At 69.3% G+C, this 55,562-nt stretch carries 51 protein-coding genes (2 of these 51 running past the window's edge); 24 read left to right on the forward strand and 27 right to left on the reverse strand.

The annotated features are described in order from the left end of the window. On the reverse strand, positions 1-2,651 hold the 5' portion of the coding sequence (locus tag ACYQZ5_RS12585; protein ID WP_379731678.1) for an adenosylcobalamin-dependent ribonucleoside-diphosphate reductase. The gene continues 487 nt to the left of window position 1, outside the view; 2,651 of the gene's 3,138 nt are visible here — the first part of the coding sequence; its start codon is at positions 2,649-2,651; its stop codon lies beyond the left edge, outside the window. A gap of 454 nt (positions 2,652-3,105) precedes the next feature. Here ACYQZ5_RS12585 and truA point away from each other — a divergent pair, with 454 nt between their 5' ends. Further along, entirely contained in the window at positions 3,106-3,909 is an 804-nt protein-coding gene (truA, locus tag ACYQZ5_RS12590) for a tRNA pseudouridine(38-40) synthase TruA (protein WP_379817997.1), read from the forward strand. Between the two features lie 36 nt (positions 3,910-3,945). Here truA and ACYQZ5_RS12595 read toward each other — a convergent pair whose 3' ends face one another. Continuing rightward, positions 3,946-5,265: a M20/M25/M40 family metallo-hydrolase gene (locus ACYQZ5_RS12595; RefSeq protein WP_459846369.1), complete on the reverse strand. Its 1,320-nt coding sequence runs from the start codon at positions 5,263-5,265 to the stop codon at positions 3,946-3,948. Positions 5,266-5,400: 135 nt separating this feature from the next. Here ACYQZ5_RS12595 and pepF point away from each other — a divergent pair, with 135 nt between their 5' ends. The 8 genes from pepF (at position 5,401) to ACYQZ5_RS12635 (ending at position 14,808) form a co-directional block, all read left to right on the forward strand. Next, positions 5,401-7,200: an oligoendopeptidase F gene (gene pepF, locus ACYQZ5_RS12600; protein ID WP_379731805.1), complete on the forward strand. Its 1,800-nt coding sequence runs from the start codon at positions 5,401-5,403 to the stop codon at positions 7,198-7,200. A gap of 125 nt (positions 7,201-7,325) precedes the next feature. After that, positions 7,326-8,552: a proteasome-activating nucleotidase Pan2 gene (pan2, locus tag ACYQZ5_RS12605; protein WP_379731804.1), complete on the forward strand. Its 1,227-nt coding sequence runs from the start codon at positions 7,326-7,328 to the stop codon at positions 8,550-8,552. Between the two features lie 6 nt (positions 8,553-8,558). Continuing rightward, positions 8,559-8,906: a hypothetical protein gene (locus ACYQZ5_RS12610; protein WP_379731803.1), complete on the forward strand. Its 348-nt coding sequence runs from the start codon at positions 8,559-8,561 to the stop codon at positions 8,904-8,906. 52 nt (positions 8,907-8,958) lie between these two features. Beyond that, entirely contained in the window at positions 8,959-9,414 is a 456-nt protein-coding gene (locus tag ACYQZ5_RS12615) for a hypothetical protein (RefSeq protein ID WP_379817995.1), read from the forward strand. Between the two features lie 51 nt (positions 9,415-9,465). Continuing rightward, positions 9,466-9,939, forward strand: coding sequence for a pyruvoyl-dependent arginine decarboxylase (locus ACYQZ5_RS12620; protein WP_379817994.1), 474 nt, complete (start codon positions 9,466-9,468; stop codon positions 9,937-9,939). Between the two features lie 410 nt (positions 9,940-10,349). Further along, entirely contained in the window at positions 10,350-12,725 is a 2,376-nt protein-coding gene (locus ACYQZ5_RS12625; protein WP_459846372.1) for a DUF2298 domain-containing protein, read from the forward strand. A gap of 81 nt (positions 12,726-12,806) precedes the next feature. Continuing rightward, a complete protein-coding gene (locus ACYQZ5_RS12630; RefSeq protein WP_459846374.1) occupies positions 12,807-13,181 on the forward strand; it encodes a DUF5811 family protein in 375 nt (124 codons plus the stop codon). Between the two features lie 85 nt (positions 13,182-13,266). After that, entirely contained in the window at positions 13,267-14,808 is a 1,542-nt protein-coding gene (locus tag ACYQZ5_RS12635) for a sensor histidine kinase (RefSeq protein WP_379818032.1), read from the forward strand. A 103-nt stretch (positions 14,809-14,911) separates the two neighbouring features. Here the strand turns inward: ACYQZ5_RS12635 and infB are convergent, their stop codons facing one another. After that, on the reverse strand, positions 14,912-16,732 hold the full coding sequence (infB, locus tag ACYQZ5_RS12640; protein ID WP_379731438.1) for a translation initiation factor IF-2: 1,821 nt from the start codon (positions 16,730-16,732) through the stop codon (positions 14,912-14,914). A 133-nt stretch (positions 16,733-16,865) separates the two neighbouring features. Between infB and ACYQZ5_RS12645 the strand changes: the two genes are divergently transcribed. Next, a complete protein-coding gene (locus ACYQZ5_RS12645) occupies positions 16,866-17,111 on the forward strand; it encodes a PRC-barrel domain-containing protein (protein ID WP_053947046.1) in 246 nt (81 codons plus the stop codon). Between the two features lie 2 nt (positions 17,112-17,113). Next, positions 17,114-17,572, forward strand: a complete 459-nt coding sequence (locus ACYQZ5_RS12650; protein WP_379731437.1) for an NOB1 family endonuclease — start codon at positions 17,114-17,116, stop codon at positions 17,570-17,572. Between the two features lie 15 nt (positions 17,573-17,587). On the opposite strand, the gene ACYQZ5_RS12655 is transcribed toward ACYQZ5_RS12650, so the two are convergent. Continuing rightward, entirely contained in the window at positions 17,588-18,301 is a 714-nt protein-coding gene (locus ACYQZ5_RS12655; RefSeq protein WP_379731435.1) for a CPBP family intramembrane glutamic endopeptidase, read from the reverse strand. A 46-nt stretch (positions 18,302-18,347) separates the two neighbouring features. After that, positions 18,348-19,634, reverse strand: a complete 1,287-nt coding sequence (locus ACYQZ5_RS12660; protein ID WP_379731434.1) for a glucose-6-phosphate isomerase — start codon at positions 19,632-19,634, stop codon at positions 18,348-18,350. Between the two features lie 652 nt (positions 19,635-20,286). Here ACYQZ5_RS12660 and ACYQZ5_RS12665 point away from each other — a divergent pair. Continuing rightward, complete coding sequence (locus ACYQZ5_RS12665; protein ID WP_459846378.1) at positions 20,287-20,745, forward strand: universal stress protein; 459 nt, start codon at positions 20,287-20,289, stop codon at positions 20,743-20,745. Positions 20,746-20,798: 53 nt separating this feature from the next. Then, on the forward strand, positions 20,799-21,983 hold the full coding sequence (locus tag ACYQZ5_RS12670) for a DHH family phosphoesterase (protein WP_379732396.1): 1,185 nt from the start codon (positions 20,799-20,801) through the stop codon (positions 21,981-21,983). Between the two features lie 31 nt (positions 21,984-22,014). Here ACYQZ5_RS12670 and ACYQZ5_RS12675 read toward each other — a convergent pair whose 3' ends face one another. The 5 genes from ACYQZ5_RS12675 to ACYQZ5_RS12695 all read right to left on the reverse strand — a co-directional run bounded on the left by ACYQZ5_RS12675 (position 22,015) and on the right by ACYQZ5_RS12695 (position 24,468). Further along, the gene (locus ACYQZ5_RS12675) at positions 22,015-22,425 is read right to left on the reverse strand and encodes a DUF7522 family protein (protein ID WP_379732395.1); all 411 of its coding nucleotides are present in this window, start codon (positions 22,423-22,425) and stop codon (positions 22,015-22,017) included. 98 nt (positions 22,426-22,523) lie between these two features. Further along, entirely contained in the window at positions 22,524-22,958 is a 435-nt protein-coding gene (locus ACYQZ5_RS12680; RefSeq protein WP_379732394.1) for a DUF5807 family protein, read from the reverse strand. Positions 22,959-23,007: 49 nt separating this feature from the next. After that, on the reverse strand, positions 23,008-23,484 hold the full coding sequence (locus tag ACYQZ5_RS12685; RefSeq protein WP_379818619.1) for a DUF7112 family protein: 477 nt from the start codon (positions 23,482-23,484) through the stop codon (positions 23,008-23,010). An 18-nt stretch (positions 23,485-23,502) separates the two neighbouring features. Beyond that, positions 23,503-23,898 carry a 30S ribosomal protein S6e gene (locus tag ACYQZ5_RS12690; protein ID WP_379732683.1) on the reverse strand — a complete coding sequence of 132 codons (396 nt, stop codon included), beginning with the start codon at positions 23,896-23,898 and terminating at the stop codon, positions 23,503-23,505. 75 nt (positions 23,899-23,973) lie between these two features. After that, positions 23,974-24,468 (reverse strand): DUF7529 family protein, encoded by a 495-nt coding sequence (locus ACYQZ5_RS12695; protein WP_379732684.1) that lies wholly within the window; start codon positions 24,466-24,468, stop codon positions 23,974-23,976. Between the two features lie 83 nt (positions 24,469-24,551). On the opposite strand from ACYQZ5_RS12695, the gene ACYQZ5_RS12700 reads away from it, so the two are divergent. Next, entirely contained in the window at positions 24,552-24,866 is a 315-nt protein-coding gene (locus tag ACYQZ5_RS12700; protein WP_379732685.1) for a DUF7573 domain-containing protein, read from the forward strand. A 6-nt stretch (positions 24,867-24,872) separates the two neighbouring features. Here ACYQZ5_RS12700 and mutL read toward each other — a convergent pair whose 3' ends face one another. Genes mutL through engB form a run of 3 tightly spaced genes read right to left on the reverse strand, consistent with a single transcriptional unit; the run spans position 24,873 to position 29,864 of the window. Then, positions 24,873-26,531 (reverse strand): DNA mismatch repair endonuclease MutL, encoded by a 1,659-nt coding sequence (mutL, locus tag ACYQZ5_RS12705; RefSeq protein ID WP_459846381.1) that lies wholly within the window; start codon positions 26,529-26,531, stop codon positions 24,873-24,875. After that, positions 26,528-29,185: a DNA mismatch repair protein MutS gene (mutS, locus tag ACYQZ5_RS12710; protein WP_459846383.1), complete on the reverse strand. Its 2,658-nt coding sequence runs from the start codon at positions 29,183-29,185 to the stop codon at positions 26,528-26,530. The genes mutL and mutS overlap by 4 nt, the downstream gene beginning before the upstream one ends. Positions 29,186-29,240: 55 nt before the next feature. Beyond that, positions 29,241-29,864 (reverse strand): GTP-binding protein EngB, encoded by a 624-nt coding sequence (gene engB / locus ACYQZ5_RS12715; protein WP_379732568.1) that lies wholly within the window; start codon positions 29,862-29,864, stop codon positions 29,241-29,243. A gap of 134 nt (positions 29,865-29,998) precedes the next feature. On the opposite strand from engB, the gene ACYQZ5_RS12720 reads away from it, so the two are divergent. Further along, entirely contained in the window at positions 29,999-31,435 is a 1,437-nt protein-coding gene (locus ACYQZ5_RS12720) for a TIGR00341 family protein (protein WP_459846385.1), read from the forward strand. Here ACYQZ5_RS12720 and ACYQZ5_RS12725 read toward each other — a convergent pair. The 5 genes from ACYQZ5_RS12725 to ACYQZ5_RS12745 all read right to left on the reverse strand — a co-directional run bounded on the left by ACYQZ5_RS12725 (position 31,333) and on the right by ACYQZ5_RS12745 (position 35,975). Beyond that, positions 31,333-32,298 carry an NOG1 family protein gene (locus tag ACYQZ5_RS12725; protein ID WP_379731463.1) on the reverse strand — a complete coding sequence of 322 codons (966 nt, stop codon included), beginning with the start codon at positions 32,296-32,298 and terminating at the stop codon, positions 31,333-31,335. The genes ACYQZ5_RS12720 and ACYQZ5_RS12725 overlap by 103 nt on opposite strands. Positions 32,299-32,369: 71 nt before the next feature. Continuing rightward, positions 32,370-33,539 (reverse strand): CBS domain-containing protein, encoded by a 1,170-nt coding sequence (locus tag ACYQZ5_RS12730; RefSeq protein WP_379731462.1) that lies wholly within the window; start codon positions 33,537-33,539, stop codon positions 32,370-32,372. A gap of 57 nt (positions 33,540-33,596) precedes the next feature. Next, a complete protein-coding gene (locus ACYQZ5_RS12735; protein ID WP_379731461.1) occupies positions 33,597-34,367 on the reverse strand; it encodes an ABC transporter permease in 771 nt (256 codons plus the stop codon). Further along, the gene (locus ACYQZ5_RS12740; protein WP_379731460.1) at positions 34,364-35,374 is read right to left on the reverse strand and encodes an ABC transporter ATP-binding protein; all 1,011 of its coding nucleotides are present in this window, start codon (positions 35,372-35,374) and stop codon (positions 34,364-34,366) included. The genes ACYQZ5_RS12735 and ACYQZ5_RS12740 overlap by 4 nt, the downstream gene beginning before the upstream one ends. Before the next feature lie 103 nt (positions 35,375-35,477). After that, a complete protein-coding gene (locus ACYQZ5_RS12745) occupies positions 35,478-35,975 on the reverse strand; it encodes a DUF367 family protein (protein WP_379818126.1) in 498 nt (165 codons plus the stop codon). A 77-nt stretch (positions 35,976-36,052) separates the two neighbouring features. Here ACYQZ5_RS12745 and ACYQZ5_RS12750 point away from each other — a divergent pair, with 77 nt between their 5' ends. Continuing rightward, entirely contained in the window at positions 36,053-36,406 is a 354-nt protein-coding gene (locus tag ACYQZ5_RS12750) for a nuclear transport factor 2 family protein (protein ID WP_379731458.1), read from the forward strand. Between the two features lie 3 nt (positions 36,407-36,409). Here the strand turns inward: ACYQZ5_RS12750 and serS are convergent, their stop codons facing one another. From serS to ACYQZ5_RS12770, 4 genes are all read right to left on the reverse strand, one after another. Further along, positions 36,410-37,786, reverse strand: coding sequence for a serine--tRNA ligase (gene serS, locus ACYQZ5_RS12755; RefSeq protein WP_379731457.1), 1,377 nt, complete (start codon positions 37,784-37,786; stop codon positions 36,410-36,412). Between the two features lie 501 nt (positions 37,787-38,287). After that, positions 38,288-38,680, reverse strand: a complete 393-nt coding sequence (locus ACYQZ5_RS12760) for a hypothetical protein (RefSeq protein WP_379818127.1) — start codon at positions 38,678-38,680, stop codon at positions 38,288-38,290. 178 nt (positions 38,681-38,858) lie between these two features. Continuing rightward, on the reverse strand, positions 38,859-40,736 hold the full coding sequence (locus ACYQZ5_RS12765; protein WP_379731132.1) for a cation:proton antiporter domain-containing protein: 1,878 nt from the start codon (positions 40,734-40,736) through the stop codon (positions 38,859-38,861). 87 nt (positions 40,737-40,823) lie between these two features. After that, positions 40,824-42,797: an AMP-dependent synthetase/ligase gene (locus ACYQZ5_RS12770; protein WP_379731131.1), complete on the reverse strand. Its 1,974-nt coding sequence runs from the start codon at positions 42,795-42,797 to the stop codon at positions 40,824-40,826. Positions 42,798-43,174: 377 nt separating this feature from the next. Here ACYQZ5_RS12770 and ACYQZ5_RS12775 point away from each other — a divergent pair, with 377 nt between their 5' ends. The 4 genes from ACYQZ5_RS12775 (at position 43,175) to ACYQZ5_RS12790 (ending at position 45,792) form a co-directional block, all read left to right on the forward strand. Then, positions 43,175-43,759: a DUF1102 domain-containing protein gene (locus ACYQZ5_RS12775; protein ID WP_379731130.1), complete on the forward strand. Its 585-nt coding sequence runs from the start codon at positions 43,175-43,177 to the stop codon at positions 43,757-43,759. Between the two features lie 26 nt (positions 43,760-43,785). After that, positions 43,786-44,316 (forward strand): hypothetical protein, encoded by a 531-nt coding sequence (locus ACYQZ5_RS12780; RefSeq protein ID WP_379731129.1) that lies wholly within the window; start codon positions 43,786-43,788, stop codon positions 44,314-44,316. A 59-nt stretch (positions 44,317-44,375) separates the two neighbouring features. Then, positions 44,376-44,909 (forward strand): DUF1102 domain-containing protein, encoded by a 534-nt coding sequence (locus ACYQZ5_RS12785; RefSeq protein ID WP_379731128.1) that lies wholly within the window; start codon positions 44,376-44,378, stop codon positions 44,907-44,909. Positions 44,910-45,123: 214 nt separating this feature from the next. Beyond that, the gene (locus ACYQZ5_RS12790) at positions 45,124-45,792 is read left to right on the forward strand and encodes a hypothetical protein (RefSeq protein ID WP_379731127.1); all 669 of its coding nucleotides are present in this window, start codon (positions 45,124-45,126) and stop codon (positions 45,790-45,792) included. 9 nt (positions 45,793-45,801) lie between these two features. Here the strand turns inward: ACYQZ5_RS12790 and ACYQZ5_RS12795 are convergent, their stop codons facing one another. Continuing rightward, a complete protein-coding gene (locus tag ACYQZ5_RS12795; protein ID WP_379731126.1) occupies positions 45,802-46,713 on the reverse strand; it encodes an MBL fold metallo-hydrolase in 912 nt (303 codons plus the stop codon). A gap of 474 nt (positions 46,714-47,187) precedes the next feature. Then, on the reverse strand, positions 47,188-48,324 hold the full coding sequence (locus tag ACYQZ5_RS12800; protein WP_379732584.1) for a thiolase family protein: 1,137 nt from the start codon (positions 48,322-48,324) through the stop codon (positions 47,188-47,190). Between the two features lie 114 nt (positions 48,325-48,438). Between ACYQZ5_RS12800 and ACYQZ5_RS12805 the strand changes: the two genes are divergently transcribed. The 4 genes from ACYQZ5_RS12805 to ACYQZ5_RS12820 all read left to right on the forward strand — a co-directional run bounded on the left by ACYQZ5_RS12805 (position 48,439) and on the right by ACYQZ5_RS12820 (position 53,341). Next, positions 48,439-50,229 (forward strand): flippase activity-associated protein Agl23, encoded by a 1,791-nt coding sequence (locus tag ACYQZ5_RS12805; RefSeq protein WP_379818130.1) that lies wholly within the window; start codon positions 48,439-48,441, stop codon positions 50,227-50,229. A gap of 52 nt (positions 50,230-50,281) precedes the next feature. Then, positions 50,282-51,658 carry an ATP-binding protein gene (locus ACYQZ5_RS12810; protein WP_379732302.1) on the forward strand — a complete coding sequence of 459 codons (1,377 nt, stop codon included), beginning with the start codon at positions 50,282-50,284 and terminating at the stop codon, positions 51,656-51,658. A 65-nt stretch (positions 51,659-51,723) separates the two neighbouring features. Further along, complete coding sequence (locus ACYQZ5_RS12815) at positions 51,724-52,491, forward strand: Nif3-like dinuclear metal center hexameric protein (RefSeq protein WP_459846391.1); 768 nt, start codon at positions 51,724-51,726, stop codon at positions 52,489-52,491. A gap of 7 nt (positions 52,492-52,498) precedes the next feature. Further along, positions 52,499-53,341 carry a fructosamine kinase family protein gene (locus ACYQZ5_RS12820; protein ID WP_459846393.1) on the forward strand — a complete coding sequence of 281 codons (843 nt, stop codon included), beginning with the start codon at positions 52,499-52,501 and terminating at the stop codon, positions 53,339-53,341. A gap of 4 nt (positions 53,342-53,345) precedes the next feature. On the opposite strand, the gene ACYQZ5_RS12825 is transcribed toward ACYQZ5_RS12820, so the two are convergent. The 3 genes in view from ACYQZ5_RS12825 to ACYQZ5_RS12835 are tightly spaced (at most 51 nt apart) and all read right to left on the reverse strand, a layout consistent with a single transcriptional unit that may run on beyond the window. Then, positions 53,346-54,860 (reverse strand): TrkH family potassium uptake protein, encoded by a 1,515-nt coding sequence (locus tag ACYQZ5_RS12825; protein WP_379818705.1) that lies wholly within the window; start codon positions 54,858-54,860, stop codon positions 53,346-53,348. A 51-nt stretch (positions 54,861-54,911) separates the two neighbouring features. Further along, on the reverse strand, positions 54,912-55,148 hold the full coding sequence (locus tag ACYQZ5_RS12830) for a hypothetical protein (RefSeq protein WP_379731653.1): 237 nt from the start codon (positions 55,146-55,148) through the stop codon (positions 54,912-54,914). Between the two features lie 49 nt (positions 55,149-55,197). Next, positions 55,198-55,562 carry the final stretch of a DNA polymerase sliding clamp gene (locus tag ACYQZ5_RS12835; protein WP_459846395.1) on the reverse strand. It continues 430 nt past the right edge of the window, so the window shows 365 of its 795 coding nt (coding positions 431-795); its start codon lies beyond the right edge, outside the window; its stop codon occupies positions 55,198-55,200.

Consider the following 55,562-nt stretch of genomic DNA (forward strand, 5'->3'; position numbering starts at 1 on the left):
AACAGCTCGAACGGCTCGCCGGTCTGGGGGTCCTCGTTGATGTTGACGTACAGCTTCCCGTAGCCGGTGTCGATGCGCTGGGTCACGCCGTGGAGCACGTCCGGGCGCGGGCGCTTGCGGCCCAGCGGCGTGTCCTCGCCGTCGGCGTCGGCCAGGATCTGCTCGACCTGCGTGTCGAGGGCGGCCTGGACGTCCTCGTTCTCGAGGAACCCTTCGAGCCCGCCGAACACCTCGGTGATCTGCTCGACGAGCGCCTCGGCGGCCTCGTCCTCGTCGGCGAACTCGGTGTTGTCGGCGCGGGTGGTGAGCACCTGCTTGCTGCGGGTGCCGTCGCGGTAGTAGGTGACGCCCTTGCCGCCGTTGTCGTAGACGTACTCGAACGCCTCCTTGGCGTCCTCGAGGCTGGCGTCGTTGGGGGCGTTGACCGTCTTCGAGATGGCGGAGTCGACGCCCTCCTGGGCCGCACACTGGATCGAGGCGTGCTGCTTGGCGCTCAGGTCGCCGGTAACCACGAACAGTTCGCCCAGCGCGTCCGGGACCGTCTCCAGCCCCTCGACGCCGTCGAACTCGTTGTTGGCCATCTGCTCCTGGGCCTCCTTCTTGACCGCCTCGACGTCGATGCCGTTCTCCTCCAGCGCGCGGAGGAAGTAGTCGTCGAACTCGACGAGCATCTCGTCGCCCTGCACGTCGCCGGAGACGTTCTTGTAGTAGGCGACGTTGTAGATCGGCTCACAGCCACCCGTCGTGTTGCCGATCATCGACGTGGTGCCCGTCGGCGCGATCGTCGTCGTGTTGTGGTTGCGCAGCGGGTAGCCCTCTTCCCACTCCTCGGGGTCCTCGCCGGTGTGGTGCTCGAACCACTCGGGGTAGGCCGTCGGGTCGGCGTACTTCGACTCGTCCCAGTCGGAGAACACGCCGCGCTCCTGGGCGAGCTCGTGGCTGGCGTCCTTCGACCCGTGGTTGATGTGGGTCATCAGCTGGCGGGCGATCTCGTCGGCGTCGTCGGTGCCGTAGCGCACGCCGAGCTGGATGTACAGCTGGGCCAGCCCCATGACGCCGAGGCCGATCTTGCGCATCTCCCGGACCTTCTGCTCGATCTCCGGGACGGGGAAGTCCGACATCGTGACCACGTTCTCGAGGAAGCGCGTGCCGTACTCGATGCGGTGGTCGAAGTCCTCCCAGTTCATCGCCTCGTCGAGGAACGCCGAGACGGCCTCCTCGTGGGAGTCGTACTCGTCGGCGTGCTCGTCGGCCCAGACGCGCCAGTCCGGCGCATCCTGTGCCGCGAGCGTCGAGAGGTTGATGTGGCCGAGGTTACAGGCCTCGTACTCCTCCAGCGGCTGCTCGCCGCAGGGGTTCGTCGCGAGGATGCGGTGGTCGGGGTGCTCCTCCACGTCGAAGGAGTGGCGCTCGTTGACGCGTTCGAGGTAGATCACGCCCGGTTCGCCGTTCTCGTGGGCGCCCTCGACGAGCTGGTCCCAGAGGTCCTCGGCGGGCACCGAGAGCTCCTCGCCGACCTCGACGTGCTCGCCGAGCCCGAACATGTCGTAGAGCTCCTTCGTCTCCGGCGTCGCGATGTGAGGCTCTTCCGTCCGGGGGTTGGTGAACGTGAACTCCTCGCCGTTCTTCAGCGCCTCCATGAAGTCGTCGGTGATGCCGACGGAGATGTTGAAGTTCGAGAGGTGGCCCTCGACGGCGTTACGCAGGTGCTCGGGCACGCGACCCTCGTCGTCGATCAGGTCGCGGGCCTCCTCCAGCGCGTCCGCGAAGGAGTTGTGCGTGAAGTCGTCGGGGTCGTTGAGCCGCAGCGTGTTCGCGAGGCTGACGTCCTTGTTCTTCGCGTGGATGAACTGGATCACGTCCGGGTGCGAGACGCGCATCACGCCCATCTGGGCGCCGCGGCGCGCGCCGCCCTGGGCGATCGTCTCGCACATCTGGTCGAACGTCCGCATGAACGTGATCGGGCCGGAGGCGATCCCGCCGGTCGAGCCGACGGAGTCGCCGTAGGGCCGGAGCTTCCAGAACGCGTACCCCATGCCGCCGCCGGACTGGAACACCTCGGCGGCCTCCTTGGCCGTCTGGTGGATGTCCGTGATGTCGTCGTCGGGAGAGTCGACGAAACAGGCAGAGAGCTGCTGCAGTTCGTCGCCGGCGTTCATCAGCGTCGGCGAGTTCGGCATGAAGGAGAGATCCGTCATCAGCGTCTCGAACTCCTCGCGGGTCTCGCGGACGGTCGCCGCGATCTCCTCGTCGAGTTCGGGGACGACGGTGTCGTAGGCGAACTTGTTGACGTTGTGCTCGTTCAGCGTCGTCTCCGTGTCGGTCTCGGCGTCGACGCCGGCGCCGAACACTTCCTCGGCGAGTTCGTCGCGTCGCGGGTGGTCGGGCTTGAGCTGGTCGGGCGTGACCGTCACCTCGACGCCCTGGCGCTCGGCCTCGTAGACGGCCTCGGCCAGCGCGATGTTCTTGGCGACGCGGGCGAACAGCTCCTCCTGATCCTCCTCGACCTCGCCGTCGGCGTTCTTCCGGAGGTACCGCGCGGGGAGGATGTTCTCGTAGGCGTTCTCGGTGAGGCGATCCTTCAGCGTCTCGCCGTCGGTGCGCTTGATCGGCAGGGTCAGCTCGTCGGCGCCGAGATCGGGCGAACTCACTGTGCGCTCACCCCGTGTGGGCGGATGCGGCTCTCGTCGGGAGTGGGTAGATCGAACATCTGTAGCGGAGAAGTCCTATTCCGTGGACCCCCATTAACCGTTTGGTTCCCGGTACGGTTGTAGTAGTACAAATAAGATTGTACTCTCTGATGGCTGTTGCTGGTCATGGTGTTGAGGGGTTCGGCCGCCGTCGCGGCACTCGTGTAACGGTTAGGTAGCGGTCGGTATAACCCTGACCGAACCGCGGTGAAAGTGAATCGCGGCCCACGAGACCGCGGTTTCTTCGCCGGGTTTTCGACCCGAAGGGAGGGGGTGTTCGGGGGGACAGCGCCCCCCGTCCGGCACCGTTTTGGGCCGGCGTCCGGAACCCGGAATCATGGACGACGCCATCCGCTACCGCGTGCGTTCGGTCGGCCGTCACTCCCCCACACCAGTGCTGAGGGACCGCCGGTAGATGCGCGCGTTCAGGCTGGCCTACGACGGGCGGGAATTCTACGGGTTCCAGCGCCAGCCCAACGTGCCGACCGTCGAGGGGAGGCTGCTCGCGACCCTCGCGGAGGCCGGGATCGTCGACGACGGCGAGACGCCGCCGGGGTACGCCGCCGCGGGCCGCACCGACGCCGGCGTCTCCGCGGTCGCCCAGACGGTCGCGTTCGAGGCGCCCGGCTGGTGTACGCCCGCCGCGCTCAACGGTCGGCTCCCGGGGTCGATCCGGGCGTGGGCCGCCGCGGACGTGCCCGAGGAGTTCCACGCGACCCACGCCGCCAGCGAGCGGAGGTACACGTACCACCTCCACGCCCCCGACGCGGACGACCGCACCGCGCGCGAGGCCGCAGACAGACTCTCCGGGGAGCACGACTTCCACAACCTCACCAGCGACGACACCGGGACCGTTCGAGACGTTTCGGTCCGGGTCGAACGCGACGGGGAGTTCCTCGTCGTCACCGTCGCCGCGGGCGGCTTCCCGCGGGGGTTCGTCCGTCGACTGGTCGGCGTGCTCGCGGAGGTGGCCGTCGACGGGCAGTCCCTCGCCCGGGTCGACGAGGTGCTGAGCGATGAGTCGCTACAGGGCGGCCGCGGCGTCCCGCGGATGGCGCCCGAGCCGCTGGTGCTGACTGGCGTGACGTACCCGGACGTGACGTTCTCGGTGGACGAGGAAGCGCTCGAGAGCGCCCGCGGCGTGTTCGGCCAGCGGCGCGTGGGCGCGCTGGAGCGCGTTCGCGTGACGGAGACGGTACTGGACGGGCTTGGGGAGTAGGGATCGGTGGTTACGGGATGGCGCCTCCGTCGGTGATCACTCCCACCCTTCAGGCCACAGCGACGCCGCCTTCATCCCCGTCTCGAACTCCAGTTCCCGGAACGCCTCGGCCAACTCCGCCTGCTCCAGCCGATCGGCGTCCATCGACGCCAGCTCGTCGACCAGCAGCGCGGTCAGGACGCCGTGCTCCCGGATGTTCCGGTCGTCGGCCTTGTCCCGCGTGTCGGCGTGGGTGTGCCCCCAGCCGCGCCCGCGCTCGCCGCTGTCGCTGTGCAGTTGGACCGACGGCACGCCCGCGCGGACGAACGGCCACTGGTCGCTGAAGGGGTGGGGGTCGGACTCCACCTCGATCGGGTGGTTCGCGCGCTCGCTGACCGCCTCGGCTGCCTCAGCGGTCGACTCGGAGGTGTGGGTCAGCGCGATCAGGTCGCGAAAACGCCCGCCGCCGTCGACGTTCACCACCGCCGCCACGTCGTCGTGGTCGACCGACTCCGCGAGGTGTTCCGCGCCGAGCAGCCCCACCTCCTCGCAGCCGACGGCGACGACGCGCACGCCGCGGTCGAGGTCGGCATCGGCCTCGCTCAGTACCCGGGCGGCCGTGAGCACGGTTGCGACGCCGCAGCCGTTGTCCAGCGCGCCCTCCGCGATGTCGTGGCCGTCGTAGTGGGCCAGCAGGAGGATCTCTTCGTCGGTGTCGGGGCCGAGGCGCCCCTGGACGTTCTGGCTCCGGCCCGCCGTCGTCTCGGCGTCGACGGTGAGTCGGACGCGGGTGTCGCCCTCGGCGAACTCGGTGAGCCACGCGCCGGTCTCCTTGCTCACGCCGACGGCGGGCGCCTCGGCCTCGCGCCCGAACGTGAGCGAGCCCGTCGGGGGGAGCTGGCCGGGGACGTGGTTGACGAACACGAACGCCGCGGCGCCCTGCCCGATCGCGTAGCCGAACTTCTCCATCCGGTGGATGAAGCGGCCACCCTCCGGCGTCGTCGTCGAGGCGACGACGATCTTCCCCTCGACGTCGAGTTCGTCGATCTCTGCGGGCGTGCCGTAGCCCGCGTCGACCAGTTCGCCCTCCACTTCGCCCGCGGGCGAGTACGGGAGCGCGACCGTCTCGAACTCCCGCTCGACCGGCGATCGAACGCGGAGCGAGGAGTCCCCGCACTGCCAGACCTGCATCTCGAAGGGGTCCTGCTCAACGTTCCGGGCGCCGGCGTCACGGAACGCGTCGGCGACGATCTCCGCGGCCCGGGCCTCGCCCTCGCTCCCGCCCATCCGGCTCCCGATCGCCGTGAGGTCGGTGAGGAACTCGCCCGGTCGGTCGTCGATCCACGTCCGCCCGATCGCGGCGTCGAATCCGTCCATGGTCCGGCGTGTGTGAGGGGGACCCAAAGACGTTCCGGGGCGAGGGCGACGGCGGGAGGAAAACACGGCAAAACCGACCACCTCGCCGGGTGAAGTGGGAAGACTTACCACCGGATTCGACACTACGGTATCACGATGAGCACTGTCCCCGAACGCGAGGACATCGACGAGGAGTACAAGTGGGATCTGGAATCGATCTTCCCGGATGAGGAGGCGTGGCAGGAGGCCTACGACGACGTGGAAGCGCGCGTCGACGACCTGCGGGAGTACGAGGGCCGCGCGACCGAGAGCGCCGAGACGCTGCGCGAACTGCTCGAGGCGTACGAGGACGTGATGCGCGACGTGTCGAAAGTCGCCGCCTACGCCCGACTGCGGTCGGCCGAGGACACCCGAAACCAGGAGTACCAAGCGATCGCGTCGAAGGCCGAGTCGCTGCGCTCGGAGGCCTCCAGCGCGACCAGTTTCCTCGAACCCGAGCTTCAGGAACTCGACTGGGACGAGGTCGAGTCGCTGATCGACGAGGAGCCCGCGCTCGAGGAGTACGAGCACTTCTTCGACGACGCGCTGCGGATGAAACCCCACACGCGCTCCTCGGAGGTCGAGGAGCTGCTGGCCGACCTCTCGGAGGTCACGAGCGCGCCGTCGGACATCTACGGGATGCTCTCCAACGCCGACCTCACGTTCCCCACCGTCGAGAAGCCCGACGGCGAGGAGGTGGAGATCACCCAGAGCAACTTCACGAAGCTCCAGAAACACGAGGACCGGGAGTTCCGCCGCGAGACCTACGAGCAGTACTACGAGACCTGGGACGACTACCGCAACAGCGTCGGCACCGCCCTCCAGAACAGCACGAAGAAGGACGTAAAGCTCGCGGAGGCGCGGAACTACGACACCGCCCGCGAGGCCGCCCTCGACAGTACCAACGTCCCGACTGAGGTGTACGATACGCTCGTCGACACCGTCCACGACAACCTCGACCACCTCCAGCGCCACGCCGACCTGAAGCGGCAAGCGCTCGACGTCGACGAACTCGGGATGCACGACCTCTACATGTCGCTGACCGGCGAGGAGGGGCCAGACATCACCTACGAGCAGGCGAAGGAGTGGGTCGTCGAGGCCGTCGCGCCGCTGGGCGAGGAGTACCAGGCCCGGATGGAGCAGGGACTCGAGAGCCGCTGGGTCGACGTGTACGAGAACCGGGGGAAGCGCTCGGGCGCGTTCTCCTCGGGCACGTACGACACCCAGCCGTTCATCCTGATGAACTTCCAGGACGACGTGAGTTCGATGTACACGCTGGCCCACGAGCTCGGCCACTCGATGCACTCCGAACTCGCCAGCGAAGCTCAGCCGTGGCAGTACTCCAGCTACGAAATCTTCGTCGCCGAGGTCGCGAGCACGGTCAACGAGACGCTGCTCACCCACTACCTGCTCGAGAACGTCGACGACGACGAGATCCGCGCCCACGCGCTCGACCAGTACCTCGAGCGGTTCCGCTCGACGCTGTACCGTCAGACGATGTTCGCGGACTTCGAGCAGCGCATCCACGAGCGCGCCGAGAACGGGCAGCCGCTCACCCCCGACGCGTTCGACGAGATCTACGGCGACCTGAAGGAGACGTTCTACGCGAACGCCGACGTGGACGACCTGATCGCCAAGGAGTGGATGCGCATCCCCCACTTCTACTACAACTTCTACGTCTACCAGTACTCGACCGGAATTTCGGCGGCGGTCGCGATCGTCGAGAAGATCCGCGAGGAGGGCGAGCCCCCGGCCGCGGACTACCGCGCCGCGCTCGAAGCCGGCGGCAGCGAGTACCCCATCGACGTGCTCGACATCGCGGGCATCGACATGACCAGCGCCGATCCCATCGAGTCCGCGCTGTCGGCCTACGGCGAGCGCCTCGACGACGCCGCCGAGCTGCTGGACCTGAACTAACGCGACTTTCCGTTTTCACGTTCCGACTGCGTCCCCGCCGACGCCCGTTCGCGATTGGCGGCCGAAGCGAGCCATTCCCCGACCCAAAGGCACATTTACGCCTACCCCTAAACCGAACCAGAGAGATGTCACGCAGCCCGTCCCTTCCCGACCGCCCCCGCTTGGACCTGGACCCCGAGATGTCACAGGCCGAGCGCCTGGAGGCGATCCGGGAACACTTCGAGCGGCTCGTTCAGGTCAATGAGGAGCTGAACGAGCGCCTCCAGGACGCCGAAGGGCGCAAGGAGGAGCTCCGCGAGGAGGTCGACCAGCTCAAGCGCCGCAACGAGACGCTCAAGACGTCGTCGCTCTATCTCGCGACCGTCGAGGAGCTGACCGACGACGGCGTCGTCATCAAGCAACACGGCAACAATCAGGAGGTGCTCACCGAGCTCTCCCCCGCACTCAAGGGGGAGGTCGAGGCGGGTGACCGCGTCGCCATCGACGACTCCTTCTCCGTTCAGGAGCTGCTCGACGACGAGACCGACGCCCGGGCGCAGGCGATGGAGGTCGAGGCGTCGCCGGACGTTACCTACGCCGACATCGGCGGCATCGACGACCAGATCCGCGAGGTGCGCGAGGCCGTCGAGGACCCGCTGATCAACGCCGAGACGTTCCGCGAGGTCGGCGTCGAGCCGCCGAGCGGGGTCCTGCTCCACGGCCCGCCGGGGACGGGGAAGACGATGCTCGCGAAGGCGGTCGCCAACGAGACCGACGCGACGTTCATCAAGATGGCCGGCTCCGAGCTGGTCCGGAAGTTCATCGGCGAGGGCGCCCGCCTCGTCCGTGACCTGTTCGAACTCGCGTCCGAGCGTGAGCCCGCCGTGATCTTCATCGACGAGATCGACGCCGTCGCGACGACGCGGACGGACTCGAAGACCTCCGGCGACGCCGAGGTCCAGCGCACGATGATGCAGCTGCTCTCGGAGATGGACGGGTTCGACGACCGCGGCGAGGTGCGCATCATGGCCGCCACCAACCGCTTCGACATGCTCGACGAGGCGATCCTGCGACCCGGCCGCTTCGACCGCCTCATCGAGGTGCCCAAGCCCGACGTGGAGGGGCGCAAGCGCATCCTCGAGATCCACGCCGCCGAGCTCAACCTCGGCGACGACGTGGACTTCGACGAACTCGCCGAGGCGCTGGAGGGGTACTCCGGCGCCGACATCGCCGCCCTCACGACCGAGGCCGGCATGTTCGCGATCCGCGACGGGCGCGAGGAGGTCCGGATGACGGACTTCGAGGACGCCCACGAGAAGATCGAGGAGACCTCCGAGGAGGCGCCGACGACCGGCCCGGTCGCGTTCCAGTAAGGGCGGATGAGTGACGGCAGCGACCGCACCCCGATCACCGGTCCCCAACCGGCCCAGGGGCTGGCGATGGCGGCGCTGCTCGTGTTTCTCTGCGTACTGGTCTTCTACCTCGGCCAGCCGGGCTACACGCACGCGCGGCTGGCGCTGTTTCTCGCCCTCGGCGCCGCCGCCGTGCTGGGCACTTTCGGTGTCGTGACACAGCGAGCGCGGGTCGCCGCCGCGGGCGCCGCGATGCTGGCGCTGCTGGGGTTCTGGCAGGCGACGCTCTGGATCTTCGTGCTCCCGATGGCGGGCGTCCTCGCCGTGGCGGGCCTGCTGATCGCGCTCGACGAGCGCACGGTCGAGCGGCGGTAGCGTCGCCGCGCACACCACAAAGCGTTTCTCGGCGCCGACACCAGCGCCGGGCATGGTCCCCGGTATCGTCCCCGACATGCTGCTGGGCCTGCTGGCCCTGACGGCGTTCGCAGCCGTCGCCCTCCTCCCGGTACTGCTCTCCAGTGCGGTCCGCCGACTCGGCCGCCGATGGCCGACCGGCTCGCTGGGCGTGAACTACCTCGTCGCCGCGGCGGCGTTCGGCACCACCCACCTCGCGGGCATCATGGCCGCCGTCGCGCTCCACGGCGGGAGGCTCGAACAGGACGTGTTCAAGTGGGTCGCCGGCATCACGCTCGGGAACGCGCTGCTCTGGTGGCTCGCCGTCGCGGTCGTGCTCCCGCTGCGTGGGGTCTGGGAGCCGACGCGGGAGGGCGAGTGGGACGGCCGCATCGCGCTGACGGTCGGGCTCGTGAGCTACGCCGTCGCGACCGCCGTGGCGCTGCTGGCCATCGTCGTCGTCGCCATCGCGTTCTACGCCCCCTGGTAGCCGGGACCGCGAGTCCGTAGCCCCTTTCTCCGCCCGGCGCCGAGGTCGGCCGTGAGCAGCAGCATCCACGTCGTCGCCGGCGCCGGCACCGCGCCGACGGAGAAGGCCGCCTACGACGCCGCGCTGGCCGACGCGAACCTCCACAACTACAACCTCGTCCCCGTCTCCTCGATCGTCCCGGCCGACGCCGAGGTGGTGACCGTCGAGCAGGCGCCGGATCTCGGCCCGGCGGGGAACCGCCTCAACGTCGTGCAGGCCGAGCGGAGCGCGGTCGGCCCGGAGACCGTCGCCGCCGGCATCGGCTGGGCAACCGGTCCCGGTCCGGGGCTGTTCTACGAGGCCGACGCCGAGGCCGAGGCCGACGTGCAGGCCCGGCTGGAGGCGGGGCTCGCGGCGGGGCGGGAGCTCCGGGAGTGGACGTTCGACCACGAGGAGACGCTGATCGAGTCCGCCGAGGCCGCGCCCGGCGAGCACACGTGCGTGGTGGCGTTGGCGGCCTACGGCGAGAGCGAACCGATCTGTTGATTCTGTGGGTTAGGCGTCGTTCGTTTTGGTGGTGGTGAAGCGACGAACAGGGTCGGCAATACCGTGAAAGCCCCTGCCCGCTCGGTTTTGGTTCTGTGCTCCGAAAAGGAGATTCACGACAGCAACATCGTGAAAGCCCCTGCCCGCTCGACGGCTGCGACTCGCTGCGCTCCTCGCTTCGCTGCGGTGCTTGCGTCGTCTCGCTCGTCGAGCGGGCAGCCCCTTTCAGTCCCGCCCGACCGCACAGCCCACACACCTCCCCAGCCGACTCACTCGCTCACTCCGTTCGCTCGTTCGTCCCTCGCGCTGAGGCGCGGCACAGGGCCGCGCCCGTTTCGCGCCACCGCATCCGCCGGTAGTGAGGGGCACGTCCCAGAAAGACCAAAACGATCCGCCCGTAGGGCTATCCCATGCAGTGGCTCCCCGTCCTCGCGTACCTCGCGCTCGTCGCGGCGTTCACGGCGCTGGGCGCGCCGATCGCCGCGGGGCTGTTCCGACACCTCCCCCGGAAGGGCGCCGCCTTCGCGCTCCCGACCGCGCTGGTACCGTTTGCGATCCTGATCTTCTGGATCGGCCAACTCACGTTCGGCCTCCACACGCTGGTGCTCGGACTCGGAATCGTCCTCGCCGGCTCGGTTCTCGCGTGGCGCCGCGGCGCCCGCCCGGACTGGCCCGCGGTGGCGGCGATGTACGGCGTGTTCGTCGTCGGCTTCGGGATCATGCTCGCGTTCCGGGCGGCCGACCCCGCGATCACCGCCGCCGCCGGCGAGCAGTTCCTCCACTTCGCGCTGGTCAACACGCTCGAACGCGCCGAACAGCTACCCCCTGAGGACGTCTGGTTCGCCGGGAAGCCGCTGCGGTACTACTACGGCACCCAACTGCAGGTCGCGAGCCTCGCGATGCTGACGGGGACCGCGATGCGCTACGGCTTCAACCTCGGCATCGCGACGTTCTACGGGATGCTGTTCGTCGTCGCCGCGGGCGTCGGCGGCGCGCTCGTCTCCCGCCGCGGCGGCTCCGTCCGCGTCGGCGGCGTCGCGGGCGCGTTCTTCGTCGCGCTCGGCGGCGCGGCGACCACGGCCGTCCGACTCGCCACGCCGTACCTCCCGGACTCGATCCGCGGAATCGTCGAACAGGCCGCGTTCGGCTTCGTCGCCCAGCGCTTCGAGGGCGGCGACCTCGCGGCGACCGTCGCGAACCTCTCCAAGCCGCTGGACTGGGGCTGGTGGTACACCCGCTACGTCGTCCCGGGGACGATCCAGGAGGTACCGCTGTACTCCTTCGTGAAGGCCGACCTCCACGGCCACACGTTCGCGAACCCCTACGTGCTGTTCGCCGGCGCCCTCGCCCTCGCGTACTACGCCACGCCCGCGGCCGAGCGAAAGCGCCGCCTCGCGCTCCTCTTCGGGGGCCTCGGCGCCGTCGCCGGCCTGTTCGGCTTTATGAACACGTGGTCGCTGCCGACCGCCGCGGGGCTGGCCGCGCTCGCGGTCGGCGCCGCCGACGCCCACCCGGCGACGCTGCTGCGCGATTCGCTGGCCGACCGTCTCCAGCCCGCTTCCGACCCAGAGAACCGCGCTGACTGGCTCGCACACGAACTCTGGCGGGTCGCGCTCGCGGCCGTCGCCGCGGGGATCGTCCTCGCGATCGGCGTCGCGATCGCCTCGCCGTTCCTGATCTTCGGCCACGTCCCGAGCAACGAGGGGATCGGCTTCCTGCCGCCGCGCAGCCCGCTGCCCGCGTTTCTCGTGATGTACGGCGGCCTCGTAACCGCGTTCGCGGCGTACGTCGTCGCCCGGGGCTGGCCCGCGGTCGACGACCTCCCGGCGCCGTGGCTCGCTGGCGCCGGCGCGCTCCTCCTCGGCGCCGTCGTCGCGGCCGCAGTGATCGAGAACTTCGCCGTGCTGGCGCTGCTCGGTACGCTGATCGTCGCCGGCTGGCTGCTCGTACGCTCGGGCCGGGCCGGCTTCGGGATGGTGCTGCTCGTGGCGGGCGCGGGGTTGCTCGCCGCGCTGGAGCTGGCCCACGCGCGCCTGCCGCTGATCGACAACCCGCGCTGGAACACGTCGCTGAAAGTCGGCGTGCAGGCGTGGACGCTGGGTGCGGCCGGCGCGGCCGCCGCGTCGGTCGCGCTGTTGCGGGAGCACGGCGGCCGGCTCGCGTCTCGCGTCGAAACGCTGGGCGACGACGGTTCGACTGCGCCCGGCTCCCGCGAGACGCTGACCTCGGCGCTGACCGTCGCGCTGGTCGTCGCCGTCGTGCTCGCGACGGCGGTGTTCCCGGTGATGATGATCGCCGCCGAGATCGGCGAACCGGTCGACGAGGGGCACTACGACCCCTCGCTCGACGGGATGAAGGCCGTCGAGAACTTCCACGCCAACGAGTACGAGGCGCTGCAGTGGCTCGACGACCGCTCCGGCCGGCCGACGATCGTCGAGGTGCCCGGCGACTCCTACGGCTGGACGAGTCCGGCGTCGACGTTCTCCGGGCTGCCGACCGTCGTGGGGTGGGACCACGAGGCCGAGTACCGGAGCATGGACGCCTACGAGCGCCGAGTCGGCCACGTCGACACCATCTACGCCGGCGACTGGGAGCGCGCCGCGGCGCTGCTCGAGCGCTACGACGTGACGTACGTCTACGTCGGGCCGAACGAGCGCGAGGTGTACGGCGACTCGCTGCGGTCGTTCGACCGCGAGGCGTTCTCGGTCGCGTTCGAGGGCGGCGCGGTGACGATCTACGAGGTCGACCACGACGCGCTCGCGGAATCGACGGACGGCAGTTCCTGAGCCCAGCACGGCGCCGTGGCCGGGTTCGAGAGCTTCCACCGCCGGTGACTTTATCAGTGGATACCGCCAAAGGCGGGCAAGATGAACGGCACAGATTTCGCCGGTGCGCCGGGTATCATCGGTGGCTCCTCGAACGACGTCGAACTCTCTCCCGACGAGAAGCGCGGGCTGCGGCGCGCCGTCGCCGGAATCGTCTCCCGTACCGAGTCCTACCTCCCCGACGGCTACGTCGTCGGCTCCGAACTCACCTACGGCTCCGACGGCCCGGAGGCGACCGTCGCCGTTCGCCCGCCGGCGGGCCACCCCGTCAGCGCGGGGTTCCAGCCCGACGCCGACGACATCGAGGCCGGCCTCGACGACGCCGACCGCGACGAGGTCGCGAAGGGACTCGCCGCGAGCGCCGCCGCACAGGTGATGTACGCCATGGGCGACGACCCCGTTCCGGTCGCCCGGTAACCCGGATGAACCGATCGAGCGCGCGCCGGCTTCGAACCGAGCGACACCGAGCGACCGCCTCGGTCCCCCGTGGTCGGGCGACGACGTGAACGACTCGACCGCCGCGGCCGCGCTCGACGCCGTCGACGCACTGTTCTTCGTCCTCGAGGACGGCCGAATCGCGGAGTGGAACACCGCGACCGACGAAGCGACCGCCGAACAGTCGCTCGCGGACCGGCCGTTCGCCGCGCTGTTCGACGACAGCGACGCGGTCGAGCACGCGATCGAACGCGCCGCCGCGTCGGGCGACGCCACCGTCGAAGCGGAGTTCCCCGGCGCCGGCTGCGCCTACGAGTTCGAACTGGAGCGCCTCGACGACGGCCGGATCGCCGTACTGGGACACGACATCAGCGAGCGGCAGGCCCAGCGCCGCGAACTGGAGAAGCGCGAGCGCGTCCTCAAGCGGACCCACGAGGTGATCGCCGACGGTGACCGCTCGTTCGACGAGCAGATCCGGGCGCTGCTCGGACTCGCCCGCGAGGAACTGGGGCTGGCCGCCGGCTCGCTCTCGCGGGTCCGGGGCGAGGAGACCGACTTCGAGATCGTCGACGGCGGCGGCCCGATCCGGGAGCGGGAGTCGATCCCGGTCGACGAGACGTTCTGTGACGTGGTCGTCGCGGACCGGGAGACGCTGGTGATCAACGACGCGCGCAGCGACGACCGGGTGGTCGACCGCGACACCCACGCCGACCGCGGGGTCGCCTGCTACCTCGGCGCGCCGGTCTACCTCGGCGACGAGGTGTACGGCTCGCTGTGTTTCTACGACACCGAGGCCCGGAGCGTGGAGTTCTCGCCGTGGGACGTGACGCTCGTGGACCTGCTGGCCCAGTGGGTGAGCTACGAGCTCCGGCGCCGGCGGGACACCGAACGCCTGCGCCAGCAGAACGAGAAGCTCGATCGCTTCGCCTCGATCGTCTCCCACGACCTCCGGAACCCCCTGAACGTGGTCTCGGGGTCGCTCGAACTCGCCAAGGAGACCGGCGACGCGGAGCACTTCGACCGCGCCGAGAGCGGGGTCGCCCGGATGGAGACGCTGATCGACGACATGCTTGCACTCGCACGGGCGGGCGACGCCATCGACGACACCGAACCCGTCGAACTCGCGTCGGTCGCCCGCGAGTCGTGGTCGGGCGTCGACACCGGCACGGCGACGCTGACGATTGCGACCGAGAGCACGATACTCGCTGACCGGGACCGGCTCCGGCAGTTACTGGAGAACCTCTTCCGGAACGCGATCGAGCACAGCTCGACCGACTCCCGGCAGGGGGAAAACGGCGGGTCGGCCGACGAGACCCCGACGCCGACGACCGACGGCGGCAGCCTCACCGTCACGGTCGGCGACGTGACCGAGGACGGGCACGTCGTGGGGTTCTACGTCGCCGACGACGGGGTCGGGATCGACGCCGACAGCCGCGAGGACGTGTTCGAGAGCGGCTTTACCACCTCGGAGGACGGCACCGGCTTCGGCCTCGCGATCGTCGGGGAGATCACCGACGCCCACGGCTGGGACGTGTCGCTGGTCGAGGGCGAGGACGGCGGCGCGCGGTTCGAGTTCACGGGCGTCGAACTGGTCGAAAACGAGAACTGATCGGCGTCTCGCGGCCGGTCGGCTGTTAGTTGCTACACGATCACGGCATCGGCTCCGTGCGACCGACATGGCGTCGGTCGCCGGTCGCTCGCCGTGATCGGCGTTATTTCCCCCAGAACGGATCGCGCTTCCGCATCTTCTCCAGATACGCGTTCAGCGCCTCGCGCTCGTCGGCCGGAATCTCCTCTTTGAGTTCCTGTTCGAGGATCTTCGCGTGTTTCTCGGGGAGGTCGATCCAGAGCTCGTCGCCCTCCTCGATGTCCCGACCGACGGTCGGGCCGTCGATGGCGACGCTGACGCGACTGCCCGCGCGGGCCTCGTCCACGTCCTCGCCCTGCTCCTGCATCCCGGAGAGCTCGCCGACGCGGACCGTCTCGCCGTCCTCGAACTTCGCGACGCGGCGGTTGTTCTCGATCGTGCCCGAGAGGATCTCGACGCCGACGACCGCGGGGTCGTTCTGTCGGAACGTGTGGTCCTCGAGGATGCGGAACCGCGCGGGGCGGTGGATCTTGTCGAGCACCGTCTCCTGCTGTTCGCGCTGGCGCTCCTCGACGTACTGCTCGTAGTCCTCGACGAGCTGGTAGATCACGTCGTGGTTGAACAGCTTCACGTCCTGCTGGTCGATCTCGCGCTCGGCGTCGGGCAGCACGTCGACGTTGAAGCCGAGGATCACGCGGTGCTCGGCCTCGTTGGCGGTGCTCGCGACCGCCACGTCACGCGGCGCCACGTCGCCCACTTCTGCGCGGAGGATCGGGATCTCCGCCTCCCGCAGCGCGTTGGCCATCGCCTCCAGGCTGCCGAGCGTGTCGGCCTTGACCACCACGCCCTCGTCGGCGGTGTCGACCTCGATCTCGGAGAGCTCCTCCTCGACCTCGGCGATCACGTCCTCGAGGTGCCGGCCGCGGACGACCCGGACCGGCGCGCCGGCCATCGCGTCGTCGAGGTCCGGCGCCGCGACCTTCACGCCGGAGGCCGCCTGCACCGAGTCGAGGCGCTCGAACTCCGCTTCCGTGCGGATCTCCGAGAGCGCCTTCGGGCGCAGCAGCGCGCGGACCTCCGTCACGATCGGGCTCTCGACGCCGCCGACGACGATCCGGTCGCCCTCCTCGATCGTCCCGTCGTACAGCACCACGTCGAGCGTGGCGCCGAACCCCTTCTCGTCTTTCACTTCGAGCACCGTCCCCTTCCCCGGACCCTGGAGGTCGACCTCCATCTCCGTCTTCATGTAGCGCTGGGAGAGACCCATCAGCACCGCGAGCAGGTCGGGGATTCCCTCCCCGGTCATCGCGGAGACGGGGACGACACCGATGTTGCCCTGGAAGTTCTGGACGCGCCAGTAGAGGTCCGCCGAGAAGCCGGCGTCAGAAAGCTCGCCGATGATCTCGTAGAGGTTCTCGTCGAGCCGCTCGCGGGCGCGGTCGGTCTGGCTCTCGTACGTCTGCTGGACCGGCGCATCTGCCTGTGGGTTCCAGCCGGGCGTGGTGTCGATCTTGTTCGCCGCGACAACGAAGGGGGTGCCGGTTCGCTGGAGGATGTCCAGCGCCTCCTCGGTCTGGGGCTGGAAACCGTCGTTCACGTCGACGACGAGGACCGCGATGTCCGCGAGCGCGCCGCCGCGGGCCCGCAGCGTCGAGAACGAGTGGTGGCCCGGCGTGTCGATGAACAGCAGTCCGGGCAGGTCGAAGTCGTCGGCCATCACGAGGTCGCCGGCCATCGACGACACCGTGTCCAGCGGGACGGCGGTGGCGCCGATGTGCTGGGTGATGGCGCCGGCCTCGCCCTCGCTGACGGCCGAGCCCCGCACCTTGTCGAGCAGGCTCGTCTTCCCGTGGTCGACGTGGCCGAGCACGGCGACGATGGGCGTCCGGAGCGATCCGGGGTCGGTAGCAGCGTCCGCGTCAGTGTCAGAGTTGGCGTCGGGCATCGAAAATCACCGAGAGAACGTCTCTTGGCTGTGGAGAGTCGCGGGCGCCAGTTACCTGTTTCGACTCTCCGTCCACTCCCAGCCCGCGGTCGGCCCCGTGGCGTTTATTGCGCCACGGCCAGTTTAGCCGCGCATGGCCGACATACTCGCCGAGAACCTCTCGGGGAAGGCAGTCATGGGCTCGGACGGTACCGAGCTGGGCATGCTGTACAACATCACGATGGACCTCAAGACGGGCGAGCTTCACGACCTGCTCGTCTCGCCCAACGAGGACACCCCGCGCGGGAAAGTCAACTTCGAGCGCGACGAAGGCGGTCGGTTCCGGGTACCCGTCTCCCGGGTGCAGGCCGTGAAGGACTACATCGTCGTCCAACGCTAAGGATGGAGGTCCTCGACACGTCCGCGTTCATCCACGAGTACCACACCGACGACGAGCAGGTCTCCATCCCCCTCGTCAAAGAGGAGCTGGAGGGCGGCAACGAGTACCGCTTCGACGCGATGGAGGGCGCGGGGATGGAACTCCACCTCCCTGCCGACGAGACCGTCGACCGCGTGCGCCGGGCCGCCGGCGAGACTGGCGACGCCGACGAGCTCTCCGAGACGGACACGCGCCTGCTCGCGACGGCGTTCGAACTCAGCGCCACGCTGGTCACCGACGACTACGCGATGCAGAACGTCGCCGAGAAGCTCGACGTGGCCGTGCAGGTGATCGCCCGCGAGGGGATCGAGGAGGAACGCGAGTGGACGTTCCAGTGTGCCGGCTGCGGCCGCGAGTTCGACGACGACCGCGAGCGCTGCCCGATCTGCGGCAGCGACCTGAGCCGGAAGAACCCCGCCTGATTCTCACGGACCGAGCTACGCTACCTGCCAGTACTGGATCGCGTACAACACCGCGTTGTAGCCGCCGTGAGCGACGGCTGGCACCAGCAGGTTCCCGGTCCGCTCGTAGAGGTAGCCGAGCAGGATCCCCAGCAGGAACGAGAACGCGACGTACGCCAGCGCGCCGCTCCCGCCGCCGATGTAGTGCATCGAGCCGAACAGCGCGCTCGCGCCGACGATCGACGACCACGGACCCCACCCCCGGCGCAACACGCCCTGCAGCCCGCCACGGACCAGTAGCTCCTCGGCCGGGCCGACCACCAGCAGCGAGACGGGCACCATCCAGAGGAAGTAGACGGGGGCGTGGGTCGCCGGATCGAGCGCGGGGTTCTGTGAGGGCGCGACGCCGATCAGCGAGAACGCCCAGAGCACGACGTACTGGCCGACGAGGAGGGCGACGACGGCGCCGACCGTGATCGCCGCCCCCCGGCGGTCCGGTAGCTCCCACGAGAGCAGCGTCCGGTCCCCCTCGGCGACGGCGAACAGCGCGACCGGGACGACGAAGCCGACGTATCGGACGACGGTGCCGACGATCTGGTACGCCGTCGTCCCCTCGGCGACCCCCAGCGTCGACGCGGCGCCGATCCACAGCGAACTCCCGAGGCTGAGGCCGAGCACCCCCGCGATAAACAGCGTGATCGCCTGTCCGATCCGGAGCAGCCGGGAGTCCCCGACCGGCGACTGGCTCATCGCCCGAAGCAAGCGCCCGGCCGGGCAAAGCGGTGACGGTCGCCCGCTACTCGACGACCAGCCGATCCTTCCCGCGGACGGCGTCGGCTTCCGCGAACTCGCCGCCGCCGAGCAGGCCGCGTGCGGCCTTCTTCCCCCACTCCACGGCGGGCTGGGTGAACGTCGAGAGGTCGGCGAGCTCGCCGTAGCAGATGCAGGCGGCCTCCATCCCGAACAGCAGTTCGCCCAGCCCGCGCTCGTCGACGCGGTCGATCTCGATCCGGACGTTCGGGCAGTCCGCGGCCGTGAGGCTCGCCTCCGTGGCCTCGAACTCGGCGTCGAGCAGCGTGCCGAGCGACTGGCCGCCGAGGTAGGACAGCCCCTCCAAGTCGGTCTCGGGAATCCCGCGGTCCGCGCGCTCGGTCGGGCGGACGAGCGTGACGAGCTTGTCCCGCGGGCCGGCGCGGTACAGTTGGAGCTGTGAGTGCTGGTCGGTCGCGCCGAGCGCGCGGGCGGGCGTCTGGCCCTGCCCGTCCTTCCCCAGACTTTCGGCCCACAACTGCGCGAACCACTCCGCGAACGTCTCCAGCGACTCCGCGTACGGCATGAACGCGTTCGTCAGCGCGCCTCGCTCGGCCAGCGCGTAGGTGGTCGCGCCGTAGGCGTAGGCGGGCGAGTCGTACAGCGACCCCGCGAGACGGTCGCGCTCGTCGGCGGCACCGGCGAGGACGGCCTCGATGTCGTGGCCCTGAATCGCCGCGGCGGCGAGCCCGACCGTCGAGAGCACGGAGAAGCGACCCGGAACGCCCTCGGGCACGTCGAGCGCGGGCAGGTCGTGCTTCTCGGCGAGGCTTCGGAGGTTCCCCTCCGGTCCCGTGGTGACGAACGTCCGCTCGGTCCAGTCGACGCCCGCTCGCTCCATCGCGTCCCGGACGACGAGGAAGTTCGACAGCGTCTCCGCCGTGGTGCCGGAGTTCGAGACGACGTTGACGGCCGTTCGGGAGAGATCGAGCGAGTCGAGCAGCCGGGTGGTGTGCTCGGGGTCGACGTTGTCGAGGACGTAGGCGTCAACGTCGCTTTCGAGCGCGTTCGAGAGCGTCGCCGCGCCGAGCGCGCTGCCGCCGATGCCGACCGTGAGCACCGCCTCGCTGTCGGAGAACGGGGCGACGGCGTTGCGGATCGCGTCGGGGTCGGCCGTCTCGGGGAGGTTCAGCGATCGGTAGCCGAACTCCCGGTCGGCCATGGCGTCGGTGATGCGTTCGTGGGCCGCGGCCACGTCGGCGTCCAGTTCGTCGAGGGCGTCGCGGGTGAGTTCGGGGTCGCCGCCGAGGGCGTTGCCGATGTCGGTGTGCATGAGTGGAGTGGTGGGTGGTAGGGGGAAGTAGCTTCTGAGACAGCAGCAGCGACGGCGACAGCATCTGGTTCGGTGGCTTCTGAGACAGCAACAGCGATAGCGACAGCATCTCGTTCGTACACTTCTGGAACAGCAACCGCGACAGCATCTCGATGTTTGACCACTTGCGACCGCAGGGTGCCGGGCATGAAGCCCGGCACAGCGCCGAGTCCCCACCCCTCCCCCGCGGGCCGGCGACCGGTGCCGGCCCGCGGCGTCCACCGCTCCGCCACCGCACCGCCGTGGCGGTCGGCGCGCGACGTGAGCGCCTCCGTGCGCGAACGAGCGCGCGAGGGACGAGGGAGCGAACGGACGTGAGCGACCGAGTCGGTTGGGGAGGTCTGTGGGCTGTGCGGTCGGGCGGGACTGAAAGGGGCTGCCCGCTCGGCGAAGCACGACGACGCAAGCACCGCAGCGAAGCGAGGAGCACAGCGAGTCGCGCGAGCCGAGCGGGCAGGGGCTTTCACGGTGTTGCTGACCCAGCAGTCTCCTCATAAGCAAAAACACCTGAAGCAGGCAGAGAGGACCACACCGAACCCAGCAAGAGGTCCGAACCCACAGAGAACGAATCAGGCCCGTCGGAGTTATCCCTCCCCGCACGAACCGAACGCGTATGTTCGACACCTTGGTCATCGCCACCGACGGCTCCGAGAGCGTCCAGCGGGCGGTCGACGTGGCGCTCGACTTCGCCGAGCGGTTCGACGCCGACGTGCACGCGCTGTTCGTCGTCGACGAAGGCCAGATCGAGTCCTCGCCGGAGAACGTCCGCGAGCAGCTCCGCGCCGGGCTGGAGGACGACGGCGAGAACGCCGTCGCCGAGGTCGCGACCCGCGCCGAGAGCAGCGTGACCACCGCGGTCCGGGAGGGCCGGCCGGCGGCGGCGATCTCCGACTACGCCCGCGAGGTCGACGCCGACGTGGTCGCGACGGGCACCCGCGGGCGCCACGGCGAGAACCGCTACCTGATCGGTGGCGTCGCCGAGAGCGTCGTGCGGCGCTGCCCCGTCCCCGTCCTGACCGTCCGACAGTTGGAGAACGGAGCCGACGGCGGGACGGACGCCCCGGCCGCGTAGCTCCGGTTCCGGCGTTCCACGGCGCTTATACCCCGGCTCGCCGACCCTCGGGTATGGACGACGAACTCATCGAGACGAGCGAGCTCTCGCTGCACCGGCGCTCGCTGCTGCCCGGGAAGGGCTTTTTCTACCCGGACTCGCTGGAGGAGGACCGAACCGAGGAGCGGATCGCCGAGGCCGTCGACGGCGCCGAAACGGTCGTGATCACCGACTCCGACGCCGACGGGCTGGGCTGTGTCGCGCTGCTCCGCGAGGCCCGCGACGCCGCGCTCGACGTGGCACCGTTCGAGGAGGCGCTGGCTCAGGAGATGGCCGACGAGGAGCCGGACGACGAGGACGACGAGAAAGGCGAGGACGAAGAAGAACCCCACGAGCGCTCGACGGTCGCGCTGGTCGCGTCCGGCCCGGGCGACATCGAGGACTCCCTCGAACTGGTCGCCGAGTACGTCGAGGCGGGGGCGGACCTGTTCGTCTGTGACATCTGCCCGGACAGCTACGAGTACATCGCCGACGATCTGGAGACGCTGGTCGATCGCTGCGGCGAGGTGCGGTGGTTCGACCACCACCAGTGGGGCGAGGAGCTGGAGCAGAGCGTCCGCGACGCCGGCGTCGACCTCGTGATCGGCGACAGCGAGGAGGAGTGTACGACCGACGTGGCGCTGCGCTCGCTCGACTACGAGTTCGACGAGCGCTACGCCGAACTCGCCGAGGTCACCCGGGACCACGACCTCTGGCTCAAGCAGGACGAGCGCAGCGACGACCTCGCGGACTACGCCTACTGGAGCGGTCCCGAGGAGTACGCCACCATCGTCGGCGAGTACGGCGCCGCGCTGCCGGAGACGGTGCTCGACTACGTGGAACACCGCCGCGTAGAGAAGGAGCGCCGCATCGAGGCCGCGGTCTCGCGGGCGAACGAGCGACAGATCGGCGACTGGACGGTCGGCTTCACGTACGGCCGCTGCTCGCAGAACGAGGTCGCCGAGACGCTGCGGGAGCAGGGCTGCGACGCCGCGGTGATCGTCAAGCCCTCCGGCAGCGCGTCGATCCGCGGCTCGGAGGGGTTCGAGCGCTGCCACGAGGTCGCCGGACAGGTCAACGGCGGTGGCCACCCGAAGGCCGCGGGCTGCAAGCCCGACATCTACGACGACATGCTCGACATGGCCCAGCACTGGACGACCGAGGGGCAGGCCGCGCGGACGGTGATCCGACGGGCGTTCGAGGAGCTAGCGGCGGAGTAGAACGGAAGCACGCCCGGGATTGATCGACAGGTCAGTCGTCTGCGGCGGTAGCACGGTACGCCGAGGCGGACGGCGACTGGAGGATCGACATCGCCCGCGTGACGAATCCCGCGAGCCGGCGGGCGGCGTCCCGGTCGATCGAGACGAGCGTCCCCGCCGTGGGTCCCTCCGGGAAGTGCAGAATGACCCCGTCCTCGTGCACTTCGGTCGTCGCGCGTGCGGCCCCGAGGGGCGGGTAGTCCTCCTCCCGGAGCAACGCCTGCGTGTCCCGAGCGCGCTCGACGATATCCGGGAGTTGGTTGTGTAAGCGGTCAGTTGCGAGGTCGTCGCGGACGTACAGCGTCTCCCAGTCGTCCCCTTCGTAGTGGAACGCCGTTCGGTATGCATCCCCCGCCCGATCCTTGACGAACTGGTGTAGCTCCCGGTGGTGCTCCTCGGTCATCATCGGGAGAGTTCACGGCGAAGACTGTTTTTCTTTGTGGCTCGTTGAAAAATTCGGAGAGTCAACTCGTACCGACCCGCGCCGGCCGGTTCGTCGCTCTACTCGCCGGACCGACTCCCGACGACCCACTTCTCGGAGTACGACTCCCCGCAGGCACACTTCGCGTAGGCGTGAATCACGTCGCCGTCGGCGTACAGCCCGCCGACTTCGGGGTTCTCGGCCTCGGCGAACGCGAACACGTACTGGACCTCGTGCTCGTCGCCGTCGCCCTCCGGACACTCGCCGCCCGAAAGGTCGGCGTCGACGCTGCCGCCCTCGCCCATCGCCTCCTTCGCGAACTCCATCGCGTCCTGCCCGGTTCCGGCGTTGAACAGCTTCCGTCCCTGGTCGCCGGGCCGGACGAGCACGACGCCGCCGTCGACTTCCTCGCCGGCGTCGGCCAGCTTGCCCGCCTCGTCCAACTGATCCTCGGCGAGGAACAGCGCCACGTCCTCCAGCCGCTCGCCCGCGAGGAACTCCGAGAGCTTGCTCATACCCCGACGAGGCGCCTGAACGGGAAAAAGCGACCGCGTTCCGGTCGGCTCAGTCGAGGTCGAACGGGTCGGCATCGGCGCCGTCCCGGTCGCTACCCTCGCCGCCGAGATCGCTCGCGATGTCCTGCAGCGACCCGCCCGGGCCGCTGGTGTCGCGGTAGAACGTCCGCTCGCCCGGCAGTCGGAGCCCGTAGCGCTCGCCCGGCTGGATCTCGTCGACCTCGACGGGATCGCCCGGCTCGCGGCCCTGTTCCTGCAGCCACTCGACCAGTCGGTTCTCCGCGCGACCCGGGTCGCGGGCCTCGCTCTTGAGGTCGTAGGCGCCGCGGAGCAGAAACCCCGAGCGGTCCTCGCGGACCTCGGCGTGGCGTTCCTCGCCGTCGATCACGACGCGGACGAACGCGCCCGGTTCGAGGTCGAGGTCGGCCGGCAGCCGGAGGCAGGGCCGGCGGGTGCCGCCGCTGCGGGCCACCTCCGCCCGCTCGGTGCGGACGCTGGCGTGGTCGCTGGGGATGCGATCGGGCATCGAGAGCTGAGAGAAAGCTTACTCCTCGTCTTCGTCGTCGCCCTCGCCGAAGGCGGCCGCGACGTCCTCGTCGCCGAGCACCTTGGCGTTGACCTGCGCGCTCTCCTCGCTGAACTCGGCGCCGCGGACCGTGACGCGGCGTCGCTCGCCGTCCTTCTCGGGGTGGTAGCCGACGCCGCCCTCGAGCAGGAGCTGTTTGAGGTTCGAGCCGGAGACGTCCTCGCGCATCGGTCGGCCGGCGGCGTCCGAGCCGCCGGTGAGCTTCAGCGTGGACTCCGAGAGCCCGACGACGTCGCCGTCGACCTCCTCGCCCAGCGAGCGCCCGATGAAGCGGTTGGCGTCCTGTCCGTCGACCTCCGTCTGATACGTGTTGCCCGTGTCGGGGTCCGACACGACGAGCTTGAGTTCGGCCATACCCGAAAATCTCGGCCGCGGCTGAAAAACACGTCGAAACCGCCCGTTCCGGCAGGGGTGGGCCGAACGCGGCCGTTACTCCTCGCCGGGCAGCAGCGCCTGGGGGTGTTGCTGGACGAACAGCACGCGCTCGCTGTCGTCTAGCGGCCGGACGTACAGCCGGCTCTCGCCCTCGGCCTCGATCCGCCGAGCGGTCTCCTCGGCGTCCTCGACCTCGTAGTAGATCGGGATCAGCACCGCCCGGCCCGCCTCGGCGGCCTTCATCACGACGACGGCGAAGACGACGCCGTTGGTCTGGGCGTTGTACGCCTCGTACTCGTCGAACTCGGCGCCGTCGACGGCCTCCTGTACTGCCTCGAACTCGTTACCCGGCACGAGCACGTCGAACCCCGTGCGGTCGTCCTCGTAGCCGTCGTCGGTCTCCAGTCGGGGCAGCGGCGTCACCGCGCCGGGGCGGAGTTCGACCGTCTCCCAGCCCTCCTCCCGGAGCTCTTCCGCGGTGGCCTGCATATCGTCGATGGTGTCGTCCCAGAGGTCGGTCATGCCCTGCAGCGGGTGTCCGGGGTCCATGCCCGGGTAACGGCCCGTCATGGGTGAAAAGGGTTCGCTTGCGGGACGCCAGCGCTAAACCCCCGCCGGCCCCAGACCGCTGTATGACTGACGACGCCAGCCTCACCGACTTCGCCGGGAGTGGGGACGGCGCAGACGATTCCGCGGACGGCGCCGACGGGGCGAGCGATCCCGAGGATGGCGCACACGGGCCAAACGACGGCCCGGAGTCCGACGACGCGACCGACGCCGAGCCCGAAACGCCGACGTTCACCTACACGTCGACGCCGGACGGCGCCGAATGTGCGGCCTGCGGGGCGACGGTGGAGAAACGCTGGCACGCCGGCGAGGGCGGAACGGCGGAGAACCCGGATCTCAATCCGGACGCGCTGGTGTGTCCGGACTGTAAAGAGTGGTAGCGGCGGTTACTGTCGTTCGAAACCGGCGGCCAGCGTCTCCTCGTTCACGCTGAGCACCGTCGGCCGGCCGTGCGGGCAGGCGAACGGCTGCTCGCACTGCCCGAGTCGGTCGACGAGCGCCTGTGCGTCCTCGGTATCCAGCGCGTCGCCGGCCTTCAGCGACGGGTGACAAGCCAACTCGGCCAGCGCGTCCTCGCGGGCGTCCTCCGGATCGTCGCCGCTCGCGAGCGCGGCGAGGGTCTCGCGGAACGCACCCGCGTCGGCGGGCCGACCCAGCGGCGCGGGCACTGTCGAGAGCTTCACCGTCGTCCCGCCGAACGGCTCGGCGTCGAAGCCGAGCGCCGCGAGGTCGTCGGCACGCTCCTCGACGACCGCGGCCTCGGCGGGCGACAGCGAGAGCGTCTCCGGCGGCGAAAACTCCGCGCGTTCGATCGACGCACCCGAAACGGCGGCCCGCAGACGCTCGAAGTTCACCCGCTCGTGGGCCGCGTGCTGGTCGATCACGAGCAGGTCGTCGCCCTCCGCACAGAGCAGGTACGTCTCGCGGAACTGCCCGAGTACCTTGGCGTCGGCGAGCGCGGAGTCGTTCTCTCTCGGCGCGAGCGACTCCTCCAGCCCCATCGCGACCTCGCCCGAGCGCCGGAGATCCGCGGTCGTGAGCGCGTCGTTCACGCCGGTCTCGACCGCCGCCTCCACCGCGTCCCGTGCCGAGAGCGCGACCTCCGCCTTCGCGGGGTGGACGTTCGCGTCGACGGTTTCGGGCGGCAGCGACACCGAGACCACCGCGATCGGGTGGCGGCCGTCGGGCAGCAGCGTGCCGTAGCCCCGCTCGACCGCGCGGCGGAGGCCTCCGTCGACGACCGGGCGGTCGTTGACCGCAGTCCGGAGATGTGAGCGGTCCGCGCGCGTCGTCGAGGGGTACGCGAGGACGCCCTCGACGTGGAGCTGTTCGCCGTCGGAGAGCGTCGTCTCGTGGGCGAACGTCGTCGACCGCGCGGCAACGTGGCGGTCGTAGACGGCCGCGAGCGCGTCTTCGTAAGCGCCGCTTCCGGGCGTCTCGAACACCTCGCGGCCGTCGTGAGAGAGCGAGAACGACACGTCCGGCCGGGTGAGCGCGTAGCGCGCGACCAGTTCGGAGATCCGAGCGAACTCCGCGCCCTCGCCGCCCAGCGACTCGCGGCGCGCGGGACGGTCCCCGAACAGATCGCGGACGATCACCGTCGTCCCACGGGCGCGCCCGGCGTCAGTGATCCGGATGTCGCCTTCGTCGCCGACCACGAGCCGCGTTCCCGGCTCGCTACCGTCGCTGGTGACCAGTTCGAGCCGGCCTGCATCGGCGATGCTCGGGAGCGCCTCGCCCCGGAAGCCGAGGCTGGTGGTGGCCGGAAGCTCCGCGGCGTCCCGGAGCTTGCTCGTCGCGTGACGCTCGACTGCTCGGGCGGCGTCTGCGCGAGCCATCCCGTGGCCGTCGTCCGATACGCGGATTCGTTCGGTGCCGTCGCCGTCGATCTCGATCCGGATCGAGTCGGCGCCGGCGTCGAGCGCGTTGTCCAGCAGTTCGCCGACGACCCGCGCGGGCCGGGTGATCACCTCGCCGGCCGCGATGCGGTCGACCGTCTCCTCGTCGAGTCGTTCGACCGTCGGCGGGTCGGTCGCGTCGCTCATCGCGAGACGCGGTCCTGGAGTTCCTGCAGGCGGTTCAGCGCCTCGATGGGGGTGGTCCGAGCGAGGTCGATGTCGCGGAGTTCGGCGGCGATCTCGTCGGTGTCGGTGTCGTCGGGTTCGGTTCCAGGCAGCGTCTGCTGGCCCGGCGGCGGCGAGGGTTCGGCGTCGTCGGTGTCGATCGTGGTAGCGGTATCGACGCCCGCGCCGTCCGTGGCGGCCTGCGTCGGTTCGGTCGTCGCGTCTGCCGACGCCGTGGTCTCCTCGTCCTCTACCAACTCCCGCGAGCGCTCGACGACCGCCTCCGGGACGCCGGCCATCCGGGCGACCTCGACGCCGTAGGAGGAGGACGAGGGTCCCTCGTCCACGCGGTGGAGGAAGGTTACGTCCTCGCCGTCACGGATCGCGGTGAAGTGGAGATTGAACACTCCCTCGCGCTCGTCGGCCAGCGCGGTCAGGTCGTGGTAGTGGGTCGCGAACAGCGTCCGGGCGCCCACCTCGTCGTGGAGGAACTCCGTGGCCGCACGGGCGATCGCGAGGCCGTCGGCGGTGGAGGTGCCGCGCCCGACCTCGTCCAGCAGGACCAGCGAGTTCTCCGTGGCGTCGTGGAGGATGTCGGTGAGTTCGCTCATCTCGCGCATGAACGTCGACTGCCCGCCCGCGATGTCGTCGCTGGCGCCGACGCGGGTGAACACGCGGTCGAGCACGGGGAGGCTCGCGGACTCGGCGGGGACGAACCCGCCGGCCTGCGCGAGCACGCAGATCAGCCCGACCTGCCGCATGTACGTCGACTTCCCGCTCATGTTGGGGCCGGTGATCAGCGCGACGCTGCCGGCGGGGAGGTCGGCGTCGTTGGGCACGAACTCCTCCTGCGCCTGTGCGACGACGGGGTGGCGCCCGGCCTCGATCTCGAGCGACTCGTCGCCGTCGTGGAACGCTGGCCGGCAGAACTCCGGCCCTACAGCGACCGTCGCGAGCGAGAGCAGCGCGTCGAGATCCGCGAGGTCGTCGGCGAGCGCCTGCAGGCGGTCGGCCGCGTCGGCGACCTGCGCACGGACCTCGCGGAAGATGTCGTACTCCAGCGCGTCGGCGCGCTCGGCGGCGCCCAGAATTTCGTCCTCGCGCCGGCGGAGTTCGGGCGTGACGAACCGCTCGGAGTTCTTCAGCGTCTGCCGCCGGCGGTACTCCTCGGGCACCTCGTCGAGGTGGCTGTCGGTCACCTCGATGTAGTAGCCGTGGACCTGATTGTGGCCGACTTCGAGGTTGTCGATCCCGGTCCGTTCGCGCTCCTTGGCTTCGAGGTCGGCGACCCACTCGCGACCCTCGCGTTCGGTCGCGCGCACCTCGTCGAGTTCGTCGTCGAAGCCGTCGGCGATCACGCCGCCCTCGGTGATCTCCTGCGGCGGGTCCTCCGCGATCGCGGCCTCGATCAGTTCCCGCGTCTCCGCGAGTTCGTCGAGGTCGTCGCGGAGCGCCTGCAGGCGGTCGGATTCGGCGTCGTCGAGCGCCGCTTTCAGCTCTGGAACGATGGCGAGCGTGCCCGCGACCGAGCGCAGGTCCCGCGCGTTCGCTCGCTCGCGGGAGACCCGCGAGACCAGCCGTTCGAGGTCGTAGGCGGCGCTGAGTTCGTCGCGCAGTTCCTCGCGCAGCAGCGTCCGCGTCGACAGCTCCTCGACGGCGTCGAGCCGGGCCTCGATCGCGCGGCGGTCGACCAGCGGGCGGCGGAGCCACGACGCCAGCCGGCGGCGCCCCAGCGCACAGACCGTCTCGTTCACCGTCTCGAACAGCGTGTCGCCGTCGCGGTCGCCGCCCGCGCGGTTCTCGAACAGTTCGAGGCTGCGCAGCGCGGCGGCGTCGAGGCGCAGGCAGTCGGCGGGGTCGTAGCGCTGGACCCGGGAGACGTAGTCGAGCGCGCCGTCGTCGCCCTGCGTGTACTCGGCGTAGGCGAGCAGCCCGCCGACGGCGCGGGTCTCGACGCCGGAAAAGCGGTGGGGATCGGCGTACTCCGCGAGCGTCTCGCGGGCCGCGTCGGGCGCGAAGGCGTCGTCGTCCCAGTCGGTCGTTGGACAGGGAGCATCGATGTCGGGCGCGCCCGGCCCCGAGAGCAGTTCCGCGGGGCCGACACGTGCCACCTCCTCGCGTGCGCTCGCGGGGTCGGACGCGGGAGCGACTCGGCACTCCCCGGTCGAAACGTCGACGCTGGCGACCGCGAACGCCTCCTCGCCGCCGACCACGCTCGCGACGTACGTCGAATCGGGCGACAGCAGTTCGTCGTCGACGACGGTGCCGGGGGTGATGATCTGCGTGACCGCGCGCTCGACGATCCCGTTCGTCTCGCTGGGGTCCTCGACCTGATCGGCGATCGCGATACGGTGGCCGGCCTCGAGTAAGCGCTCGATGTACTCCGCGGCGTTGTCGACGGGGATCCCCGCCGCGTCGTAGGTGCCCGTGGAGTCCTCCCGCTCGATCATCGTGAGCTCGCAGATCCGGGCGACCTCCTCGGCGATGCCGCAGAACGTCTTGTAGAAGTCCCCCACCCGGAACAGCACGAGCGCGTCGTCGTGCTCCCGGCAGCGGTCCACGTACTGCTGGAGCATCGGCGTGAGCTCGTCCCGGCGCTCGTCGAGCTCCGGCGGGGGCCCGGTGACCGCAGACATGGCCGAAAGAGGGGTGCCGAAGCGGAAGAGCGTTACGCGAGGCGTCGGTCCGCGTTCAGCTGACGAACTGCAGGAGTTCCTCGCGCTTGGCCTCGCGGAACCGCTGGCCCAGCGCCTCCTCCAGCGGCCCGATGCTGCCGGTCTTCGCAGTGATCGGACAGATCGTCTCCCGGTACTGCTGCCAGGGCGGGAACAGCCCGAGTCGGTCACAGAGGTCGTTAAGTCGCTCGTCGCGGTCGTCGACCTTGTCCATCTTGTTGACCGCGACGATCGGATCGACGCCCACGTCCTGCAGGAAGTGGAACATCTCCACGTCGTGGGGGATGTCGCCGTTCTCGCGGTGGCGGTCGATGATGTCGATCACCGCCTTCCCGTCGACGACCAGCACGCCCGCGAGGATGTCGTCGGCGTTGTCCTCGACGTAGCGAACCACGTCGGTCTTGATCTGCTCGCGCTGTTGCTCGTCGACGCCGGACATGAAGCCGAAGCCCGGCAGGTCGGTGAACATGAAGTCCTGCCCGGCCCAGTCGTAGTGGTTGGGCTGGCGGGTCACCCCCGGCTTCCCCCCGGTGTCGAAGCTGTGGCCCGTCAGCTCCCGCATCAGCGTCGACTTCCCCACGTTCGACCGGCCGACGAGGACGACCTCGTCCCCGCGGTCCGGTCGGTTCTCGAAAGACATAGCTGTGGATAGCCGGCTGCCGGGGTTAACGCTCACGGGTCGGCAGGAGGGGCCGATAAATCTGATAGTGCGATAGCGAAAGGCGGAGTGGTCACCACCGCCGGCTATTTGCCCGCCCCGTGAGAGACACGCCTGTGCGACTCGTACAGGTCATGATCCCCGCCGGGAAGCGGGAGGCCGTGCTCTCGGTGCTGGACGAGAACGGGATCGACTACGCGCTGTCGGACGAGACCAGCGGCCGGCGCTACACCGGCGTCGTCTCGTTCCCGCTGCCGACCAACGCCGTCGAACCGATCCTCGATCAGCTCCGGGAGGAGACGGGGATCGACCGCGACGCCTACACGGTCGTGCTCGGTGCGGAGACGGTGGTCTCCGAGCGCTACGACCAGCTGGAGAAGGAGTGGACCGAGGGCGAGGAGGGCGAGCGCATCGCCCGCGACGAGCTGATCACGCGGGCGGCCGACCTCGCGCCCGACTGGGTGCCGTTCCTCGTGATGACCGCGATCAGCGCCGTCGTCGCGACCGCGGGGCTGTTGCTCGACTCTCCGGCGGTCGTCGTCGGCTCGATGGTGATCGCGCCGCTGATCGGGCCGGCGATGGCCACCAGCGTTGGCTCGGTCCTCGACGACCGCGAGCTGTTCGTCCGGGGGATCAAGCTCCAGACCGCGGGCGCGCTGCTCGCGGTCGCGAGCGCGGCCGCGTTCGCGGGGCTGTTGCGCTTCGGGAACATCGTCCCGCTGGGGACGAACGAGGTGCTCGCGATCGGCGAGGTCCGGGAGCGGCTCTCGCCGGGCGTCCCGTCGCTGGTGGTCGCGCTCGCGGCCGGGATCGCGGGCGCGCTCTCGCTGTCCTCGGGTGTCTCCTCGGCGCTGGTGGGCGTGATGATCGCCGCGGCGCTGGTGCCGCCGACCGCGGTCGTCGGCATCGGGATCGCGTGGGGTCGCCCGGCCGCCGTCGTCGGCTCGGCGGTGCTGGTCGCGGTGAACTTCCTCTCGATCAACCTCGTCGCGCTGGCGGTGTTCTGGTACCAGGGCTACCAGCCCGAGGAGTGGTTCAAGGTGGGCGAGGCCCGGAAGGACACCGCCAAGCGCATCGGCGCGCTGGCGGTCGCAGTGCTGATCCTCTCGTCGGTGCTCGCGGGCGCGACGTACGCCTCCACCCAGCGCGCGGCGTTCGCGGACGACGCCCGCGCGGAGACCGAGGCGCTGTTAGCGGGGGAGCCGTCGCTGTCGCTGATCGACTTCGAGGTGGAACACGGCGCCGCGTTCCCGTTCCGCAGCCCCGAGCGGGTGGTGGTGACCGTCGGCTACCCGCCGGGCGAGGAGCCGCCGGCGCTGGCCGAGCGGCTCGCCGATCGGATCGACAGTATCGGCGGCGGACCGTTCGGCTTCAGCAGCGGCGAGAACGTCGCGGTCGCGGTGCGGTACACCGCCGTCGAGACGGCGGGCGGCGACGGCTCGGCGACGGCTCAGGCGTTGCGCGAGGGCGGGATGTCGGGCTCCCAGTCGACGGCCGCGACGAGGCGGTCGAGCACCCCCTCGATGTTCTCGCCTTCGGCCACGCTCATGTAGGCGTCGGCCTCCACGTCGGTCGACACGTCGGACTTGTTGCAGACTGTCACGACCGGCGCGTCGAAGCGCTCGTCGAGTTCGTTCCGGAGTTCGAGTTGGGCGTCCAGCGGGTAGCCGCAGTTCCCGGAGGCGTCGACGACGAACAGCACGGCGTCGGCGAGGTGGCGCAGCGCGGAGACGGCCTGGGCCTCGATGTCGTTGCGCTCGTCCTCGGGGCGGTCGAGCAGCCCCGGCGTGTCGACGATCTGGTAGCGGATGTGGTCGCGCTCGAAGTGGCCGACGTGGACCGCCGTCGTCGTGAACGGGTAGGACTCGATCGCGTTGCTCGCGTTGGTCACCGCGTTGACGAAGGAGGACTTCCCCACGTTGGGGTAGCCCGCGACGACGATCGCGGGCTCGTCGGGCCGGATGTCCGGCAGCGTCTTGAGCTCGTCCCGGGCCTCGCCGACGACCAGCAGGTCGTCCTCGATCTCCTCGACGATGTCGGCCATCCGGGCGAACGCCTGCTTGCGGTGCTTCCGGGCGGTGTCGGTGTCGCTGTTGCGGATCTTCGAGGCGTACTCGTCGCGGAGCTGTTCGATCTGGTTGCCCGCCCACGTCACCTCGCTGAGCGCCTGTCGCAGCCGATCCACGTCGACGATCGCGTCGGCGAGCTCGTAGTAGAACGGGTCGACGTAGTCGAAGTCGGGCCAGGCGCCCGCCACGTTCTGGAGGTTGTCCGAGAGGATGTTGCCGGCGGTCCGTAGCATCGCTTCCTGTGCCTCGTAGGGGTCCTTCGCCCGCCCCGTCCGCGACGCCCGGGAGAACGCCTTGTCGAGGAGCTCCTCCGACCGGGGCGTGGTCGGTAGATCTTCGAAAGTCATCGATTGCGGGGTTCTACCCGGCCAACGCGTAAAAACGCGTCCGTTCGGGGAACGACTGGATCCGCCCCGAGCTACGACTGACGCGGGAGCTCTCGCCCACGCAGCCCCGCAAGCCCGCCGCTGGTCTGGGAGATATTGAACGCCATCACGAGGTCAGTCTGGGAGAGCAGGCCGACGAGGTTCCCCTCCGCGTCCGTCACGGGGAGCCGGCCGGTGCGGTGGGCCTGGATCGCGTCGAGGGCGTCCATCAGTTCGCTGTCGGGCGAGAGGGTCGGAACGTCGTAGTTCATCACGTCCTCGACGAGGTAGGCGTCGCGCTCGACCTCCGGGACGGATTTCGTGTCGTCGAGCGTGACCATCCCGACGAACTCCCCGTTGCGCAGCACGGGGTAGCCGACGTGGCGCTCGCGGAGCATGCGCCCGATGAGTTCGGCAACGGTGGTCTCCTCGTCGACGGTCTGTAGCTCTTCGGCGGGCGTCATGATCTCCCGGACGGTCACGCCCTCGAACGCCGCCTTCAGCGCGGTGCGCTGGGCCTCGCCGGAGGCCCCGATGTAGATGAAGAAGGCGACCGCGACGAGGATCAAGTCGAAGCCGATCAGCCCCGCGAAGCCGAGCAGCACCGCGAACCCCTTGCCGACCGTCGCCGCGATCTGGGTCGCGCGGACGTGCGAGCGGTTCCGCGCGAGCAACGCCCGCAGCACGCGGCCGCCGTCCATCGGGAACCCCGGCAGCATGTTGAACGCCGCGAGCATGACGTTCACCAGTGCGAGGTAGCCGAACACGAACTGCACGGCCGGGAGGCTCCCGGGCGTCGCGACGAACGCCGCGTAGGAGACCACCCCGACCGCGACGCTCACGATCGGCCCCGCGACGGCGACCGAGAACTCCTGTTTCCAGTCCTCGGGCATCTCCGTGAACTGGGCGACGCCGCCGAGCAGCCAGAGCTTGATCGAGTCGATCTCGAAGCCGTAGCGCATCGCGACCAGCGAGTGGCCCAGTTCGTGGAGCAACACCCCGACGAACAGGCCGATCGCCGACGCCGCGCCCAGTATCCAGGGGGTGTTCCCCTCGGTCAGCGGCGCCGTCCCGGGCACGTCCGACGGGAGGATGCCCAGAATCTCGACCCAGAAGCCGACCTGGGAGCCGATCACCCACGCGAACAGCGGCAGCACCAGCAGGAACGTCACGTCGATCTTGATCGGGATGCCGTAGATCCGCCCGATCTGGAAGCTCGCCATGGGAAACGGTAGCGCGCCAGCGCAGGTAAAACGACTGGTCAGCCGAACCGCTCGCCGCTACACGGCCTCGACGCGTTCGAACAGGTACGTGCCGATCGCGACGGTGACGATCGAGGAGACCACGAGCGCGCCGAGATCCAGCGTGAGCGGGTACGTCGAACTCCCCACAAGCACCGCGCGGAGGCCGTCGACGCCGTAGGTCAGCGGGTTCGCGAGCGCGATCGCTCCCACCGGGTCGGGGAGGCTCGATATCGGGTAGATCGCGCCCGAGAGGAAGAAGATCGGGAAGATGACGAACTGGACGACCAGCCCGAACCCCTCGCTGTCGCTGAACTGCGACGCCAGCGCGACGCCGAAGCCGACGAACGTCGTCGCGATCAACAGCAGCACGACGAGCGCCACGGGCAGCGCCAGCAGGCTGCGTATCTCGAACCCCAGCGGGATCGACAGCAGGAGGATCAGCGCCGCCTGCACCAGCGCGGTCGTCGACCCGCCGGCGATCCGCCCGAGCACGATCGACGTACGGCTGACGGGCGCGACGAGGATTTCCTTCAGGAAGCCGACCTCCTGATCCGCGAGGATCGACATCCCGGCGAAGGAGGCGCCGAAGAGCATCGTGAACCCGACCATCCCGGGGACGAGGTACTGGAGGTAGTCGACGCCCTCGGGCAGCCCGGGGATCGCCGCGCCGCTGAAGCCGAAGCCGAGGAAGACGAGGAACAGTAGTGGCATCGCGATCGAGCCGACGATCCGGGAGGGCGTCCGGGCGAACCGCTTCACGTCCCGGAGCCAGAGCGCGTAGATCGCCAGCGGGCCGACGCGCTTCATCGGTCACCCCCGGCGGCGCCGACGACCGCCTCACCGTCGTCCGACGCCGCGCTGTCGGCTTCGTCAGCTTCGCGCTCGGCCATCGTCGCCCCCGTCAGCGAGAGGAACGCGGTTTCGAGGTTTGGCTCGCGCACGTCGACGGCGGTGACCGGGACGCCGGCGTCGTCGGCCAGCCGGACGAGATCCGCGATCCGCTGCCGGCCGTGATCGACCGTGACGCGCAGTCCGCCGTCGGCGGTCGAGAACTCCGACACCCACGACTGCGCGGCGAGCCGGTCCCGGAGCGTCGCCGTAGAACCGTCGAGTTCGAGGCTGACCACGTCGCCGCCGATCGACTCCGTGAGCGCGCCGGGGGAGTCGATCGCGGCGATCTCTCCGTCGTCGACGACCGCGACGCGGTCACAGAGCTGTTCGGCCTCCTCGATGTAGTGAGTCGTCAGCACGACGGAGACGCCGGCCTCCTCGTTGAGCCGGCGGATGTACTCCCAGGAGTCCCGGCGCGTCCGCGCGTCGAGCCCGGTGGTCGGCTCGTCGAGGAACAGCACGGCCGGCTCGTGGAGTAGCCCGCGGCCGATCTCCAGCCGGCGCTTCATCCCGCCGGAGTAGGTGCCGACCGGGTCGTCGCGCTCGTCGTCCAGCCCCACGAGGTCGAGGATCTCGTCGATCCGCTCCTCGCGCTCGCCCGCGGACTGGCCGTAGAGCCGGGAGTGGAAGGCGAGGTTCTCCGCGCCCGTCAGTTCCTCGTCGAGCGCCTGCTCCTGGAACACGATCCCGATGCTGTTGCGGACCGCCGCGGTGTCGTCGACGATGTCGTGCCCGTCGACGGTCGCGGTTCCCTCGCTTGGTCCGAGCAGCGTCACGAGCATGTTGATCAGCGTCGACTTGCCCGCGCCGTTGGGACCGAGCAAGCCGAACAGTTCCCCGTCCTCGACGGTGAACGAGAGGTCGTCCACCGCGACGGTCTCACCGAAGCGCTTGGTGAGGCCGTCGACCTGTATCGCCGCCATGTGAACGCGGCTGAATAAACGTTCAAGGCGGAAGTAGCTGCCGGCACGGCTCCGGAGACGATCGATCGGCTCGCGAGAGAGATTCGATATCGCCCTCTGCGGTTTATCGGTCCAGATACTCCTGCTGGATCTCGACGACCTCTGCCGAATCCTCGCACTCCGAGTACCGTTGGAGGGGTTCCTCGTTGAGTTCGAGGAACGTCTCGCCCCAAGTGAACTTCGAGAGGATCTGCTCGGCTTGGGGCTTCTCGCCCAGAATCACGAGCGCGCCGGCGAACGCCTCGACGGTCGTGAGCTGCATCGGCTTCCCGAAGTTCACCGGATTGGCGGCGACGAGGTAGGGGAGCGCGCGGTGGTCGCCGTCGATGGTGAACTGCTTCTCGCCGGCGGACTCCCACGAGCAGTCGAGCGCGACCAGCGCGTGCTCGGCGGCCTCGCGGTCGGCGGGCGAGAGCGCGCGCTCGGCGTGGGGGTTGAGCACGACCCCGTACGGCGTCGCGCGGTCCGAGCGGTGCAGTTCGGCGAGGTCGAACCGCGAGAGCTTCCGGGCGGTACACTTCTCGGGGTCGTCGTCGCCCTCGTACCGGACGTGCAGGTCCACATCCCGGCTGGGCGCCCGAGCGACAAATGCCCCCCGGAGACCCGCGGCTTCTTGGCCCCGCTGGCCCGACGTGGGGTATGAGCCACACTGATCCGGTGGAACGCTACTACGAGGCGGTCGACGCGATGGACGCCGACGGGCTCGCGGCCGTGCTCGCGCCGGGGTTCCGACACGACCGCCCGGACCGGACTATCGAGGGTCGCGAGCGGTTCGTCGCGTTCATGATGGACGAACGCCCCCGGACCGACACGGTTCACGCGGTGGACACGCTGTTCCTGCCCGAAACCGAGGACGGCGACGACGCCCGCGGGCGCGAGGTCGCGGCACACGGCCGACTGTTCGGAGAAGACGGCGAGGAACTGCTCGCGTTCGTCGACCTGTTCACCGTGGAGAACGGGGAGATCGTCGATCTCCGAACGTTTACGAAATAGCGCTCAGTTCCCGTCGCCGACGGCGCTCTCGCCGACCGGCTCCTGGCCCTCGATGACCTCCTGTCCGCCCATATAGGGCTGGAGCGGTTCGGGCACGTCGACGGTGCCGTCGTCGTTCTGGTAGTACTCCAGGATCGCAACCAGCACGCGCGGGACGGCGACGCCCGAGCCGTTGAGCGTGTGGAGGTACTCCGCCGACTCGTGCTGCTCGGGGCGGTACTGGATCCCCGCCCGGCGGGCCTGGAAATCACGGAAGTTCGACACCGACGAGACTTCGAGCCAGCGGCCGCCCTGCTCGGGACCGTCCGCCATGTCGTCGCCGGGCGCCCACACCTCGATGTCGTACTTCTTGGCCTGCGTGAAGCCCAGATCGCCCGTACACATCTCGAGGATGCGGTAGGGCAGCCCCAGCGCCTGCAGCACCGACTCGGCCTCCGAGACCAGCCCCTCGAAGCGCTCGTCGCTCTCCTCGGGCCGGACGAAGTTGACCATCTCCACCTTGTTGAACTGGTGGACGCGGACGATTCCGCGGGTTTCGGTGCCGTGCTCGCCGGCCTCCTGCCGGAAGTTCGGCGAGTACGCCTGGTACTTCAGCGGCAGGTCGTCGTCGAGCAGGATCTCGTCGCGGTGGAGGTTCGTGACGGGCACCTCCGCGGTCGGGAGCAGCCAGAGGTCGTCGTCGTCGTACGGCTCGTCGTGGCTCCCCTCCAGCCGATAGGCGTCCTCGGTGAACTTCGGGAACTGGCCGGTGCCCTCCATCGACCGGCTGTTGACCGGGATCGGCGGGAACACGTCGGTGTACCCCTGCTCGCGGTGGGTCTCGAGGAAGAACTGGATCAGCGCGTGTTCGAGGCGGGCGCCCTCGCCCTTCGCGAAGTAGTAGCCGCCGCCGCTGACCTTCGCGCCGCGCTCGAAGTCGAGGATGTCCAGTTCCTCACCGAGGTCGTAGTGCGGCGTTACCTCGTCGGGCAGGTCACGCAGGTCGTCGAACCCCTCGCGCCGGCGCTCGACGTTTTCGCTCTCGTCTGCCCCGCGGGGCACGTCGTCGTCGGGGAGCATCGGGATGCGCATCATGCGCTCTTCGAGTTCGTTTTCGAGCTCGTCGGCGCGGTCTTCGACCTCCTCGAGGCGTTCCTTGAGTTCGCTCGATCGGTCGATCGCCTCCTGAGCCTCTTCCTCCTCGCCCTCGCGTTTGAGTTCGCCGATCTTTCGGCTGACTTCGTTGCGCTCGTGGCGGAGGTCGTCGCCCTCGGCCTTGAGGTCGCGCCACTCGTCGTAGATCTCGAGGATCTCGTCGAGGTCCACGTCGTCGACGCCCTTCGAGTCGAGCGCGTCCCGGACGCGCTCTGGCTCCTCCCGGAGCGTCTGTCGGCTGATCATGGGCGGGCTTCTCGGTGATTCGGGAAAACCGTGTCGGGTCGATGGGAACCAGTGGCAGCCGCGAGTGTCGGTTGTTGGGGCGGTACGTGCGACGGAAACGGTTGTGGGCCGTCGGCAACGGCAACCGCAACAGCAGCTCGGTGCTAGACCACTTGTGACGGCAGTGCGCCGGGCATGAGGCCCGGCCCAGCACGGAATCCCCACCCCTCCCCCCGCGGCCGGCGACCGTCGCCGGCCGCGAGGCGTCCACCGCCACCGCTGCGGCAGTCGGCGCGCGACGTGAGCGCCTCCGTGCGCGAACGGACGTGAGCGAGTGAGTCGGCTGGGGAGGAAGCGAGGCGGGAAAACTCGCCGAAGGCGAGGCAAACCGCCTCGAAGCGAGCGGCGAACGGAGTGAGCCGCGAGCAGTGAGGGCTGTGCGGGGCGGTGCGGTCACAAGGTGCCAACGATCGAGATGCTGTTGCTGTACGGTTTCTTCAGAACTACCAATCAAGCCCCAAATCAGTCCTGGGCCGCGAAGAACATCTCCAGCCCGTTCCGCGTGATCCGCACGTCGATCGTCCCCGTCCCCGTCACGTCGACGCGCTGGGCGTCCTCGTAGGGACCGGTGACGATGTGGACCCGCGTGGGGATCGGCGCCTCGCCCGCGTCGGGCGAGGGCGCCACGTCGGGGACCAACTGCCGGGAGCCGGGCGGGACCGTCCCCTCGAAGTCGGGCGCCGGCGGGTCGCTGCCGTCGTACTCGGCGACCGGCGTCACCGTCGCGGTCACGTCCCGGGCGCCGCCGCTGCGGTTCTCGATCGCCAGTTCGACCGCGTCGTTGGTCAGCGACGTACAGCCGGCGAGCGCGACCGCGACCGGGAGAGGGAGGAACGAACGGCGTGAGAGCGCCATTACCGACGGTCGGGGATCGGGAGAGAAACCGTCGTCGGTATCGGTCGCCGCCGGGAGGGGTTCAGGGCGTTTCACGGCTACCGCGCGGCTTCCCGTCTCGTGCTACTCACGGCTCACTTCGTTCGCCGTTCGTACTCCGAGGCGGTTTGCCTCCCCTCCGGGGAGTTTTTCCGCCTCGCTACTCCTCGGGGTGGGCCCACTTCATCGCCTTGCGGACCGAATCCTTCCGGCCGATGAACGTCACGCGGTCGCCGCGTTCGAGCGTGAAGTCGGCCTCGGGGACGAACGCCTCCTCGTCCCGGCAGACCAGCCCGATCAGACAGCCCTCGGGGAGCTGCGGGCCGAGGTCGCGGATCGTCTCGCCGATCAGCGGATCCGCGGTGACCTCGATCTCCTGGACGTCACCGGTCTCGCCGATCCCCTGCATCCAGTTGGCGAGCGCCGGGCGCTCGATGTAGTTGTCCATCGCCTGTGCGGTGGCCATCGCCGAGGAGATCGTCCGGACGCCCAGCTCCTCGAAGGCGTCGACGTTCTCGGGGTTGTTCGTCCGCGCGATCACGCGCTCCGGCGAGAACTTCGACTGTGAGAGCTGGGAGATCAACAGGTTCGCGTCGTCGTCGCCGGTGGCGGCGACGATGATCTTGGCGTTGTCCGCGCCGGCCGACCGGAGCACCTCCGTGTCGGTGCCGTCGCCGTGGTGGGCGGTGAACCCGGCGTCCCGGACTTTCTGAATGCGTTCCTGGTTGTTCTCCACGATGACGACGTTCTCGCCTCGGTCTTCGAGGCGGGTCGCGAGCTCGCGCCCGACCGACCCGCCCCCGACGATGATGACTCGCATGGGTATGACGTTGAGTTTCTCCGCGATCTGGCGGGCCAGCCCCGCCTCGAACAGCACGGTCAGCAGGATAGTCAGGAAGACGGTGCCGACGAGCACGTCGGCCGCCTCGGGCATCCCCACCTCCGGGCTCCGGAGCTCGATGGCGAACAGCGTCGCCACCGACGCCGGGATGATCCCGCGCGGCCCGACGAAGCTCATGAACAGCTTCTCCTCGGTGGTGATCCGGTCGCCCGCGCTGGAGACGAACACCAGCAGCGGCCGCAGCACCAGCGCGACGACGACGACGACGCCGATCCCGGCGAACCCGAGATCGAGCAGCACGTCGAACTGGAGCAGCGCCGCCAGCGTGATGAACACGAACGAGAGCACGATCAGCGTCACGTCGCCTTTGAACGCCGCGATCTCCTTCTCGTAGGGCACGTCCGCGTTCCCGAGCAGGATCCCCGCGACGGCGACGGCGGCGACGCCGGCCTCGCTGGCGAGGTAGTTCGCGGCGGCGTAGGCGACGAGCGCGCCAGCGAGCACCAGCAGCCGGGCGTTGCGGGGCGCGTTACCCGGCGAGAGGTCGACGTACTGCAGCGCGTAGTACAGCAGCCCGGCGACCGCGATCCCGACCAACAGCCCGTAGCCGAGCCGCTCGGCGAACAGGGTCACGAGCGCGCTCGGGCCGGACGCGCCGGTGGTGATGATCTCGAAGATCACCACCGCGGAGATCGCGGCGGTCACGTCGTTGACGATCCCCTCGGTGTCGAGCGCGACGCCGACGCGGTCCCGGACCGGAACCACGTCGAGGATCGGCGCGATAACGGTCGGCCCGGTCGCGACGAGCAGCGACCCGACGAGGAAGGAGACGAGCCAGTCGACGCCGAGCAGGTAGTGGACCGCCACGCCCGTCCCGACCAGCGCGATCACGGCGCCGACGGTGACGAGTCGGAACGCCGTCTTCGGCGCCTCCCGGATCTCCTCGATCCGGAGGTGGAACGCGCCCTCGAAGACGATTATCGCGACGGAGAGCCCGACGATGGCCGACAGCGCGGCGGTCCCGAACTCCACGGGGTTGAGCAGCCCGGTCACTTCCGGGCCGAGCAGGATCCCCGCCGCGATCAGGAAGACGATACTCGGCACCCGGAAGCGGTCCGAGAGCACCTGTGCGATGACGCCGATACCGACGACTCCGGCGACGACCGCGATCAGCACGGCTGCCTCGTTCCCGGCCATCTACGGCACCTCGGCTGTCGCTGATCCGTTCGCCCTCACACAACAACGGTCCGGTGGACGCGGCTTAAGGCTGACTACCGCGGCCGGTTACTCGTAGAGATCCTCGACCTCGTCGCTCCAGCGGTCGAGAATCTTCCGGCGCTTCTTCTTCATCGTCGGCGTGAGGAGATCGTTCTCTGGGGTGAACTCCTCGGGCACCAGTCGGAACTGCTTGATCTGCTCGTGGCTCTCGAACCCCTCGTTGATCGTCTCGACCTCGCGGCGGATGCGGTCACGGACGCGGTCGTCGTGGCAGAGTTCGTCGTCGGACTCGGGGAGGTCCAGCCCCTCACGCTCGCCCCACGCGCGGATCGCGTCGAATGCGGGGACGATCAGCGCGCCGACGAACTTCCGGGCGTCGCCGACGACCATCGCCTGCTCGATCAGTTCGTTGTCGGCGAACGCGTCCTCGATCGGGCCCGGCGGCACCATCTTCCCCGTCGAGAGCTTCAGCAACTGTTTCGCCCGCTCGCGGAACGCGATGTAGCCGTCGGGACGGATCTCGACCACGTCGCCGGTGCGGAACCACGGCTCGCCGCCGTCGTCGGCCTCGTCGAACGCCTCGTCGGTCGCCTCGGGCTTCTCCCAGTAGCCGTCGGTGACGTTCGGGCCGCGGACGAGCAGTTCGCCCGTCTCGCCCTCGATGTCCTCGCCCATCACGCCGATGGACTCGTCGAGCTTCGTCTCCACGTCGACGACCGGCGGGCCGATCGTGCCGGGTTTGGGGTCCTCGATGGGGTTGACGCTGAGCACGGGCGCGGTCTCCGTGAGGCCGTACCCCTCCAGGATCGGGATCCCCATCCCGTGGAACAGCCGGCAGAGGTCCTCCGAGAGGCTGCCGCCGCCGGAGACGAAGAAGTCGACGTTGTCCCCCAGCGCCTCGCGGACGCTGGAGTAGACCAGCTTGTCGCCGATGTTGTGCTTCAGCGAGAGGATGGTGCCGGGATTCTCGGCCCGCTCGTACTCGCGGGCCACGTCGACGGCCCACTCGAAGATGCGCTGTTTGATCGGCGACTCGCTGGCCTGCTCCCGGACGGCGGCGTACAGCTTCTCGTACACGCGCGGGACGCTGGTGAACGTCGTCGGCTCGACCAGCTTGAAGTCCTCACGCAGCGTGTCCGGGCTCTCGGCGTAGGCGATGGTGGCGCCGGCCGCGAACATCAGGAAGTGGCCCGACAGCCGCTCGAACACGTGCGCAAGCGGGAGGAAGGAGAGCGCGACGGTGTCGGTGTCGGTCGTCGGCAGGTCCGGGTCGCGGTCGGGGCGGGGACCGAACCGCCGGAAACACTGGTTCACGTTCGACCGGAAGTTCCAGTGGGTGAGTTCGACGCCCTTCGGCTGGCCGGTGGTGCCGGAAGTGTAGACGAGGCTCGCGAGGTCGTCGCCGTCGCGCTCGTCGAGCCAGCCCTCGTAGGCGTCCTCGTCGAACGCGTCGGCGCCGCGGTCGTGGAGTTGGCCCAGCGTGAGCACGTCGTCGCGGTCCCGCACCGCCGCCGCGGCGCCGCTGCCGTCGGCCGGTTCGTCCATCACGACGATGAAGGAGAGATCGAGTTCGTCCTCGACGTGCAGCACCTTGTGCAGCAGGTCGCCGTTCTCGACGACGACACCCTCGGCGCCGGCGTCGCCCAGCAGGTACTCGGTCTGGTTCTCCGAGGAGCCGCTGTAGACGGTGTTGACCACGCCGCCGGCGGCGAGCACGCCGAAGTCGGCCTGCGCCCACTCCATCCGGGTGTTGGCGAACAGCCCCACGCGGTCGCCGGCCCCGACGCCGAGATCGCGGAAGCCGGCGGCGAGGTGGCGGACGATCTCGCGGGTCTCCTCGTAGCGCAGGTCGGCGTAGTCGCCCGCCGGCGCCGCGGGGATCACGCCCTCGGCGACCAGCGAGCGGTCGTAGATCCCCCCCTTGTAGCGCTGGGCCACCTCCCCGGCGTTGCGCTCGGCGCTGGCCTCGAACATCGCCGGCAGCGTGTCGTCGCCGATCACGGGGTGGTCGAACCCCTGTTCGGCTTCGCGAATGTCCATGAGGTCGGGATGGGCGGGGAACCACCATAAAGTTCCGTACACGTCGGGGGTGTTGCTCGGGGTTGATTGGGCCGGCGTCGACGGCGGTTTCGGCCACGGGAGTTCCGTTTCTCGGCGTTGTTTCTCGATCCCGGATGAATCGGCGAAAACGACCGACTGGAGCGGTTTCGGTTGGCGCCTCAAGACCGGCTTGAGGTGCGGTCAGGCCGGGTCTGTGGGGTCGGTCACCGTTCTCAGGTTCGGTCGGAGACGTTTCGGTTCGCTAACTGGTTCGGTCTGAATCGTGTCAGCCGAGTCATTACTACTTACAAAGGGGGATATGTGTCGGGTGAAGCGTTCCCGGGGCGAGCTCGGGACGCGAACGAGGTACTACGACAATGGAACGACGCAAGTTCATCGCTGGTCTGGGATCGCTTACCGCCGCCGGCGCGGCGGGCATTGGTACGGGCGCGTTCACGAGTGTGCAGGCGGATCGTAGTCTGAGTATTCAAACTGCAGGTGACGCCAACGCTTTCCTCAGTATCACGAAGGCAGAAGACGATAACGGGGACGTCTACGCGAACGCTCAGGAGTACGTCGACATTAGTAACGGCGAGGTGAGTCTCGACTTCACTCAAGTGGAAGATACCGCAAATGCGTCGGCGTCGGGTATCAACAAGAACGCAAAGACGATTTTCGATCGCCTGCTCGACGTAACGAACAACGGTACTCAGGATGTTGAATTCTGGATCGAATCGGATCTAATCGTATCCAGTCCCAATTCCGACGACGGATTCCTAGGGGTTTACTCCGAAGACAGTGACGACGGTCTCGGGTTCGACTACGCCAACGGCAGTTGGGGCAAGGTTACTCTCAGCCCCGGTGAGACGCTCGAAGACATCGGTGTCTACATTCCCAAGGGCCACTCCACCGGCGACCTGAGCGGTGGCACCCTCACCTTCATGGCCGACAGCGGGAACTAGGACGAACTCCCTCCAACCCTTAAATTATGAGACGGCGTAGACTGCTAACCGGCCTCGGAACGGTCGTCGGCGGTGGGAGCCTCGCAATCAGCACTGGCGCGTTCACCAGTGTCAGTGCTGAGCGTTCCGTCAGCGTCGAGATTGCCGACGACGCCTACGCGTTCCTTCGAATGAGTCCAATTGCGGACGACGGACTCGGCGGCGAAACGGGGCGATCATCGACCAACGGAGACGTGGTCAAGTTCGAGATCCCCGGGGATGATGACGGCGAGAGCTCCGATGCGGAGGGTGTCGGGATCGACTCGGTCTACGAGTTCCACGACCTGTTCAGCGTGAGCAATCAGGGAACTCAGCCAGTCGAGCTATATAGCACCTACGACGGCGATAACCTCGCCGATCTCGCACTCGTCAACGACGACGGGGTTCTCAAAGACGATCCACCGACACTCGACGTCGGCGACAGCATCGACGTCGGACTCTACATCGACACCCACAGTTCAAGCATTGGTGAGTTCGACGAGACACTGACCATCGTCGCTGATCAACCCGACGACTAACCCACTCCGGCCGTTCGGCGGTTCGACTCCGCCGGTGGGTTTCCCACGAGGGTATCAGTATGAAACGACGCATCTTCATCGCCGGCGTCGGATCGTTCACCGCGGCAAGCACCGCGGCCGTCGGAACGGGCGCGTTCACGAGTGTAAGCGCGGATCGAGCAGTTTCGGTGAGCGTCGCCGAGGACAGTAGCGCGTTCCTCACCTTGAAACAGCACGTCGGCGGGAGGCCAAACCAGGTGTTCTCATCGTACGAAGACGGGAAGCTGGTGCTTGACTTTGATGAGACGGACGTCGGCGGAGAGGGTGTCAACCAAGATGCTGTCACCGAGTTCGCGAACGTGTTCAAACTGGAAAACCATGGCACGCAGGCTGTCAACGTCTGGTTCGAACACGACCTCCCGGGCGTGACGTTCTATCGGTTCGACCCCGACTCGAACAGCCTCGACGGGCCGTCGAACGCGAAGATCGGCCTCGCCGCGGGCGCACACATGAAGATCGGCGTCGAGGTCGACACGACCGCCTCCGGCGCCGGTGACGCCGGCTCGCTCTCCGGAACGGTGACGATCCACGCGAGCGCAGAACCGCCGACGTAGCCGGCGCCGTTCGTCGAGTTCGCCGCATCGACGCCCGATTTCTCCGCCCCCTCGGAGGGGGCCGTAAGCAGTAGAGGTGGTCTCCCCTCGCGATGCTTCCCCACAGGCTCCGCCAGAGCCGGTCGTCGAACCCGACAAGCCGAGGCTGAACGCGCTCAGCCGTGTCAATACTACCCACCTACGCTGTATGCGTGGTGACGAGGCACGATAGCCAATGCAACGACGCAAATTCGTCGCCGGCCTCGGATCGCTCACCGCGGCGGCGGCAGCAGGAATCGGCACGGGGGCGTTCACCAGCGTCTCGGCGGACCGCAGCCTCACCGTCCAGACCGCCGACGACGCGAACGCGCTCCTCGCGATGACCGCCGTCCCGGGGAGCGGCAACGCGGACTACGTCGAGACGGAGGACGGGCAGTTCGCCGCCGACCTCTCGGACGGCAACGACGACCTGCTCGGCGAGGGGGTGAACGCCGGTGCCGTGACGACGGTCGGGGACCTGTTCCGAATCAAGAATCAGGGAACCCAGCCCGTCTACGTCTGGCTCGCTGAGGACGGCGGCCGGAACGGGAGCAAGAGCCACGCGTTCTACGTCGGGTCGTGGAGCGACGACGCCACCGCGATCAGCCTCGCGAACTTCAACGGCGACTACGGCGCGCTCAAAGGGGACGGTCGACAGCGCCAGCCACAGTACGGCGCCGGTGTCGACACCGCCGCGGTCGAACTCGGCGTCGGCGACCACGTGGACGTGGGTCTCGTCGTCGACACCCCCCGAGGCAGCGCCGGTAGCCGCGTCCTGAAAGACGGGCAGGGGGCGACAGTTCACGCGACGGCCGAGCAGTCGTCGCTCGCCGACGTGCTGACGCCGGCAGTCACGCCCGAGTGAGTCCCGGCGTTAGGCCTCCTTCTGCCGCAGGTACGCCAGTACGCCACGCGTGTTCAGCCGCATTTCCGCCTCGGCCTTCTCCTCGCCCCACACCTCGGCCCCAGCCGTCTCGTCGGCGTGGGCGACGAAGTGCTCGATCACCGCGTCGTCGTCCGCCAGCGCCGCCCGCTTCCGCCGCACCGCCTCGACCCACTCCATCAGCGTGCGCTTGTACCCCTGCAGCATCTCCTCGTCGTACGCCCGCGGGCCGAAGTGCGCGAACGCGAGGATCTCCGGCTCCAGATCGGTGATCGTCGACGCGTCCCGGCGGGCCTGATCCAGATCGAACTGCGGCGGCGGGGTGGTCTCCCGGATCGTGTCCACCTCGGGGACGTAGATCCCCGAAGCGTCGCCGGTGTAGACGATCCCCGCGGCGGCGTCGTGGAACACGTGCTGGTGGGGCGCGTGCCCCGGCGCCTCGTGGGCGGTGAGCGTCCGGTCGCCGAGATCCACTGCGTCGCCGTCCGCGAGTCGGGTGAGGCGGTCCTCCGGGATCGGCACCGGTTCGGCGTAGTACTGCCACTGCTCGCCGACGGCGTCCTTCGTGCCGGCGACGAGGCGCTCGGGGTCGATCAGGTGTCGCGCGCCGCGCTCGTGGACGTACGCCTGCGCGCCGGGGTAGTCCTCGAGCAGGTGCCCGGCGCCGCCAGCGTGGTCGAGGTGAACGTGGGTGAGGATCACCGCGTCCAGTTCGTCGATGCCGAGTTCGTCGAGCGCGCCGGTGAGGGCGTCGTAGTCGCCGCCGGTGCCGGAGTCGACGACGGCGGTTCGTTCGCCGTCGATGATGTAGACGGAGCCGTACTGGGGGGTGTCGTACATCCCGGTGTCGACGTAGTGGACGTTCTCGGTGCCTGCGACTGCCTGAACGTCGCCGATGGCCATACGTTGGTGGCCGGTGGGGCGGGAGAAAACGATTCTGGTGACGATTACTGATGGCCGGTTCGGTGGTTGGTGACTGCAACGGTAACCGGGGCGGCGTCTCGATCGTTGGCTACTGGGACAGCACCCGCGACAGCATCTCGATGCTTGACCACTTGCGACCGCAGGGCGCCGGGCATGAAGCCCGGCGCTGTACCGAGTCCCCACCCCTCCCCCCGCGAGCGCCGACCGTCGGCGCTCGCGAGGCGTCCACCGCCACCGCACCGCGGTCGCTGTCGGCGCGAAGCGCGTGCGCCCTCGTGGCGCACGTCAGCGCGAGGGACGAGTGAGCGAAGCGAACGAGTCGGCTGGGGAGGCTTGTGGGCTGTGCGGGGCGGTGCGGTCGCAAGTTGCCAAGTATCGAGTTGCTGTTGCTGTTTGCCGTCGCGGTCGAACGACACCCACAAACAACCAAACCGAAAATCGCCCGAAAAAGCCCTACTCCATCAGGAATTCAATAGCGGCGCCCTGCCCGAAGCCAACACAGAGCGTCGCCAGCCCCCGACTGTCCCCGCGCTTCTCCATCTCGTGCAGCAGCGTCACGGGCAGGCGCGCCCCGCTCGCGCCGAGTGGGTGGCCGATCGCGATCGCGCCGCCGTTGACGTTGAACTGGTCGTCCGGGATGCCCAGTTCCTCCTGTGCGTACACACACTGGGAGGCGAACGCCTCGTTCAGTTCCACGAGGTCGTAGTCCTCGATGTCCGTCCCCGCACGCTCCATCAGCCCCTTCGCCGCCGGCACGGGGCCGATCCCCATCACCGTCGGGTCGACGCCGGCGACCTCGTTCGTGCCGATCTCGGCGACGACCTCGAGGCCATGCTCCTCGGCGAACTCCTCCGAGGTGACCATCACCAGCGACGCCCCGTCGGAGATCTGGCTGGAGTTGCCCGCCGTCACCGTCCCGTCGCCCGTGAACGCCGGCGGGAGATCGGCCAGCTTCTCGGCGGTCGTGCCCGGGCGCAGTCCCTCGTCCTCTTCGACGACGCCGTCCTCGGTCTCGATCGGGAGGATCTCGTCGTCGAAGCGGCCCGACTCCGTGGCCTCGACCGCGCGCTGCTGGCTTCGGGCGGCGTACTCGTCCTGTGCCTCCCGGCTCACGTCGTACTCCTCGGCGACCTTCTCGGCGGTCATCCCCATCTGGAGCTGGAACACGTTGTACCGCTCGGAGATCCCCGGATGGAGGTACTCGTAGGAGTCGCCGTCCATCGGCACCCGGCTCATGTTCTCGACGCCGCCGGCGATGATGCAGTCGCGGTTCCCGGCGGCGACCGCGTCGGCCGCGGAGATGACCGCCTGCATCGAGGAGGCACACCAGCGGTTGATCGTCGTCGCCGGCGTCCCCTCGCCCAGCGGCGAGAGCAGCGAGATGACGCGGGCGACGTTGTTGTCCTGCTCGCCGCGCTGCTGGGCGACGCCCCACATCAGGTCCTCGACCTCCTCGGGGGCGACGCCGGTCGTTTCCAGCGCGTCCTCGATCAGCGGGACCGAGAGGTCCTCGCTTCTGGTCTCCGCGAAGACGCCGTCTTCCTTCCCCTGCGGGGTCCGTCGAGCGTGTACGACGACAGGTGTCGACATACCCCGCACTGGGGGCGGCACCGGGATAAATCCGACCGAACGCGGCGTGCGTGGTCGAGCGTTTCCGATCCCGACGGAGAAAGTACTTACAGCCCCGCCGGGACCGTTCCGGACGTGTCCCGCCCCGCTCGCTGGGCGCGCCGTCGCCCGGTCGCGGCCGTGCTGGCGCTGACGGCGCTCGCCCTCCTCCTCCGGCTGGTCGCGCTGGGCGACCGGACGATGCACTGGGACGAGGCCCGCGTCGCCTACTGGACGCTGCGGTACGTCCGCGGCGCCGGGTTCGTCTACCGCCCCGTCATCCACGGCCCGTTCGTCCCGATCACCGTCGCGCCGCTGTTCCGGCACCTCGGCCCGACGGCGTTCGCGGCCCGGCTCCCGGTCGCGATCCTCGGCGGACTGGCGCCGCTGTCGGCGCTACTCTTCCGCCGTCCCAACATCTCTACCCCAAACACGCTCGATATCGGCCTCGACGACGCCGAAACCGTCGCGCTCGCGGCGTTGCTGGCTGTCACGCCGAGTCTCGTCTACTACTCACGGTTCATGCGCTCGGACGTGCCGCTGGCCGTGTTCGCGCTGGTCGCGCTTGGCTTTGCGGTCCGGGCGCTCGCGACCGGGCGTCGACGCCACGTCGTCGCCGCGGGCCTGTTCGTCGGCCTCGCGATCCCGACGAAGGAGAACGTCCTGCTGTACGCCGTCTGTGCGGTCGGGACGGCGGCAGTCGCGGTCTGCTGGCCCGCCGTGATCCCGCTGCTCCCGTGGCGCGCCGAGAGCGAGCCGAGAGCCGCGGCGACGGCGGCGTTCCGGGATTCGCTCGGTCGCGCCCGCGCTGCCGTTTCCCGCCACCTGCTCGCCGTTCCACTGGCGCTGCTGGTCGCACTGCTCCCAGTCGTGTTCTTCCTCGCACCGCGGGGTCCCGCGGGCGACCCTACGCTGGGCGCCGCGCTGGCGGGTGAGGCGGGCTGGCTCGCGCTGATCGAGCGCGCGACCGTGGGGACGTGGGAGACGTTCGCGTCGAGCCTCTGGGCCGGCAGTCGGGGACACTCCTACCCGATCTACGCCGGGAAGTTACTGGGCTACCTGCTGGTCGGCGCGCTCCCGGTCGTCGTCGGCGCGGGCGTCGCGTTCGTCCGGGAACTTCGCTCGCCGTCGCGCCCGTTGGTCGTCCCGCTTTTCGCGTGGGGCGCCGCCGCGATGCTGGGCTACCCGCTGGCGACGGACATCCCGGCCCCCTGGATCTCGCTGCACATCGCGTTCCCGCTGTTCGTTCCCGCCGCAGTCGGGTGGGTCGCGATCGTCCGGGAGCGCGCGTGGGACGTTGCTCTCCCGGACTCCGAGACGCTCCCCGATTCCGAGACGCGCCGGCGGTACGCCCGCTACGCGCTGGCCGGGCTGGTGGTGCTCTCGGCGGTACAGGTGCCGCTGGTGCTCGCCGCCTCCTCGATCACGCCGCCGCTGTACGTGAACGTGCTCGCGCAGTCCGCCCAGCCGCCCGACGACCTCTCGCCGATGCAGGCGACTGTCGACGATTCACTCGACGACGGCGGCGTGCTGTTCTACGGCGAGGCGTACTACCTCCCCAACGAGACGGTCGACGACGACCCGCCGACGGCGGGCGAGCAGTGGCTCGGCTGGTGGCTCGGCCGCCTGCCGATGGCGTGGTACGTCGAGCGGGCGGGCGCGGAGTCGTCGTACGCTCGCGACGCCGAGGCGCTGCGCGACCGTGAGTCGATCCCGCCGGTCGTGTTCGCCGCGCCCGGGGAGACCGAGGAGGCGGCGTCGGTCCTCGACGAACGGGGGTACGAGCGGACGCGCTACGAACTCGGGCTCTACCACGAGCAGGCGGTCGTCGTGTTCGTCGACGAGTCGAGGCTGGACGGGGTGACGGACAGGTCTGTCCACTCCTGAACGGGGCTGGGGTCCGACGCGCTTAACCGATTGGCCCGGCAACTGTATCGGGATGAGCGACCCCGCCGTCGACGTCGTAGAGTTCCTGTTGACCGCACACACCTACACCGAGGAGGAGGAGTTGGACGAGGACGACCTCCCCCCGCGATACCGGCAGGTGTTCTGGTCCGACGGGTCCATCGAGCGTCCGCTGGCAGTCACGCAGGACCGCGCGCGAACCGCCACCAGCGTCGATCACCCCTGGGACGCCGTCTCCGATCTCCTCTTCACCCAGCGAACGGAGTTCTCCGGCGAGATCTCGCTGACCCAGCCCGACATGGCGCTGGAGTGGTACCTCGATCACGCCGACGAGGATCGGCTCGCCGCCAACCCCACGCTGGCCTACGCCGCCGAGAACGACGCCGACGCCGACGTCGACGTCACCCGCGAGCAGGCCCGCGAGGAGAACCAGCCCATTCAGGCCGACCGCGTCTGGATCGACTCGCTGCTCGACGAGTACTTCGATGAGGAGGAGGACGCGGAGATGCTCGACCTCGTGCACATCCTCGCGCCCGAGGAGATCGAGACCACGCTCGACGACCTCGTCCTCACCGAGGACCAGAGCAACGAGGTCCAGAAGATCGTCACCGCGATCGAGAACCGCGACTACCTCGCCAGCATCGGCCTGAGCGAGATCGGGAAGATCCTGTTCGTCGGCCCGCCCGGCACCGGGAAGACCACCATCTCCCGCGGGCTGGCCCACGAGCTCGGGCTCCCGTTCGTCGAGGTGAAGCTGTCGATGGTCACCAGCCAGTATCTCGGCGAGACGGCCAAGAACGTCGAGAAGACGTTCGAGGTTGCCAAGCGGCTCTCCCCGTGTATCCTGTTCATCGACGAGTTCGACTCCGTCGCGAAGACCCGGAAGTCCGACGAGCACGCCGCGCTGAAGCGGGCGGTCAACACGCTGCTGAAGAGCATCGACGACATCTCGCTGGTGCGCGACGAGGTGCTCACGGTGGCCGCCACGAACCACCCCGACCAGCTCGACGCCGCCGCGTGGCGGCGCTTCGACGAGGTCGTGAACTTCCCCAAGCCCGACCGCCAGATGCGCGCGGACATCCTCCGCATCGTCACCCAGGACATGCAGATGGCGGAGTTCGACCCCGACGCGGTCGCCGACGAGACCGAGGGACTCACCGGCTCCGACCTCCGGATGGTGCTGCGGGAGGCCGTCCTGCAGGCGCTGACGGAGGGCCGACGCGAGCTCACACAGGAAGACGTGATGGACGCGGTCAAGGGGTTCGAGGAGCGGGACAACCTCAAGAACATGGACGACTTCGAGAACTGGGAGGGCTCCCCGGGGAGCGACACCGAGTCCGACCACGACCACTCACACGACGGCGCCCACGAACACGAGCACGAAGTCGAGACGGAACCCTCAGACGACTGACGACGGCGCCCGACCTGCCACCCGAAGCCGCGGGGTACAAGCCGTCCGCGCTCGACGGCTCCCGCATGGATCGCGCAGACTTCTTCGACAAACTCGACGAGGAGCTTCGCACCGACGCGTACGCCGACGTGGACGCAAGCCCCAACGGGCTGCAGATCGGGAGTCGGGAGGGCGAACTGGAGACCGTCGCGTTCGCCGTCGACGCCGCCGAGGCGACGATCGAGGCCGCACTCGACGCCGGCGCCGACGCGCTGGTCACCCACCACGGGATCGTCTGGGGCGGGCTGGACCGCGTCACCGGCCGCGAGTACGACCGGATCGAGCCGCTGATCCGAAACGACCTCCCGCTGTACGTCTCCCATCTCCCGCTGGACGGCCATCCGACGATCGGTAACGCCGCCGGCGTGGCGGACCTGCTGGACCTCGCGGCACGGGAGCCGTTCGGCGAGGTCGGTCCCGAGACGGTCGGCCTGCTCGGCGAGCGCGAGGAGCCGATCAACGTCGGCGCACTCTCGGAGCTGCTGGCCGACGAACTCGACACCGGCGGCGAGGGCGTCCAGACGCTCGCGTTCGGCCCCGAAACGGTCGAGCGGGTGGCGGTGCTCACCGGCAGCGGCGCCGACTGGCTGGACGAGGCCGTCGACGCCGGCGCCGACGCGCTGATCACCGGCGAGGGGAAGGGGAAGCTGTACCACGAGGCCCGCGAGGCGGGGATCAACGTCCTGCTGGCGGGCCACTACGCGACCGAGACGTTCGGCGTTCGGTCGCTGGCGGCGCTGGCCGAGGAGTGGGGGCTGGAGACGGTGTTCGTCGACCACCCGACCGGGCTCTGATCCCTGCATGAACGACGACACGCGCCGGGCCGTCGAGTCGTGGGCCGGGTCGAGCGTCGACTCGGCGACCGAACTCGACGGCGGCGAGGTGGGGAGCGTCCACCGCGTCGATCTCGGCGACGGGCGCCGCGTCGTCGCGAAGACAGCCGACACCGATCTCCGGACCGAGGCGACGATGCTCCGCCACCTCGCCGAGCACGGGCTGGCGGTGCCCGAGGTGTACCACGCGACCGCGGACCTGCTCCTGCTGGCGTTCGTCGACGGGGGATCGGCGGTCACGCCGAGCGTCGAGCGCGACCTCGCCGACCGACTCGCCGCGCTGCACAGCAACGGGGCGCCGACGTTCGGCTTCCCCGTGGACACGCTCACCGGACGGCTCGACCTGCCGAACCCCCGGATCGGGGACTGGCCGACGTTCTTCGGCGAGCACCGGCTGGCGTCCATGGCCGAGCACGCGGCCGGGGAGGGACTCCTGCCGGCCGCCGATCGCGACCGGATCGACGCGCTCGTTTCGGACCTGCCCTCGCTGCTCGACCACGAACCCACCCCGGCGCTGATCCACGGCGACGTGTGGGCCGAGAACCTGATTACGGACGGCGAGCGCGTGCGGGCGTTCCTCGATCCGGCGTGTTACTACGCCGATCCGGAGGTCGAGTTGGCCTACATCGAGTGGACCGGGACGGGCGGCGAGGAGTTCTTCGACCGCTACCGGGAGCGGGCGGGACTGCCCGACGGCGTCGCCGATCGGCGGCCGATATACCGACTGCTGCCGCTGTTGGTCCACCTGCGTCACTTCGGCGAGGCGTACCTCGACCCGATCCGGGAGACGCTGGAACTGCTGGGGTACTGAGCGCTCAGCGCGTCCAGAACGACGGCGTGAAGAGCACCAGCACCGAGAGCACCTCCAGCCGGCCGATCCACATCAGGAACACCATGAACAGCTTCGCGGCGTCGGAGAACGGCAGGAAGCTGTCCATCGGTCCCACCGGCCCGTAGCCCGGGCCGACGTTGCCCAGCGTCGCGATGGCGGCGCTCATCGCCTCCAGCCCCGAGAGCGTCAGTTCGGGCGTGCGGTGGCTGTCGAGGTAGAGCAGGACCGTCCCCAGCGCGAACAGGCCGAGGAAGAGGACGACGAACACGAGCACCTCCATGATCGTCTCCTCCTCGACGACGTCGTCGTTCAGCCGGACGGGCCTGATGGCGTCGGGGTGGGCGGCGACGAACAGCGAGCGGTCGGTCGCCCGCTTGGCGATCACCCAGCGGACGATCTTGATCGAGCCGGCCGCCGAGCCGGCCGAGCCGCCGAGGAAGTACGCGAACAGCAGGATCGTCTGCGCGGAGGCGTCCCACGTGTTGAGGTCCATGCTGGCGTAGCCGGTGGTGGTGATGATCGCGACAGTCTGGAACAGCCCCTGCCGGAGCGCGTTCTCGACGTTGCCCGCGATCGGGTCGACGTTCGTCGGCGCCTCGGCGATCCCGACGCCGAGGTACAGCACCGCGGAGAGCACCGCGCCGACGCCGAGGACGGCGAGCAGGTACGCCCGGAACTCCGCGTTGTCGGTCAGGTGGCGGGGGTTCCCCCGGAACACGTGCCAGAACAGCGCGAAGTTGGTCCCGGCGAGCAGCATGAACGGCATCATCGCCCACTGGATCGCGGGCACGAACGCCTCGGCGCTGCGTGGCTCCGGCGAGAAGCCGCCGGTGGGGAGGGTGGTGAGCGCGTGGGCGACGGCGTTGTAGAGGTCCATGGTCGGCGCGACGCCGACGGCGCCGAGCACCGCGTAGACCAGCGCGGCGAGCAGCGTGAATCCGGCGTAGATACCCCAGAGCACGCGGGCGGTTTCCCTGATCCGGGGGGTGAGCTTCTCGAAGGAGAGCCCGGGCGCCTCCTGATTGATGACCTGTGCGCCGCCGACGGAAATCTGGGGCAGTATGGCGACCATGAGGACGAGAATCCCCATCCCGCCGAGCCACTGGGTGAGCTGTCGCCACAGCAGCATCGCGTGCCCGTGGCGCTCGACGGAGATCCGGCCGAGGACGGTCGCGCCGGTGGTCGTGAATCCCGACATCGACTCGAACAGCGCGTTGACCGGCGACGCGACCGTGCCGGTGCCGGCGACGAGGTACGGGACGGTGCCCGCCAGCGGGACGGCCAGCCACGCGAGGCTGACGAGCAGGAACGCCTCGCGGCGGCCGAGTTCGCCCTCGCGGCCGAGCACGCGCTCGAACAGCAGTCCGACCGCGAGCATCACCGCGCTGGTCACGACGAACGGGAGAATGCTCTCGCCGTAGTAGAGTGCGGCCAGCAACGGGACCAGCGGAGCGAGCCCGATGTACTGGAGGACTTGGCCGACGAATCCGACGCTCACTCGGTACTCGACGTGCGTGTTCAGGTCCAAATCTATCGAGCGTCGAAGGACTCAGTTCGCGCCCGACCGGGGCGAGAGCGCGATCTCTTCGATCCGGGCCTGCTCGTCCGCGATCCGCCGGAGCTCGACCGCCATCCCCTCGTCCCCGTCCCGGCTCTCGATCTGGGCCATCCGGTCGGCAGTGCTCGCGAGCAGCGCCGCCGCCTCCGCGATCGTCTCGCGCTCCCCCTCCTCCAACCGAGAGACGATCTCGGTGTAGCACTGCTCGGTCGGCTCTTCGGTGCTCATACCGGCCGTTCTCGGGGCGGGACCATCAAACCCCGTGTGCGGGGTCGAGTCAGGCGACCGAACGGCGAGGCGAGAGCAGGAACGTCGCCGCCCCCGCACCGTCGGCGACGGCGAAGGCGAGCGTCACCGGCTGTTCGCTCCCCAGTTCCACCGTCACCTCGCTGTCGGCCGGGATCGGGCGGGCCATCTCCCGGAGGTAGTCGAGCGAGAACAGCGACTCGGCGTCGGCCGGCGAGAGCGCGGCCAGTTCTTCCCGCGGGAACGAGAGCGCCACATCGTCGGTGTCGCCGGCGGCTTCGGCGTAGAACGCCCCCGCCTCGGGGTCGACGCCCAGCGTGAGGTGGGTCGACACCATGTCGGCGGCGTCGACGACCCGCGAGATCCCCCGACCGTCGAGAGCCAGTTCGGCGGGGC

The organism is Halolamina salina (assembly GCF_054653455.1).

What these genes read in the sequence shown, in the direction of transcription:
- truA (WP_379817997.1), top strand. Translation starts at nt 3,106, where the DNA reads ATGCGCGCGTTCAGGCTGGCCTACGACGGGCGGGAATTCTACGGGTTC.
- ACYQZ5_RS12595 (WP_459846369.1), bottom strand. Translation starts at nt 5,265, where the DNA reads ATGGACGGATTCGACGCCGCGATCGGGCGGACGTGGATCGACGACCGA.
- pepF (WP_379731805.1), top strand. Translation starts at nt 5,401, where the DNA reads ATGAGCACTGTCCCCGAACGCGAGGACATCGACGAGGAGTACAAGTGG.
- pan2 (WP_379731804.1), top strand. Translation starts at nt 7,326, where the DNA reads ATGTCACGCAGCCCGTCCCTTCCCGACCGCCCCCGCTTGGACCTGGAC.
- ACYQZ5_RS12610 (WP_379731803.1), top strand. Translation starts at nt 8,559, where the DNA reads ATGAGTGACGGCAGCGACCGCACCCCGATCACCGGTCCCCAACCGGCC.
- ACYQZ5_RS12615 (WP_379817995.1), top strand. Translation starts at nt 8,959, where the DNA reads ATGGTCCCCGGTATCGTCCCCGACATGCTGCTGGGCCTGCTGGCCCTG.
- ACYQZ5_RS12625 (WP_459846372.1), top strand. Translation starts at nt 10,350, where the DNA reads ATGCAGTGGCTCCCCGTCCTCGCGTACCTCGCGCTCGTCGCGGCGTTC.
- ACYQZ5_RS12630 (WP_459846374.1), top strand. Translation starts at nt 12,807, where the DNA reads ATGAACGGCACAGATTTCGCCGGTGCGCCGGGTATCATCGGTGGCTCC.
- infB (WP_379731438.1), bottom strand. Translation starts at nt 16,732, where the DNA reads ATGCCCGACGCCAACTCTGACACTGACGCGGACGCTGCTACCGACCCC.
- ACYQZ5_RS12645 (WP_053947046.1), top strand. Translation starts at nt 16,866, where the DNA reads ATGGCCGACATACTCGCCGAGAACCTCTCGGGGAAGGCAGTCATGGGC.
- ACYQZ5_RS12650 (WP_379731437.1), top strand. Translation starts at nt 17,114, where the DNA reads ATGGAGGTCCTCGACACGTCCGCGTTCATCCACGAGTACCACACCGAC.
- ACYQZ5_RS12655 (WP_379731435.1), bottom strand. Translation starts at nt 18,301, where the DNA reads ATGAGCCAGTCGCCGGTCGGGGACTCCCGGCTGCTCCGGATCGGACAG.
- ACYQZ5_RS12660 (WP_379731434.1), bottom strand. Translation starts at nt 19,634, where the DNA reads ATGCACACCGACATCGGCAACGCCCTCGGCGGCGACCCCGAACTCACC.
- ACYQZ5_RS12665 (WP_459846378.1), top strand. Translation starts at nt 20,287, where the DNA reads ATGTTCGACACCTTGGTCATCGCCACCGACGGCTCCGAGAGCGTCCAG.
- ACYQZ5_RS12670 (WP_379732396.1), top strand. Translation starts at nt 20,799, where the DNA reads ATGGACGACGAACTCATCGAGACGAGCGAGCTCTCGCTGCACCGGCGC.
- ACYQZ5_RS12675 (WP_379732395.1), bottom strand. Translation starts at nt 22,425, where the DNA reads ATGACCGAGGAGCACCACCGGGAGCTACACCAGTTCGTCAAGGATCGG.
- ACYQZ5_RS12680 (WP_379732394.1), bottom strand. Translation starts at nt 22,958, where the DNA reads ATGAGCAAGCTCTCGGAGTTCCTCGCGGGCGAGCGGCTGGAGGACGTG.
- ACYQZ5_RS12685 (WP_379818619.1), bottom strand. Translation starts at nt 23,484, where the DNA reads ATGCCCGATCGCATCCCCAGCGACCACGCCAGCGTCCGCACCGAGCGG.
- ACYQZ5_RS12690 (WP_379732683.1), bottom strand. Translation starts at nt 23,898, where the DNA reads ATGGCCGAACTCAAGCTCGTCGTGTCGGACCCCGACACGGGCAACACG.
- ACYQZ5_RS12695 (WP_379732684.1), bottom strand. Translation starts at nt 24,468, where the DNA reads ATGGACCCCGGACACCCGCTGCAGGGCATGACCGACCTCTGGGACGAC.
- ACYQZ5_RS12700 (WP_379732685.1), top strand. Translation starts at nt 24,552, where the DNA reads ATGACTGACGACGCCAGCCTCACCGACTTCGCCGGGAGTGGGGACGGC.
- mutL (WP_459846381.1), bottom strand. Translation starts at nt 26,531, where the DNA reads ATGAGCGACGCGACCGACCCGCCGACGGTCGAACGACTCGACGAGGAG.
- mutS (WP_459846383.1), bottom strand. Translation starts at nt 29,185, where the DNA reads ATGTCTGCGGTCACCGGGCCCCCGCCGGAGCTCGACGAGCGCCGGGAC.
- engB (WP_379732568.1), bottom strand. Translation starts at nt 29,864, where the DNA reads ATGTCTTTCGAGAACCGACCGGACCGCGGGGACGAGGTCGTCCTCGTC.
- ACYQZ5_RS12725 (WP_379731463.1), bottom strand. Translation starts at nt 32,298, where the DNA reads ATGACTTTCGAAGATCTACCGACCACGCCCCGGTCGGAGGAGCTCCTC.
- ACYQZ5_RS12730 (WP_379731462.1), bottom strand. Translation starts at nt 33,539, where the DNA reads ATGGCGAGCTTCCAGATCGGGCGGATCTACGGCATCCCGATCAAGATC.
- ACYQZ5_RS12735 (WP_379731461.1), bottom strand. Translation starts at nt 34,367, where the DNA reads ATGAAGCGCGTCGGCCCGCTGGCGATCTACGCGCTCTGGCTCCGGGAC.
- ACYQZ5_RS12740 (WP_379731460.1), bottom strand. Translation starts at nt 35,374, where the DNA reads ATGGCGGCGATACAGGTCGACGGCCTCACCAAGCGCTTCGGTGAGACC.
- ACYQZ5_RS12750 (WP_379731458.1), top strand. Translation starts at nt 36,053, where the DNA reads ATGAGCCACACTGATCCGGTGGAACGCTACTACGAGGCGGTCGACGCG.
- serS (WP_379731457.1), bottom strand. Translation starts at nt 37,786, where the DNA reads ATGATCAGCCGACAGACGCTCCGGGAGGAGCCAGAGCGCGTCCGGGAC.
- ACYQZ5_RS12760 (WP_379818127.1), bottom strand. Translation starts at nt 38,680, where the DNA reads ATGGCGCTCTCACGCCGTTCGTTCCTCCCTCTCCCGGTCGCGGTCGCG.
- ACYQZ5_RS12765 (WP_379731132.1), bottom strand. Translation starts at nt 40,736, where the DNA reads ATGGCCGGGAACGAGGCAGCCGTGCTGATCGCGGTCGTCGCCGGAGTC.
- ACYQZ5_RS12770 (WP_379731131.1), bottom strand. Translation starts at nt 42,797, where the DNA reads ATGGACATTCGCGAAGCCGAACAGGGGTTCGACCACCCCGTGATCGGC.
- ACYQZ5_RS12775 (WP_379731130.1), top strand. Translation starts at nt 43,175, where the DNA reads ATGGAACGACGCAAGTTCATCGCTGGTCTGGGATCGCTTACCGCCGCC.
- ACYQZ5_RS12780 (WP_379731129.1), top strand. Translation starts at nt 43,786, where the DNA reads ATGAGACGGCGTAGACTGCTAACCGGCCTCGGAACGGTCGTCGGCGGT.
- ACYQZ5_RS12785 (WP_379731128.1), top strand. Translation starts at nt 44,376, where the DNA reads ATGAAACGACGCATCTTCATCGCCGGCGTCGGATCGTTCACCGCGGCA.
- ACYQZ5_RS12790 (WP_379731127.1), top strand. Translation starts at nt 45,124, where the DNA reads ATGCAACGACGCAAATTCGTCGCCGGCCTCGGATCGCTCACCGCGGCG.
- ACYQZ5_RS12795 (WP_379731126.1), bottom strand. Translation starts at nt 46,713, where the DNA reads ATGGCCATCGGCGACGTTCAGGCAGTCGCAGGCACCGAGAACGTCCAC.
- ACYQZ5_RS12800 (WP_379732584.1), bottom strand. Translation starts at nt 48,324, where the DNA reads ATGTCGACACCTGTCGTCGTACACGCTCGACGGACCCCGCAGGGGAAG.
- ACYQZ5_RS12810 (WP_379732302.1), top strand. Translation starts at nt 50,282, where the DNA reads ATGAGCGACCCCGCCGTCGACGTCGTAGAGTTCCTGTTGACCGCACAC.
- ACYQZ5_RS12815 (WP_459846391.1), top strand. Translation starts at nt 51,724, where the DNA reads ATGGATCGCGCAGACTTCTTCGACAAACTCGACGAGGAGCTTCGCACC.
- ACYQZ5_RS12820 (WP_459846393.1), top strand. Translation starts at nt 52,499, where the DNA reads ATGAACGACGACACGCGCCGGGCCGTCGAGTCGTGGGCCGGGTCGAGC.
- ACYQZ5_RS12830 (WP_379731653.1), bottom strand. Translation starts at nt 55,148, where the DNA reads ATGAGCACCGAAGAGCCGACCGAGCAGTGCTACACCGAGATCGTCTCT.